The 55009-nt window shown below is 69.0% G+C and carries 56 protein-coding genes (2 of these 56 only partly in view); 27 read left to right on the top strand and 29 right to left on the bottom strand.

What is annotated here, in order from left to right; genetic code table 11:
- The 4 genes from FCG67_RS07570 to dapA all read right to left on the bottom strand — a co-directional run.
- On the bottom strand, positions 1 to 407 hold the 5' portion of the coding sequence (locus tag FCG67_RS07570; protein ID WP_136908615.1) for a TNT domain-containing protein. It extends 1276 nt beyond the left edge of the window; 407 of the gene's 1683 nt are visible here — the first part of the coding sequence; the start codon lies at positions 405 to 407; the stop codon falls past the left edge of the window.
- The gene (locus FCG67_RS07565) at positions 407 to 721 is read right to left on the bottom strand and encodes a WXG100 family type VII secretion target (protein ID WP_077040619.1); all 315 of its coding nucleotides are present in this window, start codon (positions 719 to 721) and stop codon (positions 407 to 409) included. The genes FCG67_RS07570 and FCG67_RS07565 overlap by 1 nt, the downstream gene beginning before the upstream one ends.
- Complete coding sequence (locus FCG67_RS07560) at positions 718 to 1212, bottom strand: YbaB/EbfC family nucleoid-associated protein (RefSeq protein ID WP_136908613.1); 495 nt, start codon at positions 1210 to 1212, stop codon at positions 718 to 720. The genes FCG67_RS07565 and FCG67_RS07560 overlap by 4 nt, the downstream gene beginning before the upstream one ends.
- An 88-nt stretch (positions 1213 to 1300) precedes the next feature.
- Positions 1301 to 2197, bottom strand: coding sequence for a 4-hydroxy-tetrahydrodipicolinate synthase (gene dapA / locus FCG67_RS07555; RefSeq protein WP_136908611.1), 897 nt, complete (start codon positions 2195 to 2197; stop codon positions 1301 to 1303).
- 72 nt (positions 2198 to 2269) lie between these two features.
- Here dapA and FCG67_RS07550 point away from each other — a divergent pair, with 72 nt between their 5' ends.
- Positions 2270 to 3175 (top strand): LysR family transcriptional regulator, encoded by a 906-nt coding sequence (locus FCG67_RS07550; protein ID WP_136908609.1) that lies wholly within the window; start codon positions 2270 to 2272, stop codon positions 3173 to 3175.
- On the opposite strand, the gene FCG67_RS07545 is transcribed toward FCG67_RS07550, so the two are convergent.
- Complete coding sequence (locus FCG67_RS07545; RefSeq protein ID WP_136909051.1) at positions 3168 to 4304, bottom strand: L,D-transpeptidase; 1137 nt, start codon at positions 4302 to 4304, stop codon at positions 3168 to 3170. The genes FCG67_RS07550 and FCG67_RS07545 overlap by 8 nt on opposite strands.
- Positions 4305 to 4460: 156 nt before the next feature.
- Positions 4461 to 5576: a UDP-N-acetylmuramate dehydrogenase gene (locus tag FCG67_RS07540; RefSeq protein WP_136908607.1), complete on the bottom strand. Its 1116-nt coding sequence runs from the start codon at positions 5574 to 5576 to the stop codon at positions 4461 to 4463.
- Here FCG67_RS07540 and FCG67_RS07535 point away from each other — a divergent pair.
- From FCG67_RS07535 to FCG67_RS07515, 5 genes are read left to right on the top strand one after another with little or no spacing between them, the layout of a single operon-like run.
- The gene (locus FCG67_RS07535) at positions 5575 to 6078 is read left to right on the top strand and encodes a DUF2505 domain-containing protein (RefSeq protein ID WP_136908606.1); all 504 of its coding nucleotides are present in this window, start codon (positions 5575 to 5577) and stop codon (positions 6076 to 6078) included. The two genes, FCG67_RS07540 and FCG67_RS07535, sit on opposite strands and share 2 nt — an antisense overlap.
- A gap of 50 nt (positions 6079 to 6128) precedes the next feature.
- Positions 6129 to 6632 (top strand): DUF2505 domain-containing protein, encoded by a 504-nt coding sequence (locus FCG67_RS07530; protein WP_136908604.1) that lies wholly within the window; start codon positions 6129 to 6131, stop codon positions 6630 to 6632.
- 47 nt (positions 6633 to 6679) lie between these two features.
- On the top strand, positions 6680 to 7180 hold the full coding sequence (locus tag FCG67_RS07525; protein WP_136908602.1) for a DUF2505 domain-containing protein: 501 nt from the start codon (positions 6680 to 6682) through the stop codon (positions 7178 to 7180).
- Positions 7181 to 7191: 11 nt separating this feature from the next.
- A complete protein-coding gene (locus FCG67_RS07520) occupies positions 7192 to 7995 on the top strand; it encodes a class I SAM-dependent methyltransferase (RefSeq protein WP_136908600.1) in 804 nt (267 codons plus the stop codon).
- 41 nt (positions 7996 to 8036) lie between these two features.
- Positions 8037 to 9833, top strand: coding sequence for an acyl-CoA dehydrogenase (locus FCG67_RS07515; protein WP_136908598.1), 1797 nt, complete (start codon positions 8037 to 8039; stop codon positions 9831 to 9833).
- A gap of 19 nt (positions 9834 to 9852) precedes the next feature.
- Here the strand turns inward: FCG67_RS07515 and FCG67_RS07510 are convergent, their stop codons facing one another.
- Complete coding sequence (locus tag FCG67_RS07510; RefSeq protein WP_246044919.1) at positions 9853 to 10452, bottom strand: type IV toxin-antitoxin system AbiEi family antitoxin domain-containing protein; 600 nt, start codon at positions 10450 to 10452, stop codon at positions 9853 to 9855.
- A gap of 155 nt (positions 10453 to 10607) precedes the next feature.
- On the opposite strand from FCG67_RS07510, the gene FCG67_RS07505 reads away from it, so the two are divergent.
- Positions 10608 to 11315 (top strand): LmeA family phospholipid-binding protein, encoded by a 708-nt coding sequence (locus tag FCG67_RS07505; protein ID WP_136909047.1) that lies wholly within the window; start codon positions 10608 to 10610, stop codon positions 11313 to 11315.
- 34 nt (positions 11316 to 11349) lie between these two features.
- Here FCG67_RS07505 and deoC read toward each other — a convergent pair whose 3' ends face one another.
- Positions 11350 to 12021, bottom strand: a complete 672-nt coding sequence (gene deoC, locus FCG67_RS07500; protein WP_136908596.1) for a deoxyribose-phosphate aldolase — start codon at positions 12019 to 12021, stop codon at positions 11350 to 11352.
- Between the two features lie 80 nt (positions 12022 to 12101).
- On the opposite strand from deoC, the gene FCG67_RS07495 reads away from it, so the two are divergent.
- The 3 genes from FCG67_RS07495 to purU are packed head-to-tail and all read left to right on the top strand — an operon-like array spanning position 12102 to position 14428.
- Positions 12102 to 12635, top strand: coding sequence for a GNAT family N-acetyltransferase (locus tag FCG67_RS07495; protein WP_136908594.1), 534 nt, complete (start codon positions 12102 to 12104; stop codon positions 12633 to 12635).
- A gap of 51 nt (positions 12636 to 12686) precedes the next feature.
- A complete protein-coding gene (locus FCG67_RS07490) occupies positions 12687 to 13517 on the top strand; it encodes a class I SAM-dependent methyltransferase (protein ID WP_136908592.1) in 831 nt (276 codons plus the stop codon).
- A 23-nt stretch (positions 13518 to 13540) separates the two neighbouring features.
- Entirely contained in the window at positions 13541 to 14428 is an 888-nt protein-coding gene (gene purU, locus FCG67_RS07485; RefSeq protein ID WP_136908590.1) for a formyltetrahydrofolate deformylase, read from the top strand.
- A 49-nt stretch (positions 14429 to 14477) separates the two neighbouring features.
- Here purU and FCG67_RS07480 read toward each other — a convergent pair whose 3' ends face one another.
- The 6 genes from FCG67_RS07480 to FCG67_RS07455 all read right to left on the bottom strand — a co-directional run bounded on the left by FCG67_RS07480 (position 14478) and on the right by FCG67_RS07455 (position 19634).
- Positions 14478 to 15506 (bottom strand): alpha/beta fold hydrolase, encoded by a 1029-nt coding sequence (locus FCG67_RS07480; RefSeq protein ID WP_246044918.1) that lies wholly within the window; start codon positions 15504 to 15506, stop codon positions 14478 to 14480.
- Between the two features lie 97 nt (positions 15507 to 15603).
- Positions 15604 to 16539: an AurF N-oxygenase family protein gene (locus FCG67_RS07475; protein WP_136908586.1), complete on the bottom strand. Its 936-nt coding sequence runs from the start codon at positions 16537 to 16539 to the stop codon at positions 15604 to 15606.
- Positions 16540 to 16694: 155 nt separating this feature from the next.
- Positions 16695 to 16985 (bottom strand): DUF2516 family protein, encoded by a 291-nt coding sequence (locus FCG67_RS07470; protein WP_027501186.1) that lies wholly within the window; start codon positions 16983 to 16985, stop codon positions 16695 to 16697.
- Positions 16986 to 17059: 74 nt separating this feature from the next.
- The gene (locus FCG67_RS07465; protein ID WP_136908585.1) at positions 17060 to 17854 is read right to left on the bottom strand and encodes a heparin-binding hemagglutinin; all 795 of its coding nucleotides are present in this window, start codon (positions 17852 to 17854) and stop codon (positions 17060 to 17062) included.
- Positions 17851 to 18279: a helix-turn-helix domain-containing protein gene (locus tag FCG67_RS07460; RefSeq protein WP_136909045.1), complete on the bottom strand. Its 429-nt coding sequence runs from the start codon at positions 18277 to 18279 to the stop codon at positions 17851 to 17853. The genes FCG67_RS07465 and FCG67_RS07460 overlap by 4 nt, the downstream gene beginning before the upstream one ends.
- 83 nt (positions 18280 to 18362) lie before the next feature.
- Complete coding sequence (locus FCG67_RS07455) at positions 18363 to 19634, bottom strand: DUF445 domain-containing protein (protein WP_136908583.1); 1272 nt, start codon at positions 19632 to 19634, stop codon at positions 18363 to 18365.
- Between the two features lie 142 nt (positions 19635 to 19776).
- On the opposite strand from FCG67_RS07455, the gene FCG67_RS07450 reads away from it, so the two are divergent.
- The 6 genes from FCG67_RS07450 (at position 19777) to FCG67_RS25540 (ending at position 26554) form a co-directional block, all read left to right on the top strand.
- A complete protein-coding gene (locus FCG67_RS07450; protein WP_246044952.1) occupies positions 19777 to 20502 on the top strand; it encodes a TetR/AcrR family transcriptional regulator in 726 nt (241 codons plus the stop codon).
- 40 nt (positions 20503 to 20542) lie between these two features.
- Entirely contained in the window at positions 20543 to 20893 is a 351-nt protein-coding gene (locus tag FCG67_RS07445; RefSeq protein ID WP_136908579.1) for a DUF4873 domain-containing protein, read from the top strand.
- A gap of 46 nt (positions 20894 to 20939) precedes the next feature.
- Positions 20940 to 21896 (top strand): LysR family transcriptional regulator, encoded by a 957-nt coding sequence (locus tag FCG67_RS07440; RefSeq protein ID WP_136908577.1) that lies wholly within the window; start codon positions 20940 to 20942, stop codon positions 21894 to 21896.
- A gap of 130 nt (positions 21897 to 22026) precedes the next feature.
- A complete protein-coding gene (locus FCG67_RS07435) occupies positions 22027 to 23490 on the top strand; it encodes a glycoside hydrolase family 5 protein (protein ID WP_425467809.1) in 1464 nt (487 codons plus the stop codon).
- Between the two features lie 763 nt (positions 23491 to 24253).
- Entirely contained in the window at positions 24254 to 24973 is a 720-nt protein-coding gene (locus FCG67_RS07430) for a hypothetical protein (RefSeq protein WP_136908573.1), read from the top strand.
- Between the two features lie 111 nt (positions 24974 to 25084).
- The gene (locus tag FCG67_RS25540) at positions 25085 to 26554 is read left to right on the top strand and encodes an Ig-like domain-containing protein (protein WP_136908571.1); all 1470 of its coding nucleotides are present in this window, start codon (positions 25085 to 25087) and stop codon (positions 26552 to 26554) included.
- Between the two features lie 91 nt (positions 26555 to 26645).
- Here FCG67_RS25540 and FCG67_RS07420 read toward each other — a convergent pair whose 3' ends face one another.
- The 3 genes from FCG67_RS07420 to FCG67_RS07410 all read right to left on the bottom strand — a co-directional run bounded on the left by FCG67_RS07420 (position 26646) and on the right by FCG67_RS07410 (position 29629).
- Positions 26646 to 27275, bottom strand: coding sequence for a TetR/AcrR family transcriptional regulator (locus FCG67_RS07420; protein WP_169310467.1), 630 nt, complete (start codon positions 27273 to 27275; stop codon positions 26646 to 26648).
- 8 nt (positions 27276 to 27283) lie between these two features.
- Positions 27284 to 27988, bottom strand: a complete 705-nt coding sequence (locus FCG67_RS07415; RefSeq protein ID WP_169310466.1) for a TetR/AcrR family transcriptional regulator — start codon at positions 27986 to 27988, stop codon at positions 27284 to 27286.
- A 120-nt stretch (positions 27989 to 28108) separates the two neighbouring features.
- A complete protein-coding gene (locus FCG67_RS07410) occupies positions 28109 to 29629 on the bottom strand; it encodes a flavin-containing monooxygenase (protein WP_136908565.1) in 1521 nt (506 codons plus the stop codon).
- 130 nt (positions 29630 to 29759) lie between these two features.
- On the opposite strand from FCG67_RS07410, the gene FCG67_RS07405 reads away from it, so the two are divergent.
- A complete protein-coding gene (locus FCG67_RS07405) occupies positions 29760 to 30629 on the top strand; it encodes a polyphosphate kinase 2 family protein (protein WP_136908563.1) in 870 nt (289 codons plus the stop codon).
- A gap of 18 nt (positions 30630 to 30647) precedes the next feature.
- On the opposite strand, the gene FCG67_RS07400 is transcribed toward FCG67_RS07405, so the two are convergent.
- From FCG67_RS07400 to FCG67_RS07385, 4 genes are all read right to left on the bottom strand, one after another.
- Entirely contained in the window at positions 30648 to 30869 is a 222-nt protein-coding gene (locus tag FCG67_RS07400; protein WP_077043489.1) for a hypothetical protein, read from the bottom strand.
- 38 nt (positions 30870 to 30907) lie between these two features.
- Entirely contained in the window at positions 30908 to 31246 is a 339-nt protein-coding gene (locus FCG67_RS07395) for a hypothetical protein (protein WP_246044917.1), read from the bottom strand.
- Positions 31247 to 31319: 73 nt separating this feature from the next.
- On the bottom strand, positions 31320 to 31886 hold the full coding sequence (locus tag FCG67_RS07390; protein WP_136908559.1) for a type 1 glutamine amidotransferase domain-containing protein: 567 nt from the start codon (positions 31884 to 31886) through the stop codon (positions 31320 to 31322).
- 130 nt (positions 31887 to 32016) lie between these two features.
- On the bottom strand, positions 32017 to 33075 hold the full coding sequence (locus FCG67_RS07385; RefSeq protein ID WP_136908557.1) for a YeiH family protein: 1059 nt from the start codon (positions 33073 to 33075) through the stop codon (positions 32017 to 32019).
- Between the two features lie 101 nt (positions 33076 to 33176).
- On the opposite strand from FCG67_RS07385, the gene FCG67_RS07380 reads away from it, so the two are divergent.
- Together FCG67_RS07380 and FCG67_RS07375 are read left to right on the top strand one after the other, a co-directional pair.
- The gene (locus FCG67_RS07380) at positions 33177 to 34088 is read left to right on the top strand and encodes a LysR family transcriptional regulator (RefSeq protein WP_136908555.1); all 912 of its coding nucleotides are present in this window, start codon (positions 33177 to 33179) and stop codon (positions 34086 to 34088) included.
- 148 nt (positions 34089 to 34236) lie between these two features.
- A complete protein-coding gene (locus tag FCG67_RS07375; protein WP_136908553.1) occupies positions 34237 to 35691 on the top strand; it encodes an FAD-dependent oxidoreductase in 1455 nt (484 codons plus the stop codon).
- Here FCG67_RS07375 and FCG67_RS07370 read toward each other — a convergent pair.
- Positions 35658 to 36698, bottom strand: a complete 1041-nt coding sequence (locus tag FCG67_RS07370; RefSeq protein ID WP_136908550.1) for an NAD(P)-dependent alcohol dehydrogenase — start codon at positions 36696 to 36698, stop codon at positions 35658 to 35660. The genes FCG67_RS07375 and FCG67_RS07370 overlap by 34 nt on opposite strands.
- A 197-nt stretch (positions 36699 to 36895) precedes the next feature.
- Here FCG67_RS07370 and FCG67_RS07365 point away from each other — a divergent pair, with 197 nt between their 5' ends.
- Both FCG67_RS07365 and FCG67_RS07360 read left to right on the top strand, forming a co-directional pair.
- Positions 36896 to 37633, top strand: a complete 738-nt coding sequence (locus FCG67_RS07365) for a hypothetical protein (protein WP_136908548.1) — start codon at positions 36896 to 36898, stop codon at positions 37631 to 37633.
- 146 nt (positions 37634 to 37779) lie between these two features.
- A complete protein-coding gene (locus tag FCG67_RS07360; RefSeq protein WP_136908546.1) occupies positions 37780 to 39276 on the top strand; it encodes an endoglycoceramidase I in 1497 nt (498 codons plus the stop codon).
- A gap of 73 nt (positions 39277 to 39349) precedes the next feature.
- Here the strand turns inward: FCG67_RS07360 and metE are convergent, their stop codons facing one another.
- The 3 genes from metE to aceA form a co-directional block, all read right to left on the bottom strand.
- On the bottom strand, positions 39350 to 41644 hold the full coding sequence (gene metE / locus FCG67_RS07355) for a 5-methyltetrahydropteroyltriglutamate--homocysteine S-methyltransferase (RefSeq protein ID WP_136908544.1): 2295 nt from the start codon (positions 41642 to 41644) through the stop codon (positions 39350 to 39352).
- A 105-nt stretch (positions 41645 to 41749) separates the two neighbouring features.
- Positions 41750 to 42646: a 3-hydroxybutyryl-CoA dehydrogenase gene (locus FCG67_RS07350; protein WP_077040593.1), complete on the bottom strand. Its 897-nt coding sequence runs from the start codon at positions 42644 to 42646 to the stop codon at positions 41750 to 41752.
- A gap of 99 nt (positions 42647 to 42745) precedes the next feature.
- Positions 42746 to 44035, bottom strand: a complete 1290-nt coding sequence (aceA, locus tag FCG67_RS07345; protein WP_136908542.1) for an isocitrate lyase — start codon at positions 44033 to 44035, stop codon at positions 42746 to 42748.
- Positions 44036 to 44477: 442 nt separating this feature from the next.
- Here aceA and FCG67_RS07340 point away from each other — a divergent pair, with 442 nt between their 5' ends.
- On the top strand, positions 44478 to 45392 hold the full coding sequence (locus FCG67_RS07340; protein ID WP_136908541.1) for an MBL fold metallo-hydrolase: 915 nt from the start codon (positions 44478 to 44480) through the stop codon (positions 45390 to 45392).
- 21 nt (positions 45393 to 45413) lie between these two features.
- On the opposite strand, the gene FCG67_RS07335 is transcribed toward FCG67_RS07340, so the two are convergent.
- The 4 genes from FCG67_RS07335 to FCG67_RS07320 all read right to left on the bottom strand — a co-directional run bounded on the left by FCG67_RS07335 (position 45414) and on the right by FCG67_RS07320 (position 49728).
- Entirely contained in the window at positions 45414 to 46130 is a 717-nt protein-coding gene (locus FCG67_RS07335) for an enoyl-CoA hydratase/isomerase family protein (RefSeq protein ID WP_136908539.1), read from the bottom strand.
- A gap of 39 nt (positions 46131 to 46169) precedes the next feature.
- Positions 46170 to 47354, bottom strand: coding sequence for an MFS transporter (locus FCG67_RS07330; protein WP_136908537.1), 1185 nt, complete (start codon positions 47352 to 47354; stop codon positions 46170 to 46172).
- Positions 47355 to 48587: a cytochrome P450 gene (locus FCG67_RS07325; protein WP_136908535.1), complete on the bottom strand. Its 1233-nt coding sequence runs from the start codon at positions 48585 to 48587 to the stop codon at positions 47355 to 47357.
- A 463-nt stretch (positions 48588 to 49050) separates the two neighbouring features.
- Positions 49051 to 49728 carry a hypothetical protein gene (locus tag FCG67_RS07320; protein ID WP_246044916.1) on the bottom strand — a complete coding sequence of 226 codons (678 nt, stop codon included), beginning with the start codon at positions 49726 to 49728 and terminating at the stop codon, positions 49051 to 49053.
- A 114-nt stretch (positions 49729 to 49842) separates the two neighbouring features.
- Here FCG67_RS07320 and ramB point away from each other — a divergent pair, with 114 nt between their 5' ends.
- The 5 genes from ramB to urtD all read left to right on the top strand — a co-directional run.
- Positions 49843 to 51255, top strand: a complete 1413-nt coding sequence (gene ramB, locus FCG67_RS07315) for an acetate metabolism transcriptional regulator RamB (RefSeq protein WP_077040586.1) — start codon at positions 49843 to 49845, stop codon at positions 51253 to 51255.
- Positions 51256 to 51589: 334 nt separating this feature from the next.
- On the top strand, positions 51590 to 52864 hold the full coding sequence (urtA, locus tag FCG67_RS07310) for an urea ABC transporter substrate-binding protein (RefSeq protein ID WP_136908533.1): 1275 nt from the start codon (positions 51590 to 51592) through the stop codon (positions 52862 to 52864).
- A gap of 48 nt (positions 52865 to 52912) precedes the next feature.
- Positions 52913 to 53797: an urea ABC transporter permease subunit UrtB gene (urtB, locus tag FCG67_RS07305; RefSeq protein ID WP_136908531.1), complete on the top strand. Its 885-nt coding sequence runs from the start codon at positions 52913 to 52915 to the stop codon at positions 53795 to 53797.
- On the top strand, positions 53794 to 54894 hold the full coding sequence (urtC, locus tag FCG67_RS07300; protein WP_136908529.1) for an urea ABC transporter permease subunit UrtC: 1101 nt from the start codon (positions 53794 to 53796) through the stop codon (positions 54892 to 54894). Before urtB ends, urtC begins: the two co-directional genes overlap by 4 nt.
- On the top strand, positions 54891 to 55009 hold the start of the coding sequence (gene urtD / locus FCG67_RS07295; protein WP_097210189.1) for an urea ABC transporter ATP-binding protein UrtD. 703 nt of this gene lie beyond the right edge of the window; 119 of the gene's 822 nt are visible here — the first part of the coding sequence; its start codon is at positions 54891 to 54893; its stop codon lies beyond the right edge, outside the window. The genes urtC and urtD overlap by 4 nt, the downstream gene beginning before the upstream one ends.

The following is a 55009-nucleotide window of genomic DNA, read 5'->3' as shown; positions in this document are numbered from 1 at the left end:
CTCGCGCCGAGGGTCGGGATGGCCGCAGCGGCGAGCGCCGCGAGCTCGGCGGCCAGCAGCGCCAGCGCCGCGATGATCGTCAGCTTCGCGTACTCGACGTCGGTGGCGGTGGTGTCGCACGATTCGGACAGCTGATCGCACAGCGCGACCAAGGACAGGAACGCGCCGTCGGCGCCGTCGAAGTTCTCCCAGTACTGCGCCATCGCCGCGTTGACGTCGCCGAGCACGGCCGCCAGCGCCTTACCCATCGCGGCGTCGCCGTCCTGGGCGATCAGTTCCACCGCCGACGAGGCCGAGTCCCAGGCGTCGGCCAACCGGCGCAGGGAGGTCTCGTCGGCCTCCGGCCAGTCGGCCCCCACCGCGATCGAGGCGACGCCGCGGAGCCACCCCGGGATCTGGATGCCCATCAGGCCGGTCCGCCGAGGCTGCCCGCGAATCCCCGATCCGAACCGTCGAAGGCGTCCGCGGTCTCGGTGACCGCGCCCGCGATCGCCCGCATCGCCTCGGCGACCTTGAGCAGCCCGTCCACCGCCGAGTCGGCGCCGGGCACGTAGCCCTCGGCGAAGGCCGCGCCGGTCTCGTCGGAGCCCCAGCTCGCGCCCTCGGCCTGCAGCGCGCCGGACAGCTGGGTCCGGGTCCGGTCCAGCGCGTCGGCGACCGCCTCGAACCGCGGCGCGGCGGACCGCAGCCCGTCCGGGTCGACCCAGACCGGGCGGCTCACTGGTCGGCCCCGCGCAGGATGGACGCCCCGGGTTCCCACCCGGACTCCACCGAGTCCCCGTCGGCCACGGCCACCTCCGGCGCCGCCGGCACCAGGTTCCGCAGGCTCGGCGCACCCGGGATCAGGTCGGGCAGGTCGGGGAGGTCGACGCCCGCCTGCGACACCGGCGCCATCAGGTCCTGCACCCGGCGGCGCGCGGTCGCCGCCGAATCGCGGGCGGCGGCGGCGATGGCCTCCCCCAGCCGGGACGGTGTGGACCTCGCGAACGCCTCGGGCGCGAGGTCGACATCCACGACCGCACCGGCCGAATCGACGGTGACCGTGGCCAGCCCGTCCGGCGTCCGCGCCTCCACCCGCAGCGCCGCGACCTCGGACTGCGCCCGGGACAACAGGTCCGACCGGCGGTGCAGGTCTTCGAGCATGCCGTCGATCTGAACCCGCAACGCCTCGTTGCGGGCGCGCAATTCCTCGCGCGCTCCCGGATCCCGCACCCGTACCCCCACAGCAATCACAAGGGCCGCAGCTTCAGCCCGTCACCCTTCTAGACGCGGCGCGGGCCGATTCGGTTCCACCTCGAATTCAGACCGCCGCGAGCGCAGTTCGGAGCGTGGCGAGGTCCGCCGACGGCGTTTCGAGCAGGGGCATGCGGACGGTCGCGTGCGGGATGATGCCCAGTTCGGCCAGCGCCGCCTTGGCCATGATGGCGCCCTGCGAGGTCCGCATCACGGCCTCGGTCAGGCCGAGCAGGGACCGCTGGATGTCCCGGGCGGATTCGAGATCTTCGCTCCGGACCGCTCGGATCAGCTCCGCGTTCCGGTCGGCGGCGATATTGCCCACGACACTGACCACGCCGCATGCCCCGATCGACAGGTAGGGCAGGTTGAGTTCGTCGCTGCCGCAGTAGTAGGCCAGCGACGTGCCTGCCATGACGGTCATCGCGTCGAAGAGGTCCTCCTTGGCGTCCTTCACCGCCCGGATCCGCGGGTGCCGGGCGAGCTCGATCAGCGTGTCCGTCTCCATGGAGATCCCGGTTCGCGCGGGGACGTCGTAGAGCATCACGGGCAGGTCGGTGGCATCGGCGACCGCCAGGCAGTGGCGCACGACCCCGGCCTGGGTCGGCCGGGAGTAGTACGGACAGACGACGAGCAGGGCGTCGGCGCCTGCGGCCTCGGCCTGCCGCGCCCGCTCGACGCTCGCGGCCGTGTCGTAGGTGCCGACGCCCGCGATCACCCGTGCCCGGCCCGTGGCCCGGTCGGCCACCGCCGACACCAGGTCGACCATCTCGGCCGCGGTCAGCGTGGGCACCTCGCCCGCGGTGCCGCCCACGACGATCCCGTCGCATCCGGTGGCCAGGAGGTGGTCGACCAGGCTCGCGACCCCCTGCTCGCTGACGGAGCCGTCGGGCCGCATCGGGGTCACCATCGCGACCAGGTTCGAGCCGAACAACGCCTGGGCAGTCTCACTGGAATCGGTCATGAGGCGATCCTGCCCACCCCGTTCACATCGGTCCAGCGATGCTTTTTTGCCAATAATGCGTAGCCTGGCTTCATGATCGATGTCGGGTCGCTGGGCGCGTTGCGGTCGGTCGCCGCGCTCGGGACCATCGCCAGGGCCGCGGACGAGCTCGGGTTCACCGCCTCGGCCGTCTCCCAACAGGTCAAGCGCCTCGAACGCCAGGTCGGCGTCGCGCTGCTGGCGCCCGCCGGGCGCGGAGTCGTGCTGACCCCGGCCGGTCGGGCGCTGCTCGACGCCGCCCCCGAGGTCTTCCAGTCCCTGGAACGCTGCGCCGAGGCGGCCCGCTCCGTCGCCGACGGGATGCCAACCGGGGTGTTGCGGGTGGCCGCCTTCTCCACGGCCATCCGCGGACTCCTGGCCCCGCACCTGCCGAACCTGGCAGCCGAGTGCCCCGACCTGCACCTGCAGGTCACCGAGCAGGACCCCGACCAGGCGCTGCACTCGGTAGCGGCGGGTACGGCCGACCTGGCGATCATCCACGACGCCGACGGGCTCTCGCCCCGGCTGCCGTCATCGCTGACCCACCGGCATCTCCACACCGATCTCGGCGACCTGGTGATGCACCGCGGCCACCCGCTTGCCGCCGCCCGGCAGCCGCTGACCAGCGCGGACGTCGTCGGCCAGGCCTGGGTGACCAGTCCGCCAGGCACGGTGTGTCACCAGTGGTTCCGGCGCCTGGTCGCGGACCAGCCCGGTGAACCGGATGTCCGCCACCTCGTCGACGACTTCGCGACCCAGCTGTCGCTGGTCGCCGCAGGCTACGTCGTCGCCCTGGTCCCCCGCCTGGCCAGGCCCGCGCTCGGCGACGACCTCGTCACCCGCGTCCTTCAGCCACCGCCCATGCGCGAGGTCTCGGCCGCGTGGAGGCGTAGCGCCGACGCGAGCCCCGCCATCCGAGCCGTGGTCGCCGAGCTGCTCCCCGGCGCCGACGTCAGCTGACCGGAACCGCCGCGCCACCGGCGGGCAGCGCCGACATCTCCTGCCACGCGGCCCAGTCGATCGCCCAGTCGTAGATGTCGCCGTCCCCGGCGGATAGCGGGATCCGGGTCCCGGTGACCTCGACCGGGTCGCCGTACAGCGCGGTGCCGAAGTACTCCTGCGCGTCGCTCAGGGAGAGATTGATGCAGCCGTTGGTCACGTTGGCCGCGCCCTGCACGCCGGTGGTCTCGGGGTTGGCGTGGATGAACTCGCCGTTGTTGGAGATGCGCACCGCCCACCGCTCGCGGACGTTCTCGTAGAAGGGCGGGTTCGACATGAGGAAGTCCTCGTGCTTCTCGCTGACCACGTGGACGCCGCTGCGGGTCACGTTGCGGTCCTCGTTGCCCTCGCCGTAGCTGACCGGGAGATCCATCACCGTCGCGCCGTCCCGCACCACCTGCATGCGGTGGCTGGGGGCGTCCGCCTTGACGATCTGGCTGCGCCCGATGGTGAAGTTCAGGCTCAGGTCCTCGGCGCCGTACGCCCCGTCCCCGTAGTCGACGCCGTACAGGTTGGCCGCGAGGTTCACCGTCGTGCCGGGCGCCCAGTAGTTCTGCGGGCGCCAGTGCGCGCGGGACCCGTTGTCGTCGGGCAGCCAGGCCCATGACCCGGCGGTCGGCGGGTTGGTGGTCACGGTCAGCGCCTTCTCCACCGCCGCCTTGTCCTCGACATGGTCGCTGAACTTGAGGATGATCGGCGCCGCGATGCCGACCTGCTGACCGTCCGCGATGTTCGTGTTCGCGGACGTCGTCGACTGCGGGGTCACCGTGGTGAGCGAACCCTCGACCGGCACGCTCTTGCCGTCGGAGCCGACCGCCGCGCCTGACCAGGTGTAGCGCGCGCCGTAGCCGAGCGGCTCGGAGACGGTGAAGGTGGTCTTGTCCGGGGACAGCACACCCTGCACGGGCCTGCCCGCCTCGTTGGTGAGCGCGACCCCCTGCAGCGTGCCGCGCGCCGCCGTCACGGAGACCGGCGCCGTCGGGCTGACGTCCTCGGCGCCCGCCGCGGGGACCTGGGTGACCGCCGCGACCGGACCGCTCGCCGCCACCGGGTTCCCGCCCCCGCCGCCGATGGTGCAGCCCGCGAGCATCGCGACCGCCGCGAGCAACACGGCTATCGACGAGAACCCGCGGACCCTATTCGTCCGAACACGCTGGTATACCACGCAGGCCACGGTACCTGCGCGAACGATGTGGCCCACGCCTCGCCGACCGCTCGACCTGGGAAGTGCCCGGGAAAGGCCTGGTCAGATGGTGCAGCCCACGGTCACCGGCTCCGGTTCGAGCCGGACCCCGAACGCCTCCTGCACCCCGTCCCGCACCTCCCTGGCCAGCGCCAACAGGTCCTCGGTCGACGCGCTCCCCCGGTTCGTCAGGGCCAGCGTGTGCTTGGTGGACAGCCGCGCCGCCGCGTCCGCTCCGGGGTGCCCCTTGGTGAACCCGGCCCGCTCGATCAGCCAGCCGGCCGACAGCTTGGTGCCCGCGGCGCCGGGGAACTGCGGCACCCGCACCTCATCGCCGAGCCGCGCCGCGATCGCCGCCAGCACCGCAGGCAGCCGATCGTCGGCGAGCACCGGGTTGGTGAAGAAGGAGCCTGCGCTCCAGGTGTCGTGGTCAGCGGGGTCGAGGACCATGCCCTTGCCCGCGCGCAGCCCCAGGACCACCTCCCGGACCTTCGCCGCCGGACGGCGCTCGCCCTCCTCGGCACCCATGGCGTGCGCGAGCTCCCGGTACCGCAGCGGCTCGCTGAGTCCGTCGGGGCGCAGGTCCAGCTCCAGCGCCAACGCCAGCGCCGCGTCCGAGTGCTTCAGCACGCTGGTCCGGTAGCCGAGGCCGAGCTCGTCCGGAGTCACCCACCGCACCTCACCAGTCGCCCGGTCCAGCAGCTGCACCCGCCGCAGCAGGGTGCCGACCTCCACGCCGTAGGCCCCGACGTTCTGCACCGGCGTCGCGCCCGCGGACCCGGGGATCCCGGACAGGCACTCCAGGCCGCCGAGGCCCGCCTCGACGGTCCGCGCGACGACGTCGTCCCACATGGCGCCCGCCTCGGCCAGCACCGAGTCGGGGCCGAGCCGGATCGCATCGTTGGCCACCCGCACCACGACGGCGTCGACGCCCGCGTCGGCGATCACCAGGTTGGATCCGCCGCCGAGGACGAGCGTGGGGGTGCCCGCCGCGTCGAGCGCGCGCACGACGCCGACAAGCGCGTCCGTGTCGCGGCAGGTGAGCATCGCCCGTCCGGGCCCGCCGAGCCGCAGCGTGGTGAACCGCGACAGCGGCACGCCCTCACTCAGCTCGGCACCGAACTCCGCCGCGATGTCACTCAATGCCTGCACGGGGTCAAACGGTAGCCTGCCGAACATGGCCCGCAGCATTCCGCATTCCGCGTCCTACCCTCAACCCGTCGATCAGGTGCACCGGGCCCTGACCAGCGAGCGGTACTGGCGCGACCGCCTGGCCGAGGTCGGCGGCGAGGGCGCCGAGCTGGGTCACGTCGCCACCGGCGAGGGCACCATCGACGTGGAGATGGCCCAGGCCATCCCGGCCGAGCACCTCCCCCCGATCGTGTCCAAGATCCGCCCGGGCGACCTGATCATCACCCGGACCGAGACCTGGGGTGCCCTGGACGGCGGCCGCGCCACCGGCACCTTCAGCGCCCGGGTCGAGGGCCTGCCGGGCGAGGTCACCGGCACGCTCACCCTGGCCCCCGCGGGCACCGGCGCGGCCATCACGCTCGACGGTCGGGTCGAGGTGAAGCTGCCGCTGATCGGCGGCAAGATCGAGGCCGTCATCGCCGAGCAGGTCGTCGAACTCCTCGACGCCGAGCACGGGTTCACCGAGGGCTGGATCGCCGCCAACGGCTGATCCGGATGGGGCAGGTGTGACCTGGGTGATACCAATGTAAATTGCGGGGCATGTCACGCCGAATTGAGTTCACCGCCAACTACACCCGCCCCGCCGCCGAGATCCATCGCACGCTCACCGACGAAGGATTCTGGCGCAACCGCGTCGAGCAGGGCGCCGACAAGGGCCTCACCCTCGCGCGCCTCACCGCCGGCGAGGGCACCATCGACGTCGCCCTCGCCCAGGACATCGACAAGGCCGCCCTGCCGGGCGTCGTCTCCAAGATCCTCAAGGGCGAACTGTCCATCACCCGTGGCGAGGTGTGGGGCCCGCTGACCGACGGCAAGGCCGAGGGCACCTTCAGCACCACCGCCACCGGCATCCCGATCAACGCCTCGGGCACCGCGACCCTGGTCGACACCGCCGAGGGCTCCACCCTGACCGTCGAGGGCGACGTCGAGGTCAGCGTGCGCCTGATCGGCGGCACCATCGAGGGCCTGGTGACCGAGCAGATCCTCGGCATCCTGGCGAAGGACCAGGAAGTCGTCGAGGAGTGGATCACCGCCAACAGCTGACGCGGGTGTTGTCGGTGCGCCGAGCCCGAGCCGGTACCCTGCGGGTCATGGCTCGACGCATCGACTACTCCGCCCGCTACACCCATCCCGCCGAGAAGGTGTACTCCGCGCTGACGAACCGGGACTACTGGGAGGCGCGGATGGTCGAGCTCCGCAAGTTCTCCGACAACCACGTCGAGAGCTTCGAGGTCGGCGACGACGGCATCGACCTCGTCTTCCACCACATCATCCCGCGGGACACCCTGCCCGACATCGCGCAGACCGTGATGAAGAAGGACATGGTGATCACCCGCAAGGAGCACTACAGCGCCTTCGGCGACGAGGTCACCGGCACCTACTCGGCGTCCATCCCGGCAGGCCCCGGCAGCCTCGGCGGCACCATGGCGCTGTTCGGCACCGACACCGGCTCCACGCTGCGGACCTCCTCCGAGGCGAAGGTGTTCATCCCCTTCGTCGGCGGCAAGCTCGAGCAGCTGATGCTGGTCAACCTCGTCGACCTGTTCCGCACGGAGGCCCAGGTCACCGCGGACTGGCTCGCAGAGCAGTAAAACCGAACCTCGTGTCCCGCCCGAGCGGAACCCGAGCGGGTTCCGGCAAGCCGGACGGCGTCATCACCCGCGGCACCACCGGCATCAACCGGCTGCGCCGCAGCGACCGCTGGCTGATGCACCGCGCCGCGGTCGCCGACACGCTGCACGCGGCCGCCGACCCGCTGGTGATCGACCTCGGCTACGGCGCCCGCCCCAACACCACCTTCGAGCTGGCGTCCCGGCTGCGCACCGTCCGCCGCGACATCCGGGTGGTCGGCCTGGAGATCGATCCCGCGCGGGTGGTCGAGGCCCGCGACGGCGTCAGCTTCGCGCGCGGCGGCTTCGAGCTGGCCGGGCTGAACCCGGTGCTGATCCGCGCGTTCAACGTGCTGCGCCAGTACCCGGAGGACGCGGTCGCCGGCGCCTGGGCCAAGCTGCAGTCCGGCCTGGCCCCCGGCGGGCTGCTGGTCGACGGCACCTGCGACGAGCTGGGCAGGCGCTGCGCCTGGGTGCTGCTCGACGCGGACCGCCCGCTGTCGCTGACCCTCGCCTGGGACCCGTTCGACATCGAGCGGCCGAGCGACATCGCCGAACGGCTGCCGAAGGCCCTGATCCACCGCAACGTGCCGGGCGAGCCGGTATACGAGCTGCTGCAGTCGGCCGACCGGGCGTGGGCGACGGCGGCCCCGCACGCCCCGTTCGGTCCGCGGGTGCGCTGGCGGGCCGCCGCGCAGCTGCTGCGGCAGCAGGGCGTGCCGGTGGAGGTCCCGCGCCGACGGCTCCGCGACTGCGTGCTGACGGTCCCGTGGTCGCTGGTCGCGCCGGCGCTCTAGCCTTGTCGGTGACCGAAGCACCTGCGAAGGGACCTGTGAGAATGCGTTCGACCCTGCTGTCGCGGAGAGATCTCGACTTCCTGCTGTACGAATGGCTCGACGTCGAGGCGCTGACGGACGATCCCCGCTACCAGGAGCATTCCCGCGACACCTTCGACGCGGTGCTCGATCTCAGCGAGCAGCTCGCCACCAGGCACTTCGCCACCCACAACAAGAAGGGCGACGAGCACGAGCCGAGCTTCGACGGCACCCGGGTCACCATCATCCCGGAGGCCAAGCAGGCCCTCGACGCGTTCGTGAAGGCGGACCTGATGGGCGCGGGCATGGCCTATGAGGCAGGCGGGTTGCAGCTGCCCGCGACGGTCACCGGCGCCTGCTTCGCCTGGTTCCAGGCCGCGAACGTCGGCACCGCCGCCTACCCGATGCTGACCATCGGCAACGCGAACCTGCTGCTCGCGCACGGCACCCCGGAACAGATCGAGACCTACGCCAAGCCGCTCGTCGCGGGCCGGTTCTTCGGCACCATGTGCCTGTCGGAGCCGCAGGCGGGGTCCTCGCTCGGCGACATCGTCACCCGAGCCGAGGCGCAGCCCGACGGCAGCTACCGGCTGTTCGGCAACAAGATGTGGATCTCCGGCGGCGAGCACGATCTGGCCGAGAACATCGTCCACCTGGTGCTGGCCAAGATCCCGGGCGCACCCGAGGGCACCAAGGGCATCTCGCTGTTCATCGTGCCCAAGTTGCTGGTCGAGTCCGACGGCAGCCTCGGCGAGCGCAACGACGTGACGCTGGCCGGGCTGAACCACAAGATGGGCTACCGCGGCACCACGAACACCGTGCTGAACTTCGGCGACGGCACCCACACCCCCGGCGGCGCGGCGGGCGCCGTCGGGTACCTGGTCGGCGAGGCCGACAAGGGCCTGTCCTACATGTTCCACATGATGAACGAGGCCCGGATCGGTGTCGGCCTCGGCGCGACGGCGCTCGGCTACACCGGCTACCTCAAGTCAGTCGACTACGCCCGGCTGCGCGAGCAGGGCAGGCCCGTCACGGCGAAGGACCCTGCCGCGAAGCCGGTCCCGATCATCGAGCACGCCGACGTGAAGCGGATGCTCCTGGCCCAGAAGTCGTACGTGGAGGGCGCGCTGGCGCTGGAGATGTTCTGCATGCGGATGGTCGACGAGCAGCGGATCGCCGAGACCGTCGCCGCACGCAACCGGATCGGCCTGCTGCTCGACATCCTCACCCCGATCGCCAAGAGCTGGCCGTCGCAGTGGTGCCTGGAGGCGAACAACCTCGCGATCCAGGTGCACGGCGGGTACGGCTACACCCGCGAGTACGACGTCGAACAGCACTACCGCGACAACCGGCTCAACCCCATCCACGAGGGCACCCACGGCATCCAGGGCCTGGACCTGCTGGGCCGCAAGGTCACCCAGCAGGGCGGCATCAGCCTGCGGCTGCTCAGCGAGTCCATCGGCAGGACCATCGCGGACGCCGAGGAGAGCGGCGGCGAGCTCGCGGAGCTGGCCGAACAGCTCGGTGAGGTGCTCGGCCGGGTCGGCACGATCACCGCGGGGCTGTTCGCGTCCGGCGACATCGACGCGGCGATGGCCAACAGCTCGGTCTACCTCGAGGCGGTCGGGCATCTGGTGGTCGCGTGGATCTGGCTCGAGCAGATGCTCGCGTGCGAGGGCAAGACCGGCGATTTCTACGACGGCAAGCGGCAGGCCGGCCGGTACTTCTTCCGGTACGAGCTGCCCAAGACCGGCCCGCAGCTGACGCTGCTCGCCTCGCTCGACCGGACCACGCTGGAGATGCGGGACGCCTGGTTCTGACCGGCCCGCCAGGGCGCGGTCAGGCCCAGGCGGCCAGCGCCCGGCCGACCCGGCGTTCGACCCGGACCGACTGCCCCGCCGTGCCCGCCTCGAGCGTCGCCCGGTCGAGCCTGCCGATGGCCATCGCGTCGCCGACCACCTCGTCGAGTACCCACTGCGAGACCCCGCCCTCGGCCAGGTCGAGCACCGTCCGCAGCGGGGTGGTGATCAGGAAGGCGCCGGTGTGTTCGCAGTCGGCGGGCCCCAGGTCGGCGCGGTGCACCGCGACCCGGTCGGTCCGGACGTGCACGGGCGCGCCTGCGGTCACGTGCAGGAACTGCGGGTGCAGGTGACCGAGGCCGTACAGCTCGGCCGCGCTCTGATGCGAGACGACTGCCCCCTGTAACTGGACACACCGCCTGGCCACGTCCTCCAGGTCGGTGTGCGGCCACGGCGACAACCGGAACAGGTCCCTGTCGACGCGTTCCCACGCGCCCCCGCCGAGCGCGCTGCCGATCTCCCCCGGCGAAAAGCCGAGCGTGCGCGCCTGTCCGGCGGTGAAATACCCGGCCTGTTCGAGCGCGCACTCGAACAGGCCCCGCTCGCGCTCCTCGTGGCGCCGCACGACCCCGTCGTCCATGACGTCACAGTACGTGCGACTGTGGCATGGATCACAGGGAATTCTCGCAGCGCGTTCTCAGATCCCCCACAGACTTCTGGGGAAGAATCCATGCAATGGCCTCCCCCGCGAACACTTCGTACCGGTCCACGAACTCCGGACCGAAGCGCAACCGCATGCTGCTGATCGTGCTGATCGTGATCGCCGCGCTGGTCGCGGTCCTGATCTCGGCCGAGCTCTACGTACGGCACAACGTCAAGCAGTGCATGGCCCAGCAGCTCGAGAGCGAGCTCGGCTCCCAGGTCGACGTCGGGTTGAGCTGGAAGCCGGTGCTGCTGCAGGCGGTCGACAAGAACGTCCCCTACATCACGGTCACCAGCGACGACTCCAGCTTCGGCCCCGCCAAGGACATGCACGTCACGGCGAAGGTCAACGACATCGAGCTGACCGACACGGGCGGCGGCACGATCGGCAGTTCCACCGCAGACGTGGACTGGTCCACCGCCGGCATCCTCGCGACCATCCAGGCCCAGCCCTTCGGCCAGCTGGTCTCCGGCGTGACCGCCGACCCGACCGCGGGCACACTGTCGTTCCAGGTCATCGGGCTCGCGGAGCTGACCGTCCGGCCGCAGGTCGTGGACGGAAAGGTCGACATCGAGACCGTCGAGGCCTCGGTCCTCGGTCTAGGGCTGCCCACCGACCTGGTCAGCGGCATCGTCGACGTGCTCGGCGACAGCCTGCAGACGCTCCCGCTCGGGATGTCGGCGACGTCGCTGACCATCACCGACGGTGGACTGCAGATGTCGATGGCAGGCGGCGCCTACACGATGCCGGAGGCCTCCCCCGAGTCGCAGGCCACGGGCGGCGGCTGCTCCCTGCTGTGATCCGCCCTCGCGGTGGCCGGGTGGCGGGTTCGCGCTATCCGGCCGCCGCGAACCCGTCCAGCACGGCCCGGGTACCGGACAGGCCCAGCCTGGTCGCGCCCGCCTCGATCATCTCCCGCGCGGCGTCCGCGGTCCTGATCCCGCCGCTCGCCTTGACGCCGAGCCTGCCGCCGACGGCGCCCGCCATCAACCGCACCGCGGCCGCGGTGGCACCGCCTGCCGGGTGGAAGCCCGTCGAGGTCTTGACGAAGTTCGCCCCGGCCAGCTCGGCGGCCCGGCAGCACTCGACGATCGCCTCGTCGGACAGCGCCGCGGTCTCGAGGATCACCTTGAGCACTGTGCCGTCGCCGATCCCCTCCCGCACCGTGAGGATGTCTGCGAGCACCGCGTTGTAGTCGCCCGCGACCGCCGCGCCCACATCGATCACCATGTCGATCTCCCTCGCACCCTGCTCCACCGCGAGCCGCGCCTCCGCCCCCTTGATCAGGGAATGATGCTTGCCCGACGGGAAGCCGGCGACGGCGGCGACGGTCAGCCCCTCGGCCCGTACCGGCAGCATCGACGGCGACACGCAGATGGCGTACACGCCGAGGTCGCGGGCCTCCGCGATCAGCGCGTCGACATCGGCGGGCGTGGCCTCCGGCTTGAGCAGGGTGTGGTCGACCATCTGGGCGACCCGGTCTCGGGTCAGCGGGGCGTCAGGCATACCGAAGAGCTTGGCACAGCGCGGTATCCGCGCGGGGAATCCGGTTGCGGCCGCGATCCGCGGCGTTGCACACTGCCGGGATGCTGATCAGACGCGAGCGACCCGATGACGTCGAGGCCATCGCGGCCGTGCACCGCGCCGCGTTCGCCGAGCACGATCCCGGCGGGGCGCCCCAGCCCGTGGGCGAACCGATGGAGGTCGGGCTGATCGCGAGGTTGCGGGCGTCCGAGGCGTGGCTGCCCGCGCTGGCCCTGGTCGCCGAGATCGACGGCGAGGTCCGCGGCCACGTCTGCCTGACCAGGGCCACCGTCGCCGGTCGGCCCGCGCTCGCGCTCGGTCCGATCGGGGTGCCGCCCGAACACCAAGGTCTCGGGATCGGCGCCGCATTGATGCACGCCGTCCTCGGGGCGGCGGACGCACTCGACGAACCGCTGGTCGCCCTCCTCGGACACCTCGACTACTACCCGCGGTTCGGGTTCGTTCCCGGGTCCACGCTGGCCGTCGACCCCGGCGTCCCGGACTGGGTCTCCCACTTCCAGGTTCGGCCGCTGTCGGCCTACACCCCTGACCTCGCGGGCGAATTCCGTTACGCGGAGCCGTTCTACGAGGAGTGAGCGCGCGGTGACACGTTCCATAATGTGAACCGTCGCGGCTACCGTGTCGGTATGAGCTCCGACGAGCTGGCCGCCGTGTTCAACGCAGGCGCGGCCGAGTTCACCTGGCTGACCCCGCAGATCTGGGGACCGGCCGGTCAGGCATTGACCTTCCAGTTGCGGCTGCGGCCGGGCGACGCGGTGCTCGACGTGTGTTGCGGCGCAGGCGCCTCGGCGCTGCCCGCGGCCGCCGCCGTGGGTCCGGACGGCCTGGTACACGCCGTCGACCTCGCGGACGACCTGTTGGAGGAGGGCAGGCTGCTGGCGTCCGACCGCGCCCTGCAGAACATCGACTTCGTGCACGCCGACGCCACGGAATGGGAGCCGCCGAGCACGGTCCCCGAGGCCGGTTACGACGCGTTGGCCAGCTCCTACGGGGTGTTCTTCCTCCCACACATGGACGAGACGGTGAACCGGCTGGTGAACCTGGTCCGCCCCGGCGGCAAGGTCGGCGTCACGTCCTGGCGGCGCGGCGCCCTCGAGGACTACGCCGGGGCCTACTTCGACGCGGTCGGGCGGCACGTGCCGGGCTTCGACGTCGGCGCCCGCGACAAGCGCGACGACCCTCTCGAAAAGCTGAACACCGCCGGCGCGCTGAGCGCCTGGCTCACCGGTTTCGGCACCTCCGCCGTCGAGATCAACGAACTGTCCAACTGGCTGCCCGCCACCCCCGAGCTGGCATGGGGACTGGTGCTGGGCAGCGTGCTGCGCGGCACCCTGGCCGGCCTCGCCCCCGGCACCGTCGAAGCGATCCGGCTCGAGTTCCTGGAGCTGCTCACCGAACGCGACATCGAGACGCTCGACCTGGGCACGCTGGTCGCCACGGCAGTCGTCGACCGCTGACCGGTACCTGCGACACTGGGTCCATGAGCTCGCCTACCACCGACGACGACCGCCGTTTCGTGCTCTCGCTCGGCACCCCGGACCGCACCGGCATCGTTGCCCGGATCTCCACGTTCCTCGCCGAGGTCGGCGGATCCATCGTCGAGGCCGCGTACCACGCGGACGCCGACAGTGGCTGGTTCTTCACCCGACAGGCCGTGAGCGCCTCCTCGATCGACATGAGCATCGGCGAGCTCCGCACGGCGTTCGCCGCGGTCGCCGCCGAGCTCGGCCCCGAGACCGAGTGGACGCTGCAGGATTCGTCCGAGCGCAAGCGCGTCGTGCTGCTGGTGAGCAAGGAGGCACACTGCCTGCACGACCTGCTCGGCCGCGCCGCGGGCGGCGAGCTGCCCGCGGACATCTGCGCGGTCATCGGCAACCACATGGACCTGGCGTCCGTCGTGGAGGCGCACGGGCTGACGTTCCATTACGTGCCGTTCCCGAAGGACCCGGCCGAGCGGGGCCCGGCGTTCAACCGGGTCCGCGAACTGGTCGACGCCCACGACCCGCACGCGGTGGTGCTTGCCCGCTTCATGCAGGTGCTGCCCGCCGAGCTGTGCGAGCACTGGGCGGGGCGCGCGCTCAACATCCACCACAGCTTCCTGCCGTCCTTCGTCGGCGCCAGGCCCTACCACCAGGCGTTCGCGCGGGGCGTGAAGCTGATCGGCGCGACCTGCCACTATGTGACAGCCGAGCTGGACGCCGGCCCGATCATCGAGCAGGACGTGATCCGGGTCGACCACGCCGACGAGGTCCGCGACATGGTGCGCCAGGGCCGCGACATCGAGAAGCTGGTGCTCGCCCGTGGCCTGCGCTGGCACCTGGAGGACCGGGTGCTCGTGCACGGCCGCAAGACCGTCGTCTTCAGCTAGGCGCTCCGCGCCCGTGAGTCCTTGTGGTCCCGCTGCGGGCCAGAAGGACTCACAGTCGGGCGAGGCGGCGGATCTCGTCGTTGACCGGGCCGGGGGCCTCGACGGTGCTCATGTGGCCGATCGCGGGCAGCCGGATCAGGCGCTGCAGGTGCCCGGCCTCGTCCAGGACGTCCGAGATCCGGCGCGAATGCGACTGCGGGGTGAGCCGATCGGCGGTCCCGACCAGCACGGTGGTCGGTACCTGCAGGTTCTCCAGCGCGGCGCGGATGTCGAGCATGCTCAGCGCGGCGCCCCAGCCGCCGCGTGTGCGGCCGTGACAGTCGAGCACGATCCGGGTGCAGAACGCGACCTCCTCGCGCGTGGACCCGGGCGCCATCGCCGCGTACTGGATGACCCGGCGGGTGGCGGGCATATCGACCCGCACCGAGCTGCGCCAGCCGAGGAGCACCCGGCCCACCGGCGGCGGGATCGTCGGCAGCCGCTGCGAGAGCGGGATCAGCGTGGACTCGGCGACCAGGCTGTCGGTGGCGGTGCTCGCGAGCATCACCGCGCGGGCCTTCGCCCGGACGTGCTCCGGGTACTTTCCGGCCCACGACATGATGCTCATGCCACCCATGCTGTGGCCGACCACGACGGCCTTCTTGTCGCCGGTCACGGTGGCCTCGAGCACCGCGGCCAGGTCGTCGGCCAGCAGGTCGGTGCTGAGCGGGTTGCGGCCGAGCTCGGTACGCCCGTGCCCCCGCTGGTCGTAGGTGATGACGCGGAAGTCGTCGGCGAGCGCGTTGATCTGCGGGTACCAGTAGGCGGTCGAGCAGGTCCAGCCGTGGCTGAGCACGATGGGCTGCGCCTCGGGATCGCCGTAGGCGACAACGTGGATCGGGTGCCCGTCGGCCGAGGTGACGGAGATCGTCTCGGGCCGGTGTACGGGATCGCTCAGCGCGGGATTCGGCTCGGCCACAAAGGTGGCGCTCGACCTGGTCCGCCGGGAGCGCACGACCGCGCCAACACCGATGATCGCCGCTCCGGCCGCCGCTCCGACGAGGATCCGTCGCTTCGAACCCCGTGACTGTGCCGTCACCTGTCCACCTCCGTGATGTGCTGTTCGTTGTCGATTGGGAAGCCGCCCTGCCCGGACGTCACACGGTGCCATGCGTCGCGCCGGGGTCTCGGTGGCGCTAGATGATGTGCGCCCGGCGCAGCAGGAGCTTCGACGGCCCGCCGATCAACCCGACCTCGCTCAGGAATTCGACGGTCTTCGCGCTGCCCTCGCGGAGCATGTCGTGGTAGTGCTTGTTCGCCTTCGCTGCCGCGCGGGCTCGCTCGGGGTCCAGCCCCGCGGCCTCGTACACCCTGTCGTTGACCAGGCTGGTGACGATGAAGTAGGCGGTCACTCCGAGCACCAACCGGATCCGCGCCCTGGTGAACCAGGAGATGCCGTCGGCCCGCCGGACGGTCTCCTCGCGGGCGAACTTGATGTGCCGCGCCTCCTCGAGGACGTGGATCTTGCTCACCGTCCTGGTGATCGGCTGCACCCGCTCGTCCTTCATGAAGTCGCGCTGCATCATGTCGAGGATCTCCTCGGCGAACAGCGTGCCTCCGTAGGCGAGCGAACCCGACGCCGTCGCCTTGAAGGCGCGCGCCGACTCTCGGATCCACCGCTTGGGCCGGTAGGAAGGGACGCCGAAACGCTGCGCCGACCTGGCGAACATCGTCGAGTGCCTGCACTCGTCGGCGATCTCGGTGAGCGCGAACTGCACGTGCGGCTCGGACGGGTCGTGGCTGTAGATATCGCGCAGCAGCATCTGCATGAGGATCATCTCGAACCAGATCCCGGTGCCGGCGACGCTCGCGGCCTCGTGCTTGGTGAGCGTGATCCGCTGGTCCTCGGTCATCGACTCCCAGAGGTCGGTGCCGTAGAGGCTGGACCATTCCGGTGTCATGCCGTAGAGGCCCGCCGGAATGGGCGCCTCCCAGTCGACCTCGACGAGCGGGTCGTAGGACTTCCTGGCCGCCGAGGCCAGTAGGCGGCTCGCCGTGTCCTGCCGCTCCCCCGCCCTGGCCAGGCGGGATCCGGACCTGTTCACGGCCTTGCGTACGTGAATGATCGACATCGCCACTCCTCGGCATCGGATCCGGTGACGCGCGCCGGTATCGACTTACCTCAAGAATGCGTGGCGGGAATGACCGTTGTCAAGGGTTATATGTAACTGATATTCGCAGACAATTTGGGGTTCACGGTCGGCGCCCCCAACGCGAGGGCGACCGACTACCAGCGCGGTCCGCGCTGGACCTCGTCCACCCGCGGCCGCACGTCGACCAGGTACACGCAGATCGCCACGACCGCGATCATCCAGAAGAGCATTCCGAAGGGAAGCAGCAGCACCAGCAGCGCGACCAGCAGGATGCCCAGCCAGATCGGCTTGCTCAGCTTGTCGACCGCGGTGAAGGCGTCGGTGCGCTGCCGGATCGCGTGGAAGACCGCGAAAACGCCCGCCGCGATGGCGGCGAGCTGGAGCGCGAGCATGATCAGGCCGGTGAGGCCGTTGACGGTCGGCATACATCCATCCTACGAGTTCGGCCCCCGCACACCGTGATGCGCGGGGGCCGAACTCGATTGAGCTGTGCGAACCGTCAGCTGGTGGCCTTCTTGGCCGGAGCCTTCTTGGCCGGAGCCTTGGCCGCGGTCGCTGCGGGCTTCGGGGCAGCCGGCTTGGCCGGAGCCTTCTTGGCCGGAGCCTTCTTCACGGGCGCCTTGGTGGCGGCCGTGTCGACCTTGGCCGCGGCCGTCTTGGTGGTGGACTCGGCCTTCTCGCCCGCGCCGACGAAGCGGCTGGCGACGCTCTCGCCCGCCTCCGTCACGGCGTCGCTGACCTCGTCGGCGACGTCGCTGATGCGCTCCGCGGCGCGGCCGGCCAGCTTGGCGGCCTGCTCGCCGACGGCCCGGGTCTGACGGGCGACGGTGCCGAGGGCCTCCTCGGTGAGGGTGGCGGCATCGCCGAGCACCGACTCGGCGCGCTCGATGCCCTCTTCGACGCCGGGCTGCTTGCGCAGGCGCTCGACGGTCTCCTCGCCCCGCTCGGCGAGCGAGGTGTAGATGTCGGACGCGACCTTCAGGTACGCCTCGGCGACCTTGCGCAGCTCCTCGGCGGTGAACTTCTCGCGCAGCTCGGCGAGCTCCTCGGGCAGCTCGGACGGCAGGCCGGCGAGCCGCTCACGGAGGCTCTCGACGCCCTCGGTGAGGTCGTCCGTCAGCTTCTCGAAGCGCTCGCGGGCGGCGTCGACCGTGAGGGCCTCGTCACCGTTGGCGGTGGCGCGCGAACGCACCTGGGCGACGACGTCGGCAACGGCCTGGACGACCACGTCGCCCGCACCGACTGCGGCGTACAACGGGGTCTTCACGCTGTCGAGACCTTTGAGTTCAGTCATTCCTGGTTCTCCTTTTCGGGCTGGGGGTCGAGGCGCGGATTGTTCTCGCGCCGAAACGATTCGTAGATTTCAAGGAGGACCTGCTTCTGTCGCTCCGTGACGGAGGTATCGGAGAGCAGGGCGTCCCGCACCGGACTGGCTGGGCGATCTTCGAGAAATCCAGCCCGCATGTAGAGCACCTCCGCGGACACGCGGAGTCCCTTCGCGATCTGCCCGAGCACCTCTGCCGAGGGCTTGCGCAACCCACGCTCGATCTGACTCAGGTAGGGGTTGCTGACGTTGGTGAGTTGCGAGAGCTGCCGCAACGACACCTGCGCCGCCTCCCGCTGCGACTTGATGAAGCTGCCGATGTCCTGTGCCGCTGAGCTGACCACCCGCGCGGCCACGTCACCGGCACTGTCGCCAGTGGGCGTTTCGTCGGACATCACACTCCCTACCTGGTGGGTGAATCCCACGGTACGGGAGCGTGCTAACTATTGCAAGCACTCTTGTTAGCAGTGCACTTCGATCAGGTGAACAACAGTTGCGAGACGGTGTGGATGGTCAGTCCGGCGAGCGCACCGACCACGGTGCCGTTGATCCGGATGAACTGCAGATCCCGCCCGACCTGCAGCTCGATCTTGCGGCTGGCCTCCTCCGCGTCCCAGCGCGCCACCGTGTCGGTGATGACGCCGGTGATCTCCTCCGTGTAGTTCGCGGCGATGTAGCGCGCCCCGCTGTCGAGCCAGCCGTCGACCTTGGCACGCAGTTCGGCATCGTCGCGCACCCGCTCCCCCAGCCGGATCACGGTGTCGCGGATCTTGGCCCGCAGCGTGCTGTTCGGGTCGTCGACGGACTCGAGGATCATCCGCTTGGCCACCTTCCACGCCGCCTCAGCGGCCCCGGTGACCTCCTTGCGGCCCATGATCTCCGCCTTGACCTTCTCGGCCTTGGCCATGGTCGCCGGGTCATTCTGCAGGTCGTTCGCGAAGTCGACGAGGAAGCGGTTGGCGGCCAGCCGGACCTCGTGCTCCGGGTTCGAGCGCACCTTCCAGGTGAACTCCACCAGCTCCTTGTAGATCTTCTCGCCGAGCAGCGCGTCGACGAACTTCGGCGACCAGGCCGGACTGTCCCGGTCGATGATCCGGTCGATCGTGTCCTGGCTACCGAGCGCCCATTGATGGGCCCGCTCCGCGAGCAGGTCGAGCAGCGGCAGCTGTCGGTTCTCCTTGATCAACTCCGCGAGCACCTTGCCGATCGGCGGCCCCCATGCCGGCTCGGCGAGCCTGCGGACGATCGTGCTGTCGATGATCTGCTGGACGTCCTCGTCGCGGAGCACCGAGACGAACCCGCGCAGGATCGTCGCCGTCTCCGCGGCCACCCGCGTCGCGTGCGGCGGCTCGGCCAGCCAGGTACCGACCCGCAGCGGGACCTGCGCGGCCTGCACCTTCTGCGACACGACGTCGGGTGCGAGGAAGTTCTGCCCGACGAAGCTGCTCAGGTTCGAGCCGAGCTGGTCCTTCTTCTTCTTGATGATCGCGGTGTGCGGGATCGGCAGCCCGAGCGGATGCCGGAACAGCGCCGTCACGGCGAACCAGTCCGCCAGCGCGCCGACCATGCCCGCCTCGGACGCGGCCCGGACATAGCCGACCCACTCCGGCGCGCCCTTGGTCTCCTGCCAGCGGGCCACCAGGTACACCACTGTGGCCAGGACGAGGAACCCCGTGGCGAGGGCCTTCATCCGGCGGAGGTCACGCTTCTTGGCGGCGTCATCGACGGTGAGCAACTGCACCAGGCCCATTCTGCCGAATCTCCGGGCCACGCCGGGTCAATCGTCGGCTCCTACTCGAACCCCCGCCTAAACTGTGCAGGAGATCAACCGAACGGATGTGGCGAACCCAGTGCCCAAGAACTCAGTGCCAACAGCACAGGACCCCGATCAGATCGAGGCCGCGACCAAGCCCGAGAAATCCGAGGAGGCGGCCAAGCCCGAGAAGCCGGACGGCCGCAAGCGGCGGTGGCGCGAACACAAGATCGCGCGCCGCGAGGAACTGGTCGACGGCACGATCGCGGCTATCCGGGTGCGCGGGCGCGACATCGGCATGGACGAGATCGCATCCGAGATCGGCGTCTCCAAGACCGTCCTGTACCGGTACTTCAACGACAAGAACGACCTGACCAGCGCCACCATGATGCGCTATGTCGAGACGGTGCTCGCGCCGCGGATGTACGCCGCCATCGGCAGCGACATGGACGAGTACGAGCTGGCGCGGATGGCGATCACCGCGTACGTCGAGACCGTCGCCGAAGACCCGGAGGTCTACCTCTACGTGATGGCGAACAGCGCGGGCGGCAACCGCGATGTCGTCGCCGAATCGGAGCGGATGATCGCCGAACTGCTCTCCGCCGTACTCGGCGAACGGTTGCGCCTGATGGAGATGGATTCCGGCGGGTCGCTGCCGTGGGCCTACGGGATCGTCGGCGCCGTGCAGCTCGCCACCCACTGGTGGATCTCCAACAAGTCGATGACCGCGGAGAACCTGATCGACTACCTGACGATGATGACCTGGGGCGGGATCACCGGGATCGCGGAGGTCGCAGGCTCTCCCGCGCGCTTCAACGCCAATCCGCACCCGCTGCTCCGCGGGGACGCCGCCGAGGGCCTCTGAACGGCCTTGTGTTACCCGAGGTAACAGGTATCCTGGCGGGGTGAGCGACTTCGGCGCCGAGACCGGCGAGGACCACGACGAACCGGACGGGTACTCCGGCAGGGCGCTGGTCACCGTCGGCGCGCACCCCACCCTCGCGCTGGACGTCCAGCTGGTCGGCCATTTCGAGCCGATCAGTGGTCGCTACCTCTGGCAGGGCCGGGTCCGCCGGCTCGCGGAGTCGATGCCCGACGGCGCGACGGTCGGGCCAGGAGCGGAGCTGGAGATCGAGACCCCCGAGGGCTCGGGCATCGCGACGGTGTCCTCGATCGACCTCTGGGGCAGCCACATGATCGAGGGCCGGTCGGGCAGGCCGTTCGCCGCAATGGAGGACACCGAAGGCCTGCTCTGACCGTTCCCGCCTGTTCCGTGGTCCGGCCGACCTACACTCTTGCGCCATGGAGCTGCAGACCCGCCAGCTGAGGTACTTCGTCGCCGTCGCCGAGGAGCTGAATTTCACCCGCGCATCCCAGCGCCTGCACATCGCGCAGCAGGCGCTGAGTGCGCAGATCAAGCAGCTGGAGCAGGACCTGGACGTGATCCTGCTGACGCGGACCACCCGCAGCGTGACCTTGACCGCGGCAGGCGCCGCGTTCCTCGAGGATGCGAGTGCGGTGCTGGCGGCCATGGACGCCGCGGCCGAGCGGGCCCGCTCGATGCAGCGCAGTGAGCGTGCCCGCCTGGTGTTGGGCTTCCTCGAGGGTGCGGCGCTGATTCTGACCGAGCCGATCCTCTCGGCCTTCCGCACCCGCCATCCCGGCGTCACGGTCGAGATGCGTCAGTTCAACTACGACGACCCGTCGGCCGGCCTCGCGGACCGGTCGGTGGACGTCGCGTTCGTGCGGCGCCCGATCTCCACGGACGGCATCGACTTCGTCCCCCTGTTCGACGAACCGCTCATGGTGGGGCTCCGCGCCGACCATCCGCTCGCCGATCGCACCGCGGTCCATGCGAGCGAGCTCCTCGCCGAGCCCATGCTCGGGGCGGCCTGCACCGATCCGGTGTGGAACGCATTCTGGGAACTCGATGCGCATCGAAATGGCATTCCCGCTCAGCTCATCTCCCGCTCGACCACATTGCTGGAGGAGTATCAGAAGGTGGCGGCCGGGGTCGGAATCGTGGTGACGGCCGCCGCGGCCCGCTGGGTCCCCTTTCCCGGGGTGGCGCTGGTACCGATCGTCGACGCCGCCCGCAACGAGGTGGCGGTGGCACGCCACCGAGACAACCATTCGGCGCTGGTGTGCTCGTTCATCGACACCGCTCGACGGGTGCGTGACGCCCGCCCCGACCTCGTCGCAAAGCTGAGCGAACCCGATTTCGTGGACCGCACGATGCCGACGTTCATCCCGTACTGACAAGCGCAGCTTGTGAATCCGTAGCGAACGGGTGTTTCCGTTCGACGTTCCCCGACCCTAGGGTTCCTGGGACGTCCAAACGTCGCACGATGAAGGGTGGAGAATGAGCTGGTCACGGGGCCGAGTCCTACTGCGCATCGTGACTGCCCCGGTGATCGTTGCCGCCGCCGCGGCGCTGCAGGTACCCGCTCAGGCCGCCGCCACCCCCGCGAGCGACTGGACCCTGCCCCGGTTGACCGTGACCGACGGCTCCATCTCCGACGTGACCGGGCGGACCGTCCTGCTGCGCGGGGCAAACGTCAATCAGCTCAACGACTACGCCCAGAACGATCCCGCGATCCCGGCAACCGCACCCCTCGACCGCGCCGACTTCGCCCGCATGGCGACGCTCGGCTTCAACGTCGTACGACTCGACCTCGCGTGGTCGGCCCTCGAACCCACCCCCGGCGCGTTCGACATGGCCTACGTGGCCCGGATTCGCGAGGCCGTCAAAGATGCCAAGGACCACGGCATCTACACGGTGCTCGACATGCACCAGGACGCCTGGGGCAAGGCCGTCGGCACACCGCCTGGCGTGGCCTGCCCTGCGCCGCTCAAGCCCGGCGTCGGGTGGGACGGCGCCCCGGCCTGGGCCACCCTCACCGACGGATGGAGCACCTGCACCCTCGGCGGGATCCGCGAGACCTCCCCCGCCGTCGCGCGCTCGTTCCAGAACTTCTACGACGACACCCAGGGCATCCAGGGCCACCTCGTCAACACCTGGGCACGACTGGCCGCCGAATTCAAGGCTGAACCCGCGGTCGTCGGCTACGACCTGCTCAACGAGCCCAACCCCGGCCTGCGCGACCCCATCACCGCAGCCGACCAGATCGGCCGGTACTACCAGCGCGCGATCGCGGCGATCCGCCAGGCCGAGCAGGGTGGGTTCGCGCACCTGGTGTTCTTCGAGCCGAGCGCGATCTGGTCCGCAATCGGCGTCGACGCGCTGCCGCCGCCGCACTATGTGAACGATCCTCTCGTGGTGTTCGCGCCCCACCTGTACAGCGGCTCGATCAACGTGAGCAGCGAGATCCCCTCGATCGAGGACGGCTTCCGGCTCGCGCTCGACAGTGCCGCGCGATACAGAGCACCTCTGTGGACCGGCGAGTGGGGCTGGTTCGGCGAACCTGCCGCCGACGCCGACCAGGTCGACCGATTCGTCGACGCGATGAACAAGCACCGGATCGGCGGGGCCTGGTGGTCCTGGACCCAGGCCTGCGGTGACCCGCACGCAGTCCGCGACGGCAACACCCACAAGCCTCAAGGCAACCTGAACAAGATCGACTGCCCCTCGGGCACGCAACTCGGCCTGGTCGAGGGATTCGCCCGCCCCCTCTCGCGCGCCTACCCGCGGGCCGCCCCCGGCAACCTCGCGGAGGTGACCGCGACCGGGTTCGCAGGCACCGGCACCGGACGCCTCGAGGCCTGGTACCCCGGCACCGAACGCCCCGACCTCGACACCACCGGCGTCACCGATCTCGACCTCACCCAGATCGACGGAGGGTGGCGCCTGACCGGGAACACCGCGGGCGCATATCGGGTGACCCAACACTGAATAACGTCGTACGGAACCGGCGAGAGTAACGCGCAGGTTTCCCGCTCCGATAGAATCACGGGCCGGAATCCAGCAACGTGGAACGGCAGAAAAGCCAATCCATCACCGGGGCCCGGAGAACACTTCATGAATTCCAAACCCCAGCCAGAGAACAATGCCCGAACCCTTTATCCGATGGAGAGCATTGACGTTGTCGGCGATCAACACAGCGCGGATTCCCCGGGCCACGATAGAGGAAATCTAGGCCTCTGAGCTGTATCGATGCTGGGCAAATGGCATCTTGGCGGCGCCATCCCACATCGAGAGAGTATCGATTCCGGTCAGCATTCGTGGGGCCAGACAGGCCCCCTGCAACACCGATTGAAACCGCGACTGATTTCGTCTAACGTTCCGCCCCCACAAAGGTGGTCGACGTGGTAGAAATTGTCGCGGCCGCAACTGCAACCTGGTTGCGGCCGCAGCATTTCAGGAAATCAAGTTCAAGGAGAAATCAATGGGAACCCTCTTCACGGTGCTCGGCGCAATCGGAAGCACCATCTCGATCGCGACCTTCATGCAGTCGCTGAGCTGACGGCTCGGGGCCGGTGCGCTCCCGAGGTGCACCGGCCCCTTTGACCGCCACGCAGGCGGTCGCCATCAGGTCCTGCCCCGGCACTCCCGGGGTGGGCGCTCCGGAAAAAGCGACGCCGGGACAGGCCCTGCGTCGGGCAGAGTACGCGGCCACCACCCTGTCGTGACCGCAACAGCGAGAACTAGGGAGAACATGTCTTCGAACACCGTCCGCCGCATCGCCGCCCTCGCGGCCGCCACCGCCCTCCCCGCCGGTCTGCTCATGGCAGGCGCCGGAGCGGGCGTCGCGAGCGCCGCCGACCCGGCCTGCGTCCAGTCCAGCCACGACACCAAGAACGACTGGAGCACCGTGTGGATCACCCACACCTACGACAAGACCGTCTCGGCGGCCGAGGTCGCCGCAGGCACCAACGTCACCTACAAGATCGTCGTCGGCACCACCAGCATCGGTAACCCGTACGTCAACTCCATCACCGACTACCCGCCGGCCGGCTTCGGCGCCCCGGTCTCCGCGAAGGTCACGGCATACCACTTCGCCCAGGGGCAGGTCACCGAGGACGTCACCCCGCAAACCAGTGGCGACGGCGGCTGGAGCATGAACAGCACCGGATGGTTCGTCAACTCCGGCAACCCGGTCACCGCCGAGATCACCTACAAGGTGCCGGACAACACCGCGGCAGGCACGAAGGTCACCAGCGGCGGCATCGGCGTCGGCGGCACCGTCGGCGTCGGGACCGGCAAGCCCGGCCTCACCTCGTGCTTCAACGTGCGCGCCAAGAACCCGGGCGAGGCCGTCCTCGGCAGCGCTGACGGCGCAGGCGCAGGCTCCGCCGAAGGCCAGCTGAGCTCCACCGGCTCGATCAGCGATGTCCTGGGCGACACCATCACCCGCGTCATCAACAACGGCAGCTAGACCACGTGTGCTCGGCGCCGCGACCGCCGCGGCGCCGAGCACACCGCCACCACACCCCCCACGCTGCGGCCTCGATGTCGACGGTCGCGCACTAGCTACCGAAGGACCACCATGACATCACGAGAGATCACCCGCGGCGTCGCCGCAGGCGCGGCAACAACACTGGCCATCGGTGCACTGGCCTTCCTCGGCGCGGGCGTCGCAGGCGCGGCCCCGGCGTCGATCACCTGGGACGACGGCAGCTCCCGGTTCACCCGGACCGTCAGCAACACCTCCCCCGCGGTTGGCGACACCATCACCGTGACGACGAAGTTCGACCGGACCAGCTGGGTCGACGAGTTCATCTACAACGTCAAGGACCGGCACCCGTCCTGCCTGACCTACGTCCCCGGCTCCGCGAAGATGGGCGGCTCCCCGACCAACACGGACGACGTCAACGCCGACGAGGGCAACGGCACCGGCTACGTCCGCTCCTCCTGGGGCGTCACGTCCTGGGTGGTCCAGAATCGTCCGGGCTTCCATGCATCGCCGGAGTACAGCGTCGACTACAAGGTCGGCCCGAACTGCCCCCGCGGCGTCGCTCTGACGACCGGCATGGACTACGGCGGATCGCTCGGCAGCGGCGGCTACGGCAACAAGGGCCCGTCGATCAACATGGCCAAGACCGCCACCACCACCACCCTCAGCCCCGTCACCGGTGCCCGCGTCGGCGTGCCGAGCAACCTCACCGCCAACGTCACCGGCGGCGCGGCGGGCGACACCATCGAATTCAAGGACGGCACCGCCCCGATCGGCACCGCCACCCTCGACGGCGCGGGCACCGCGACCCTCGCCTGGACCCCGACAGTCCGGGGCGGCCACACCCTGACCGCCAGCTTCGCCGGCACCGCGTTCGCCAACGCGTCCCAGTCCGCGCCGATCACGGTGCAGGTCGCCGAGCAGAACGCCACCTCCACCGTCGCGATCGCGCCGATCACCGGCGCGCAGGTCGGCCGCGCCTCCACCATCACCGCCACGGTCAACCCGGCAGCGGCAGGCGGCACCGTCGAAATCCGCGACGGCGCAGCCTCCCTCGCCACCCTGCCGGTCGGCGCCGACGGCAAGGTCACCTACCAGTGGGTGCCCGCCGCGGCAGGCGCGCACTCCCTCACCGCCACCTTCTCCGGCCGTGACGGCGTCGTCGGGTCGAACACCACCGCATCGGTGAACGTGGCCGAGGCACCCGCCAACAACACCGACTCGACCACCACGCTCAACCCGGTCGGCGCGGCCGCCGTCGGCACGGCCACCACCCTGACGGCGAAGGTCAACCCCGCCAACGCCGGCGGCACCGTCACCTTCAAGGACGGCGGCACGGTCATCGGCACCGGCACGGTCGGCGCCGACGGGACCGCCACCGCCGCGTGGACCCCGGCCACCGCAGGCCAGCGCACCATCACCGCCGAGTACTCGGGTGCAGGCACCGTCAACGCGTCCTCCGACCAGGAATCGGTGATCGTGGGACCGGGCAACGGCACCGGCGGACCCGGAACCGGCACAGGCAGCGACGCCGGCAGCCTCGGCTCGCTCTTCGGCTCCTGACAACCGACGCACCGTGAAGGGGCTGTCCCCGGCCACATCGGCCGGGGACAGCCCCTTTTTCACAACCCAACCACCGGCAAGACCAACAGCGTCATGGCCGGGCCACAACGGGCCCGCCGATGCCCGAGCGCAGGAAATCGACGAGCGGCGCCGCGAGATCCTCCGCCGTCGCGGGCCCGTGCAGAGGGAACACCGCCGAGGCGAGCAGGATCGAGCCCATCGCCTCGCCTGCGACCCCGAGGTCAACGGCGCCGGGCAGATCTCCGCTCCGCACCCCGGACGCGAGGAACTCCGCCGCGACGTCACCGAACTCTCCGAACACCCCGAGCAGCCGGTCGATCAGGACCGGATCGATCGACGGCGCCTCGAACACCACGAAGCGGATCAGTTCCGGCTCCTGCCGCACCAGCTCGTGCAGGCGATCGACGATGCGCCGGTATCGGTCGAAGAACTCGTCGAGGTCAGCCGACCGTCCGAGCGCGTCGTCGACGATCCGCTCCCTGATCAGTTCGAAACCGTGGTCCACGACCGCATCCAGCACGTCTCGCTTGCTGGTGAAGTAGTTGTAGAAGGTGCCGTGGCCGACGCCGAGCGCGGCCACGATGTCGGCGACACCGCAGTTCGCGTAGCCGTCCGCCACGAACACCTGCGCGGCCGCGTGAACCAGCTCGCGACGCCGCTCCGCGCTGCGCCCGCCCGTGACCCGGTCGTCGGCACCCACCCCGTGGGTCACCTCGCCTGCCCGTCCGTGCCCGGCCGGCACAGGCCGAACGACACCAGCGCGACGATCGTGTCGGTGTACCGCGCCCGGTCGGCGGCACATTGGCCCACGCGCAGTCCGCGCAGGAGACCGGGCCAGGTCAGGGCGATGATCGAATGTCCGACCGCGTTCGGGTCCAGATCCTTGCGCAGCCAGCCGCCCAATATCCCGTGCTCGAGCACCTCCGCGACCAGCCCGGCCAACACCTGCTCGCCGCGCATCACCCGCCTGCCGAGCTCGTCCTCGATCGCGCTGGCCTCGACCATCAGGAGCTTGAGGACATTCGGGGAGTCCTCGACCAGTCCGAACAGCGCGTCCGCGAGGTCCCGAATCCGGGCGATCAGCGATTCCAGCGTCTCCGGCGGCTCGAGCAGCGCGGGCGCATCGACGACGTCGATCAGTTCCCGCAGGCAGCGCTCCATCACCTGATCGAGGATCTCGCGCTTGCTGTCGAAGTACCGGTACACGGTGCCGAGGCCCACGCCCGCGCGCTTGGCCACCTGCGCGGCGGTCGTCGCCTCGTAGCCACGCTCGGCGAATTCCTCGATCGCCGAGGACACGATCTGCTCGCGTCTGGTCGCGGACAGCCCCGGCTGCGGTGGCCGTCCGCGTCGGGCGGGCCCCTCCTCGAGCACTGCGACGAGCGGCACCGCATCGCTGGGCGTCGACGGCAAGCCTGGCTCCTTCGGCATCGCGGACTCGGGAACTCACGACAATGCGCCCGCATCGGCGGGCGCATTTCATGGATCGGTCGGTGACCGATCCATGATCAGGATATTACCAACCGCCGGGCCTCAGCCGGTGGTCTCGGCGACCTCCACGGCGGTCGCCGCGGCGGTCCCGACCAGCTCGAAATCGGAGGGGGCGAGCCTGCGGGTGCGCAACCAGTACTGCCAGGTGAACCCGGGCCAGATGGTGCGATTGACGCCCTTGGCATCGAGGTACCAGCTGTTGCACCCGCCGTTGGTCCACACGCCCCTGGACAGCTTGGCCTGGATGTCCTCGTTGAATCGATCCTGGACCTCGGGCCGCACCGCGACCGCCTCCGCGGCGCTGCCGTCGACGAGTGCCATCGCCGCCAGCACGTATCGAATCTGCTGCTCGATCATGAACACCACCGAGTTGTGCCCGAGGCCGGTGTTGGGGCCGAGCAGGAAGAAGGCGTTCGGGTAGCCAGCCACGGTGATCCCGAGGTGCGTCTGGATGCCGTGCTCGTTCCAGTACGGCACCAGTTCCCGCCCGCCGACGCCCGCGAGGTTCACGCTGTCGAACCCGTCGGTCACGTGGAAGCCGGTCGCGAAGATGATGGCGTCCGCCTCGCGAACGGCGCCGTCCCCGGCCACGATGCCCGACTCGGTGACCCTCTCGATGCCCTCGGTGATGATCTCCACGTTGGGCTTGGCCAGCGCCGGGTAGTAGTCGCTCGACCCCAGGATGCGCTTGCACCCGATCCGGTACTCGGGCGTGAGCTTCCGCCGCAGCACCGGGTCGGCGATGCTGCGCGCGATGTTCTTCTTCGCGATCTTCTCCAGCGGCCGCATCAGATTCGAGTGGCCGTTGAGACCGATCGCCAACGATTCCGACGCCCAGTAGATGCCGTTGCGGAATGCCCTCCTGACCGGCGGCACCAGGTCGAAGACCCGGCGCAGGCGCGTGCCGATCGAGAGGTTCTTGCGGGGCACCACCCACGCCGGGGTGCGCTGATAGAGCTGCAGCTCGGCCACCGCGTCGACGATCTCGGGCACGAACTGGACGGCGCTGGCGCCGGTGCCGATCACCGCGACCCGCTTGCCGGTGAGGTCGTAGTCGTGGTCCCACCGGGCGGAGTGGAACGCGACACCGCCGAAGTCCCCCATGCCGGGCAGGTCCGGGACGTTCGGGACGTGCAGCGCACCGACACCGGCGACGAGGTACTGCGCGACGTACTCGTCGCCCTCCTCGGTGCGGACGTGCCAGCGGTTCTCGGCCTCGTCCCAGTACCCGCCGTCGACGGTGCGACCGAAATGGGTCTTGGCACGCAGCCCGTACTTGTCGGCGAGCCCTCGCAGGTAGTCGAAGATCTCCGCCTGCCCGGACCACAGCTCGGACCAGCCGGGGTTCGGCTCGAAGGAGAACGAGTACATGTGCGAGGGCACATCGCAGGCACAGCCGGGGTAGGTGTTCTCCCGCCAGGTGCCGCCGACCTCATCGGCCTTCTCGAGAATGACGAAGTCCGGGCGGCCGGCCTTCAGCAGCTGGATCGCCATGCCCATCCCGGAGAAACCCGCGCCGATGATGAGCACCCGGGACCGATGCTGCTGCGTCTGCGATGCCATGTCCGACCTCGACTCTCCGGTACCTATCGTCAGGTTAACCCCGCGTGACGGCGCTCACCATTGCGCTGCTGGGCCGAAACGCCGCAGGCGGAGCGGCCCGAACCCGCCGCACCCTGACTACAGTCACGACATGGCCAAGCTTCCGAAGAAACCGGTCGACAACTGGGAGATCCCCCCGGTCGAGGCGCTGCGGGCGACGCCGGACACTCGGGTCGCCGACATCGTCACGAAGGGCACCCCCGGCTTCGCCGGCGACAAGGCGCTGGGCGAGCGACTGCTCGAGGAACGCGGCGCCCGCCTGTCTGCCCTCCAGGAGTTGCTGTACGCCAACGGACGCTCCGGCGACACCCGCTCGGTGCTGCTGGTGCTGCAGGGCATGGACACCGCGGGCAAGGGCGGGATGCTCCGGCACGTGATCGGCCACGTGGACCCGCAGGGCGTCGACCACGCCTCCTTCGGGGTCCCGACCGCCGAGGAGAAGCGCCACGACTACCTGTGGCGCATCCGCAAGGCCCTGCCCCGCAACGGACAGCTCGGCGTCTTCGACCGGTCCCACTACGAGGACGTGCTGGTGGTGCGGGTGCACAACCTGGTGCCGCCGGAGGTGTGGGAGCCGCGCTACGAGGAGATCAACACGTTCGAGCGGGAGCTGGTCGAGTCCGGTACGACGATCGTCAAGGTGGCGATGTTCGTGTCGCTGGACGAGCAGAAGTCCCGCCTGGCCGAACGGCTGGAGCGGCCCGACAAGTACTGGAAGTTCAACCCGGGCGACATCACCGAGCGCGGCTTCTGGCCGGAATATCAGAAGGCGTACCAGGCCATGCTCGACCGGACCTCCACCGAGCACGCGCCGTGGCACGTGGTGCCCTGCGACCGCAAGTGGTACAGCAGGCTGGCCGTCACCGAACTGCTCATCGACGCACTCGAGAAGCTCGATCTGGACTGGCCACCCGCCGATTTCGACATCGATGTGGAGAAGGCCCGGCTCGCCGAGTCCTGAGCACCGAATCCGTCTGACTCAGGGGAAGTGCGGCGTGTCCCGGCCCAGCTTGTGGTCGTGGTGGATGGTGCCGCCCACCACGGCCACGGCCGTCGTGATCACGACGACCAGTGCCGACCCTGCGACGATGGCCCAGCCGGGGTGACCGGACCCCGCCGCCACCAGGAACATCCCCAGGGTGAGCGCGGTGAGCAGGACGCAGCCGAAGCCGACCCACCCGGCGAAAATGTTCAGACTCATCGCTGGCTCCTCTCGGCCGGCGGCGTCACCGTTTGTCGTCATCGCACGGGCCAGCGGTCGCCGCCTGGCAGCGGGAAGCGGGGGGTGTGCTGGTGCACTCTTCGATCGTGGACAACGGCGCTGCTCACGATGCTCGAACCGATCAGCACGCAACCCACGCAGACCAGGGCCGCCACAATCGCCCAGCCGGTGAAGCCCGACGCCGCCGCGACCACGCTCAGAGCAAACGTGAGGACGGCAACGAGTCCAAGGGCATAACCAATCCACTCGGAGAACAGACTCAACTTCTCGGGGAACCGACGCACCCGCCCCGGGAACTGTCGTAGCTGCTCGGAGAACATATTCAGCCTCATGTCGGCGAACAGATTCTGGAACATGCTCACTCCTCCTCTACTCGAGGATCGACCTTTGTGTCGACGCTACGCCCGGTTCTCGCGCCTCGACAAGGAGTCAGAAGGGCTCGACCGGCTGCGGCATCTGGGTGAACTTGCCGACGATCGCCGCGCAGAACCAGTGCAGGTCCGCCGGCCCGCGGCTGGTGACCAGGTTCCGATCCACCACGACCTTCTCGTTCACGTGGCTGCCGCCCGCATTGATGATGTCGGTGCGCAGGCTCGGCCAGCTGGTCAGGGTCCGACCGCCGACCACGTCCGCCTCGAGCAACATCCACGGACCGTGTCCGATCGCGCCGACCGGCTTGCCGACGTGCACGAAGTGCCGCACGAAGGCGACCGCGTGGTCGTCGACCCGGAGCCGGTCCGGGTTCATGGTGCCGCCGGGCAGGATCAGCCCGTCGAAGTCGTCGACGCTCGCGCGCGAGACCACCAGATCGACAGGGAACCGGTCGGCCGGCTGCACGTCGCCGCGGAACGCCTGGATCTCCCCCGGCTCGAGGGAGATCAGCGTGACCGCGGCGCCCGCCTCCTCGACCGCGCGCCGCGGCTCGATCAGCTCGTCCTGCTCGACCCCGTCTGTCGCCAGGATCGCCACCCGGTGACCCTCGAGTTGCCTAGACATCGCCCCGACTCCTTCTGCGCTCGCCTGCGGCGCCCGGATCTCCCCGGGCAGCCGCCACCGCAGCGAACGCACCCGGGCATGCACCGAGTATGGCGCTCGATCGGGGCTACGACCAGGGGTGGTCCGGGTGTCAGCTCACCAGCAGGACACCCACCAGCGCGATCGACGCGACCCAGACGGTCGACAGGCCCGCCAGCACGAAGGGGCGGGGGCCGACGTCCCGGATGACCGCAAGGCGCACCCCGGCGCCGAGGGCGAACATCGCGGCGGTGAGCAGCGCCGTCTGCGCCAGTCCGGCAACGGCCAGGACGGATCCGGGCAGCAGACCGGTGGACCGCAGCCCCACACACGCGATGAAGGCCAGCACGAACAGCGGTACGAGCGGCGGGCGCTGGGCGGCACCGGCACCACCGGCGGGCCTGCGCCGACTGCGCACGCTCAGGTAGGCCATCACCGGGGCGAGCATGAGCACCCGGGCGAGCTTGACGACGGTGGCTACGGCCAACGCGGCCCCGCCGATCGCTCCTCCAGCCGCGACCACCTGGGCGACCTCGTGGATGGCACCGCCGGCCCACATGCCTGCGGCCTCCTCGCTGAGACCCATGGCGCTCGACAGGAGCGGGATCGCCGGGATCATCAGGGTGCCGAAGATGACCACGAGGGCGACCGCGGTGAGCAGCTCCTCCTCGCGGGCGTCGATGACCCCGTCCGCGGCCGCGACCGCCGCCGCGCCGCAGATGGAGAATCCACAGGCGATCAGGACCCGCTGGGTCCACGACAGCCCGAGCAGCTTGCCCGCGTACATCGTCCCGGCCATGCCGAGGCACACGATCGCCACGACAACCGCGATGACGCCCCACCCGAGCCCGAGGATGTCGCTGAACATCAGCTGCAGCCCGAGCAGCGCGATGCCCACCCGGAGCAGGCGCTTGGACGAGAAGGCCAGACCGGGGCGGAACCGCGGCGCGATCGTGAACAGGTTCGCCACGAGCGCCCCCGCCACGATGGCGATCAGCATCGGGCTCACGGTGGGCACGAGCCGCCCCACCCCCATCGCGACCAGCGTGCCGACCACGCTGAGCGCGATGCCGGGAAGGACATCGGTCAGCTCGGTGCCCGGCCGCTCGGGCGGCGTATCCGCGACGGCCCGATCGCGAACGAGGTTCGACCCGCTCAGTTCTCTGCTCATGCATCGACTGTCCGTTACCCGAGCTAAGTACGGTAGCCGGTGATTTACCAACACCTCATATCACAGTGATATGGAGATCCCGTTAGGCATACCATGCGTGTATGACCCGCCGTTGGCCCGAGATGGGCGTCCTCGAACTGCTCGTCGGCGTCGACGACCACGGGAGCCTCAGCGCCGCCAGCCGGATCGCGGGCATCGCGCAGCCGAACGCCAGCCGATCCATGAAGCAACTCGAGCGGCAATTCGGAATGCCACTACTGCAGCGCAAACCGACCGGTTCGACGCTGACGCCCCAGGGGACCGTCATCGCGCACTGGGCACGCCAGGTCCTCGCCGACGCGAACCAGCTGCTCGATGTCGCGGAGGGAATGCGCGCCGAGCGCTCGGCGGAGCTGACCATCGGCGCCAGCATGACCGTGGCCGAGCACCTGATGCCGGGATGGCTGGGCCGGTTCCGGGGATTGAATCCCGATGTGACAGTCCATCTTCAGGTCCGCAACTCGGCTCAGGTGTTCGACTGCGTCGTAGACGGCTCCTGCGATGTCGGTTTCGTCGAATCCCCCTCGGTCCCGCCCTCGCTGCACAGCATCACTGTCGCTCGTGACCAGCTGGTCGTGGTCGTTCCGCCCGATCACCCGTGGACCCGCCGACGGCGGCCGCTGACCATCGCCGAGCTCGCCGCCACCTCGCTCCTGGTCCGCGAGCCCGGTTCGGGCACGAGGACCACCCTCGACCTGGCCCTGCAGGAGTACGAGCGCGCGCAGCCGATCCTCGAACTGGGCAGTGCCGCCGCCATCCGGACGAGCGTGCTCGGCGGGGTCGGGCCCGCTGTCCTCAGCACGCTCGCGGTCAAGGACCAGGTGCGGACCGGCGAGTTGCGGGTGATCCACGTCGACGGCCTCGAGCTCGGCCGGACCCTCCGGGCCGTGTGGCGGCCGCCCCGCCAACTCGACGGTCCCGCAGGCGATCTCGTGCGGCTCGTGCGGCGGGAGGCGCACGAGCGCGCAGGCTGAATCACTCGCACTGCCTGCGGCTGCGAGGTGTCGCCCACCTAGGGGTAGATGTGCTCCCCCTTGGGTGCCGGAAGCTCACCCCAGGGGGCATGGTCCGGGACGAGTTCGTGGATCAGGCTGGGGATGTCCGGTTGACGGGAGTTCCACCATGAATCACCACACAGTCCCGGGTCGCCGCGTCGTCCGTGCGGCCGCGGACACCGAGACCGCGGCCCGCCGCGACACCCACGCCGTCGTCATCGGCGGCAGCATCGCCGGCCTGCTCGCGTCCCGCGTCCTTGCGGACTTCTTCGGCACGGTCACGATATTCGAGAAGGATCATCTGGCCGACAACGCCGAGCCGCGCGCAGGTGTGCCGCAGGGCCGCCACGTCCACAGCATCTGGAAGCGGGGCCTGACCCTGATGGAGGAGTCATTCCCCGGCCTCACCGCCGAACTGGTCGAGGGCGGATCGGCCGAGGTCGAGATGACGTCGGACTTCGCCTGGTACCACCGCGGCGTGTGGAAGCTGCGGGTACCGAGCGGAATCCTCATCACCTGTCAGACGCGACCGTTCCTCGAATGGCACATCCGCCGACGGGTGTGCCAGATCTCCAACATCCGGCTCGTCGATCAATGCCATGTCAAGAGATTCGCCGCCGATCCGGGCCGGGTCACCGGGGTGGTGGTCCAGTCGCGCCGAGCCGGCGCCGCCGAGGAGACTGTCGCCGCCGACCTTGTGGTCGACGCGAGCGGTCGCGGATCCGGGACTCCGCGCCAACTCGACGAATTGGGGTACGGACAACCCGCGATGTCGGTCATCGACGTCGATGTCGGCTACGCGACGCGGCTCTATGACAGACCGCCCCGCGAGGACCACCCGTGGAAGGCACTGATCATCGCGCCGACGCCGCCACACGGCAAACGGTTGGGCGTCGTGTTCCCCGTGGAAGGTCAGCGCTGGATCGTCATGCTCGGAGGCTGGAACGGGGACCACCCGCCGCGCGACGACGACGGACTTCTCGAGTTCGCGCGCAGCCTCGAGGCACCCGACATCTACACGTTCATGCGCGACGCAGTGCCCTTGACGCCGAGCGTGGGATACAGGTTTCGCGCCAACACCCGCCGGTATTACGAACGAATGCAACGCTTCCCGGGCGGTCTGATCGTGCTCGGCGACAGCCTGTGCAGCTTCAACCCGATCTACGGCCAGGGCATGACGACCAGTGCGCTGGACGCGATGACGTTGCGGCAATGCCTCGAACGGGGAGTCCGCAAGGGTGACAGCATCGATGCGATCGCCAACCGGTTCCGAAAGCGAGTGCCGCGCAGGCTCGAAGCGCCGTGGCGGATGGCCGCGGGAGAGGACATGAACTGGCCTGGTACACAAGGCGATCCGCCATTCGGCACCGCATTCATGAACTGGTACTTCGGCAGGGTCCATGCGCTCACAGCGCGTGATCCGCGGGTACTGGTCCAATTCGTGCGGGTGGCGAACATGATCGATTCGCCGGCCCGGATCTTTCACCCGAGGGTCCTGGCACCGGTCCTGACGCGATCAGCGCGGGTCGGTCGCCCTCGCCTGATGCGTCAGAAGGTCCCGGCGTCGATCACGAAGCGATAGCGCACATCGCTGCGCACCACCCGGTCGTAGGCCTCGTTGATGCGGTCCGCGGGGATCACCTCGATCTCCGCGCCGATCCCGTGCTCGGCACAGAAGTCCAGCATCTCCTGCGTCTCGGCGATCCCGCCCACCATCGACCCGGCCAGGCTGCGCCGGTTCGACGCGAGCGAGAATCCGCTGACCCGGATCGGCTTCTCGGGCAGGCCGAGCTCCACCAGTGCCCCGTTGACCGCGAGCGTCGACATGTACAGGTCGATGTCGAGGTTCACCGAGACGGTGTTGAGGATCAGGTCGAACCTCGACCGCAACGCCTTGAAGGTCGCGGGGTCGCTCGTCGCGCAGTAGTGGTGGGCACCGAAGCGCAGGCCGTCGTCCTGCTTGCTCAGCGTCTGACTCAGCACGGTCACCTCCGCACCGAGCGCAGCGGCGATCTTCACACCGACGTGCCCGAGCCCACCCATGCCGATGATCGCCACCTGCTTGCCGGGACCCGCGCCCCAGTGCCGCAGTGGCGAGTACAGCGTGATGCCCGCGCAGAGCAGCGGCGCCGCGACGTCCAGTGCGAGTCCGTCCGGGATGCTGAGCACGAACCCCTCGGTGACCACGATGTGGGTGGAGTACCCGCCCATCGTGTACTCGCCGTCGCCGATACGCGAGTTATAGGTCTGTACAACGCGTTTGGTGCAGTACTGCTCATCCCCGGACGTGCACGCATCGCAGGCGCCACAGGAATCGACAAAGCAGCCGACGCCGACGCGGTCCCCGACCTCGTGCAGGGTGACCTCGGAGCCGACGGCGGCGACGACGCCCGCGATCTCGTGGCCCGGCACCACCGGATAGTGGGTGCCGCCCCACTCGTTTCGCGCGGTGTGGATGTCGGAGTGGCAGATGCCCGAGTACTTGATCTCGATGAGCACGTCGAGCGGGCCCAGGTCCCGGCGCTCGATGCCGACCTTCTCGAGCGGTCCATCGGCACGGGTCGCGGCGTAGGCGGAAACTGTGAGCATTCGTAAGTTTCTATAGGCCGAATCGATTCCGCGCAACGCGTAGACCGGATCCCGCACCGCATGTTCGCGCCTGGTCCTCCTCACGGCAACCCAGAAGACCTGGTGCTTACTTAGCATTTGTCTCCTGATGGCCAGGGCGCGACGAACCGCGAAGCGCCGAACAGCGGATCAGCCGCCTACGAGAGGGAGATTCACCGATGAAGACCAGTCAGCAGCGATCGCGGCGGATGCCCGCGCGATCCGCAACGGTTGGGGCGCTCCTGCTGGCGCTCGTCGCCGCGCCGGTGCCGGCGGCAATCGCCGCCGAGACACCACCCGTCGCGGATGCGCCGGGGTCGAGCCAGCCGCAGGTCGGCACGGGGTCCGGCGATGTGTGGTCGATACCGGCCCTGCCTGCCGACCAGTTCACGCTGATCGTCGCCTTCAGCTTCGGCAACAGGATGCCGGCGGGGGCAGACCCCGAGCGAACCGAGGGCGAGCCGGGGCCGGTCAACGAGGCACTCGCGGACACGGTCGTCGCGGCGCGCGGCGATCGGGACATCCCGGTATACGCACAGACCCCGATCGCGGACGTATTGCGCACCAAGCACGGCATGGACGACGTCGTTGCCATCGCGGCCGACGTCCGTCCCGACGGCACGCTCGCGTATCTGTCGACCGATGGGGCGGCGGCGAAGGTCGCCGCCCTGCGCGGCGCGTCGCAGGCGACCGATGTCGCCGGAGTGGTCGCGTTCGGGGACCACCAGTGGCGGGCCACCCGAACGGCGGAAGCCAACGGCTTCCGCACCTATGCGCCACTGGGGATTTCGATGCCCGGCCAGTATGACCCGCAGTCCGGCCAGGCCTGGACCAGGAGCCCCGGCGTCTATCTGCCGACCGACTACGCAGCCAGGATCCCGCTACTCATCCAGTCCGGCGGCGGAGCCGGCCGGTAGGCACTGCGCCCGCTTCGAAGGTCCGGCGGGGCGGGTCACACCCGACCCATCGGACCTCCGAAACCCCGCGTGGACACCTTGCGCTCCCCTAGAATTCACCAGTTGGACAATCGTCCAACTGGGTCGGTGAATCCCTGAGGAGTGACATGCGCAGATTGCTCGCGACAAGCATCGCGGTGCTCGGAACGCTGTTCGCATCTACACCAGCGGTGGCCGCCGCCGACGAAGCCCCGTCGACGCCGATCAGCCAGGTCCGCGTCGAGGGCCGGTCCCTGGTCGACGGGTACGGCCGCACGGTCCTGCTGCACGGGGTCAACAACGTCGACAAGGAACCGCCGTACGTCACCCCCGGGGACGGACTGACACTCACCGCCGCCGACGCCGACCTGCTCGCCCGGCACGGGTTCAACACCGTCCGCCTCGGTGTGTCCTTCGACGGCCTGATGCCCGAGCGGGGCCAGATCGATTCCGCCTACCTCGACCGGATCGCCGACACGGTCGACGTCCTCGGCACCCGCGGCATCCACGTCCTGCTCGACAACCACCAGGACGGACTGAGCCCGGCCTGGGGCGGAAACGGCTTCCCGGAGTGGTCCATCAAGGCGAGACCCTTCCCCGGCGAACCGAACCCGGGATTCCCGATGAACTACCTGATGCCCAGCATGAACATCGGCTGGGACGAGGTCTGGTCCAACAAGAACGGGGTACTCGACCACCTCGGCACCGCCCTCGCGGCGCTGGCCACGAGGGTGGAGGGGAAACCGGCCGTGCTCGGCATCGAGCTGATGAACGAGCCCTGGCCGGGGTCGCCGTTCCTGACCTGCTTCCCGGGCGGCTGCCCGGACTTCGATCGGACCTACCAGGCCGCGATGCAGAAGCTGACCGACCACATCCGAGGCGGGAGCGCGACGGTCCCGGTGTACTGGGAACCCAACGTGACCTGGAACCAGGGCATGCCGAGCTACCTGGGGAACCCTCCGAGGACCCCAGCGATCACCGACCCGAACATCGCCCTCTCCGTGCACGACTACTGCATCCCCAGCCAGATGAGCATCTACGGCGGGGTGCCCGACAAGGCCAAGATGGCATGCCCGGCACAGCACGAGCTGACCTGGGCCCACATCGATTCGCTGACCTCCCGCACCAACCGGCCCGCTCTGGTGACCGAGTTCGGCGACGTCGACCCGAACACCCTGGCGGCCACGATGTTCCGCGCCGACGAGCGCTTCACCGGCTGGCAGTACTGGCACTACTCGTCGATCTTCGGCCCCGGTGGCGGTGCGGATCCGTTCCACGGGGAGGTCGGCGATCAGCTGGTCCGCACCTACCCGCAGGCCACCGCAGGCACGCCCGGCACGCTGAAGTTCAACCCGGAGGGCGGCGACTTCAAGTACTCGTACACGCCGCGGCCGTCGAGCAAGCCGACCGAGATCTATGTCTCCGACCGGCACTACCCCGCCGGCTACGTCACCGAGGTCACCGGCGGCCACACCACCTCCCCCGCAGGCGCCCGCACGGTCACCGTCGAGGCAGACGGCACCGGCCCGGTCACCGTCAAGATCCACCGGCCCGACTCGGACGGCAACAACCTGCCCGAAAAGCCCGGCTTCGGCTCGGGCTCGGCGGGTAGCTCGGGTTCCTGACCGCCCCGCTTCATCACCTGAATGCACGAAGGCCCCGGACCGTGAGGTCCGGGGCCTTCCGCATGTCCGCCCCCTATTCGGCCGCGGCAGCCTTCTCCGCGCGGCGGCGCAGGCGGCGCGCGGCCGCCACCAGGTTCCGCAGCGAGGGCTCGAGCTGCCAGTAGTGCCTGGTCTTGAGGCCGCCGTCGGGATTGGCCCACAGTCGGTCCAGCTCCACCGATTCCGAGGCCTCGGTGAGCAGGTCGTCGAGCTCATCGATGTCCGGGATTCGGGCCGAACGGCTCTCGTACACACCGGGTCCCACGCCGTGGGTGAGCTTGCGCTCCTTGATGGCGTCGAGCACCCAGGTGATCGAACGGGTCGCCACGATCGCGGTCACATCGCAGTCCATCCGCTCGATCGCGTCCACCACCGACTTCTGGGTCGTATAGGTCAGGTGGGTGTGGATCTGCGTCTCCGGCTTGGCACCACCGGTCGCCAGCTTGAAGGCGTCGACCGCCCAGTCCAGGTACTCCTTGCGCCCGCCCGCCCGCAGCGGCAGCAGTTCCCGGATCGCCGGCTCGTCGACCTGGATGATCGAGATGCCCGCGGCCTCCAGGTCGGCCACCTCGTCACGGATCGCCAGCGCCAGCTGATCAGCGGTCTCGTGCAGCGGCTGGTCCTGCCGGACGAACGAGCGCGCCAGCATGGTGATCGGACCGGTGATCATGCCCTTGACCGGCTTATCGGTCAGCGACTGCGCGTAGCCGATCCACTCCACGGTCATCGGCCCCCGCCTGCGGACGTCGCCGAAGAGGATCGGCGGCCGCACACAACGCGAGCCGTAGGCCTGTACCCAGCCGTTGTGCGTGGACGCGAATCCGTCCATCAGCTCGGCGAAGTACTGGATCATGTCGTTGCGCTCGTGCTCGCCGTGCACGAAGACGTCGAGGCCGATGTCCTCCTGCAGCCGGATCGTGCTCTCGATCTCGGCCTGGATGCGCTTGACGTAGTCCGCCCACTCCAGCCGTCCCTGACCCAGTTCGTACCGCGCCTGGCGGACGGCATCGGTCTGCGGGAACGAGCCGAGAGTCGTCGCGGGCACCTTCGGCAGGTTCAACTTCTCCTGCTGAGCCAGCCGACGGACCTCGTACGGAGCCCGGATGCGGTCCTCTGCCTTGATGGCGTAGACCCGTTGGCGCACTTCGTGCTTCTGCTTGAAATGAACCTTCGTCGGCTTCTTACGCCAGCGCTCCGACGGGCCCTCGGTGAGCGCCTTGGCCAGAGAGACCACCTCGCCGACCTTCTGCTTCGCGAAGGCGAGCCGGTCCGCGACGTCGCCGTCGAGTTCCCACTCGGCCAGCACGTCGTACGGCACGTGCATCAGCGAACAGGACGTCGAGACCACCAGGTCCGGGATCACGTCCTTGAGCGAGGACAGGTAGGTGAGCGTGACGAGGTTGTCTGCCCGCCAGACGTTTCGGCCGTTCACGACGCCCGCATAGAGGCGCTTGCGCTTGAGACCGGGGATCTTCGCGAGCTCGTCGGCCGCGACCTTGCCGTAGACCAGGTCGAGTCCGAGCGCCTCGACCTTGGTGGCGGCCAGGATCGGCAGGGCCTCACCGAGATTCCCGTACGGGCCGGTGACCAGGATCCGCGGCCGCAGCGGCGCGTGCGACAGCGTGGTGTACGCCCGGCCGAGCGCGGCCAGTTCCTCCTGCGTGCGGTCCTGGGTGAAGGCGGGCTCGTCGAGCTGGACGCAGGTTGCGCCGGCCTTGGCGAGCTTCTCGAACAGCGCCTCGTACTGCGGCAGCAGCGAATCCAGCAGGTCGAGCACCGAGAAGTCGTCCGCCGCATCGGCGCTCGCCTTCGACAGCAGCAACAGCGAGACGGGGCCAAGGAGCACCGGGCGCAGTTCGATGCCGCGCGCCTTTGCCCGCTCGAACTCGTCCATCAGCGCGTCGGCGCGCAGGGTGAACGCGGTGCGCTCGTCGAGCTCGGGCTGGCGGTAGTAGTAGTTGGTGTCGATGAACCGCACCAGCTCCAGCGGCGGGAAGTCGGGCCGGCCGCGGGCCATGGTGAAGTAGAAGTCGAGTTCGTTGAGCTCGCCCTCGAGCGGGGCGAACCGGCCGGGCACGGCGCCGAAGAGCAGCGCGTTGTCCAGCACGTGGTCGTAGTAGGAGAAGGTGTTGCCGGGGACCTGCGTCAGGCCGGTCGCGGCCAGCTCGCTCCAGGTCTGCTCCTGGAGCTCCCGGCCGACGGCGATCAGCTCGGCCTGGCTGGACTTGCCGTGCCAATACGCCTCGAGTGCCCGCTTGAGTTCGCGTCGGGGCCCGATCCTGGGGTACCCCAGGACGCTGGAGCCGTAGGTGGCGGCGCTGTTGGACATCGTGTCGACCTCTCCCTCGATGCGCTTCGCGCCCGTGCGCGATCGGTACCCCGGCAGGGGTGAAAATCGCGCACGGGCGCCGAAGGTGCGTACTGGTGAAGCTGGCTAGCTTGCTTTCTTCGTGCTCCGACCGTTCTCGCCGTACTCGTAGAAGCCCGCGCCGGACTTCTTGCCGACGAGACCGGCCTCGACCATGCGCAGCAGCAGCGGCGGCGCCGAGTACAGCGGCTCCTTGAACTCCTCGTACATCGAGTCCGCGATCGACTTGACGGTGTCGAGACCGACCAGGTCCGTCAGGGCCAGCGGGCCCATCGGGTGGTTGCAGCCGAGCACCATCGCGCGGTCCACGTCGTCCTTGGTCGCGAAACCGGACTCGACCATCCGGATCGCCGACAGCAGGTACGGCACGAGCAGCGCGTTGACGACGAAGCCGGAGCGGTCGGCCGAACGGACGACCTGCTTGCCGAGGACCTCGCTGGCGAACTGCTCGGCCCGCTCGGAGACCGCGGCGCTGGTCTTGAGGGTGGTGACCAGCTCGACGAGCGGGAGCACGGGCACCGGGTTGAAGAAGTGCATGCCGATCACGCGCTCGGGCGCCTTGGTGGCGATGCCCAGCTTCATGATCGGGATGGAGGAGGTGTTGGACGCCAGCACCGCGTTCGGGTCCGTGACGACCTGGTCGAGCTCGGCGAAGATCGCGCTCTTGACCTTCTCGTCCTCGAGGACGGCCTCCACGACGAGCTGCCGGTCGGCGAAGTCGCCGAGGTCGGAGGTGAAGCGCAGCCGCCAGGCGGCCTGCTCCCGCTCGCGCTCGGTGATCTTGCCGCTGCTCACACCGCGGTCCAGCGACCGCAGGATGCGGGCGCGGCCGGCCGCCGCGAGCTCGCGGGTCTGCTCGAACACCAGAACATCGACATGTGCGCGGGCGCACACCTCGGCGATTCCGGCGCCCATGATGCCTGCGCCGATCACGCCGACGCGCTGAATCTTTTCGCTGGTCACGTCAGCTCCTCATCGTCTAGTGGAGTCGTCCACACCGCGGGGCCCGGGCTGCGGGCCCCGCGGTGGGTGGGACGGGTCGTGCAGGTGAAGCGGGGGTTCCTAGTGGAACTGGCCCTCTTCGGTGGAGCCCTTCAGCGCCGCGGTGGACGTGTTGGGGTCGACCGTGGTGGCGATCTTGTCGAAGTAGCCGGCGCCGACCTCACGCTGGTGCTTGATGGCGGTGAAGCCACGCTCCTCGGCGGCCTTGAACTCGCGCTCCTGCAGGTCGACGAAGGCGGTCATGCCCTCACGGGCGTAGCCGTGCGCCAGGTCGAACATGCCGTAGTTGAGCGAGTGGAAGCCGGCCAGGGTGATGAACTGGAACTTGAAGCCCATCGCGCCGAGCTCCTTCTGGAACTTCGCGATGGTCGCGTCGTCCAGGTGCTGCTTCCAGTTGAAGGACGGGGAGCAGTTGTAGGCCAGCAGCTGGTCCGGGAACTCGCTGCGGACGGCCTCGGAGAACTTCTTGGCGACCTCGAGGTCCGGCACGCCGGTCTCCATCCAGATGAGGTCGGAGTACGGCGCGTAGGCCTTGGCACGGGCGATGCAGGGCTCGATGCCGTTCTTGATGCCGTAGAAGCCCTCGGCCGTGCGGGTGCCGTCGAGGAACGGGCGGTCACGCTCGTCCACGTCGGAGGTGAGCAGGGTGGCGGCCTCGGCGTCGGTCCGCGCGATGACGACGGTGGGGACGTCCGCGACGTCGGCCGCGAGACGCGCCGAGGTCAGGGTGCGGATGTGCTGCTGGGTGGGGATGAGCACCTTGCCACCGAGGTGGCCGCACTTCTTCTCCGACGCGAGCTGGTCCTCCCAGTGCGAGCCGGCGACACCGGACGCGATCATGGCCTTCTGCAGCTCGTAGACGTTCAGCGCGCCGCCGAAGCCGGCCTCGCCGTCCGCAACGATCGGGGCGAGCCAGTTCTCGACCGAGGTGTCACCCTCGACCTTGGCGATCTCGTCGGCGCGCAGCAGCGCGTTGTTGATGCGACGGACGACCTGCGGCACCGAGTTGGCCGGGTAGAGGCTCTGGTCCGGGTAGGTGTGACCCGAGAGGTTCGCGTCACCGGCGACCTGCCAGCCGGAGAGGTAGATGGCCTTCAGGCCGGCGCGCACCTGCTGCACGGCCTGGTTGCCGGTGAGGGCGCCGAGGGAGTTGATGTAGTCCTCGTTGTTCACGAGGTCCCACAGGATCTCCGAGCCACGACGGGCGAGGGTGGCTTCCTCGACGACGGAGCCCTGGAGCTTGACGACCTGCTCGGCCGTGTAGTTACGGGTGACGCCCTTCCAGCGGGGATTGGTGTCCCAATCCTGCTGGATCTCAGCTGCGGTCTTCGGGGTGCCGGTGGTCGACATCGAGGCTCCACTCTCTTGTATCTGCTGGTCCGGTACGGATGTACTGCTTCACATCCTTGCCAGGCCCTTCGTATGTACTTAACGAGAGTGGCACAGACAAAAACTGCCGTCTACCTGTTGCTAATGCCAATCTTGGCTAGGTTTTCAACCGGTGTTGCTAACTTTGCAAAGTTAATACCGGCCAAGCGAGCGCTTGGCTACCGGCAAGTAGGTTGGCGATCTACCGGCAAGTAGGTTCCGACCTGCGGATTGTTCGGGGCACCCGAGCGACGGCGGTCGCGCCGACATCCCGGCTCTGCGGAGGACCGCGCCGATGCCCGATCACGGTGGACCCGACCCGGCTGTGAGGGCAATCACGTCGCCCGAAGGTCGCCGAACGACTCGCTCGCACCGCCCCGACGAGGTCCGCGACACCGGCCACGCCTGCGGCTACCGTGCCGGCATGAGACTGCGGCTCGGACGCCCCGACATCAACCGGTACGCCGATCGATTCGACCTCACCCCTGCGACCGACGGGCTCGCGGTCACGTTTCTCGGCGTCGCGAGCCTGCTCCTCGACGACGGCTCGTCGGCGATCATGACCGACGGGTTCTTCACCAGGCCGGGCCTGCCGAGGGTGCTGCTGGGCAGGATCTGCCCCGACCCGGACCGGATCGACGCCGCCCTCTCCATGGCTGCCGTCACCCGACTCGACGCGGTCATCCCGGTGCACACCCATTTCGACCACGCACTGGACTCCGCGGCCGTCGCGGAACGAACCGGCGGGCTGCTCGTCGGCGGCGAGTCCACCGCCTCGATCGGTCGCGGGCACGGGCTGCAGGCCGATCGCATCGCGGTCGTCGCCGACGGGGCCGGCCTGCGGCTCGGGGGCTTCGAGGTCGCCATGGTCGCGTCCCATCACTGCCCGCCCGATCGCTTTCCCGGCGAGATCACCGAGCCACTCGTTCCGCCGACCCGGGTGTCGGCGTACCGGTGCGGCGAGGCCTGGTCGATCGTCGTCGGCCACCCGGCCTCCGGGAGGTCGCTGCTCGTGCAGGGCAGCGCGGGGTACATGCCGGGCGCGCTGGCCGGCAGGCGGGCCGACGTGGCCTACCTCGGAGTGGGGCAGCTCGGCATCCAGCCGGAGCAGTACATCGAGGACTACTGGCGAGAGACCGTCCGCGAGGTCGGCGCCCGGCGCGCGGTGCTGATCCACTGGGACGACTTCTCCCGGCCGCTGTCCGAGCCACTGCGCGCGCTCCCCTACGCGGGCGACGACCTCGACCGCACGATGACGGTGCTCACCCGGCTGGCCGAAGCGGACGGCGTCGCGCTGAGCTTCCCGACCGTCTTCGCCCGCGAGAACCCCTGGGCCTGACCGCCGGTCACGGCTCGGTGGTCACCCCTGCGCCGTCACCGCCGCTTCCTGCGTCTCCAGGCTGGCCGACGGGGTGCGGAGGGCTGCCACGGCGCCCGCGTACAGCGAGCCCTTGATCTCGCCGAGCGTGCGCCCGCGGGTGTGCACCAGGCCCTGAGCGCGGCCGACCGCCTTCGCGAGCACGTCGTCCCCGGCCGCGAGCTCGTCGACGAGTCCGTGGGCCAGCGCGTCGGTCCCGCCGTATCGGCGACCGCTCGTCAGCGCGGCGTGCACCGCCCGCGCCGGCAGCCGTGCGGTCAGCAATTCGAGCACGCCCGGCGTGTAGCTGATGCCGACCGTGATGCCCGGCAGACAGAAGAACCCGCGGTCACCGCGCATCACCTGATGGTCGTGCGCGGTGGCCAGGATCGCTCCGCCTCCGAACGTATGGCCAGGCATTGCGGCGACGGTCGCCATCGGAAAGGTCAACACCCGCGCGAAGAGCGCGTGCACACGATCCATGTACGGGTTGAGCTGTCCCAGGTTCTGCGCGACCCAGACGGTGTCGAGGCCGGTGGAATAGAACTTCCCGACCGCGGTGGTCACCAGGGCGGCCGGGCCCTGGCTCGCCTCGACCTCGTCCAGCAGCGCCTCGGTCTCGTCGAGCCATCGCGGATTGAACGCATTCTCCTCGTCCCGTTCACCCTCGGTTCCGAGGTAGAGGACGAACACGTCTCCCGAGCGTTCCATGTAAGGCATGGCGAGACGATAGCCCCCGATCGTGGACACCGCCGGACGTCAGACCGTGCTCCGCACCGGCAGGGCCCGTGCGGGCGCCGAAACCCGCATGACGCCGACGGCCGTTATGGCCGCACTCGCCGCGGCCGCAAGGCCCGCGGTCGCCGCCGGGCCGAGTGGCGCCTGCAGCGCGCCTGCGACCATGAAGCCAACCGGCATGCACACATTGGCGAGGGTCGCGCCCAGTCCGGCGACGCGTCCGAGCATCGCTTCGGGCACTTGAGTCGCCACGAGGACATCCGCCCAGACGCTGCCCAATCGAATCGCGGCGCCGACGAGGAGCGCCACCAGGGCCATGACGGCAAACGGCGGAAAGACGCTCAGCGCCACCAGGCCGACGCAGATCGCTCCCTGCGCCAGCAACGCCGACTGCGCTGCGCGAGAGGGAATCCGTTTTCCCAACAGCCTCGTTGCGACGATGCCACCGAGCGCGAACAGGGCCATCAGGTAACCCTGGGCGCCCGCGAACCATCGCTCGCCCGACCCGGCGTTCACGATCAGGAGCCAGGCCGGGACCGGGAGCGCTGTTTGTGCCGCCGACACCAGGATCACGGTCCGCAGCCACTGGCTGTCCCTGATGAATCGGAAACCCGCACGCGTGTCCTGGACCAGCCCCGCGGGTGCGTCGGTTCGCATCGGACTCGAAGCCACCGCACACGCGGCAGTGGCGCCCACCGCAACGGCCGCGACAAGCAGAAAGGCCGAGACCGTGGGTCCGGTGGCCGAGATGAGCAGTGCCGCTGCCGCGGGCGACACCACCTGCACGGTGAGGCTCAGCGAATGCCAGGTCGCCAGCTGACCCGCCCGATCCTCGCGTGGCACCGAGAGATAGACCGCGGTTGCCGCGGCAGGCTGTGACAGCCCGCTACACACGCCCAACGCGATCATCACGGGCAGAATGTGAAGTCCTCCGGCGAGCGCAGGAAGTACGGCAATCAGCGCGCAACGACCGGCATAGGTCGAGAGGATGATCGCCCGTTTGTCGAGCCTGTCCGCCAACGTGCCGGCAATGATCCCCGCTCCGAGAATTCCGACGCATCGAGCGCCGAACGCCAACGCAAGGAGCGCCGCATCTCCCCCGGCCGAAACGACCAGCGCGGCCACTATCACCACGATGGCGGAATCTGCGACGGGGCCGGAGAGAAGGAACGCGAACCCCAGTCTGGACCGGAGCTTTCCGCGCATTCACGTGCCTTCCGGGAGGTAGAACCTCATCGAGAATCCCTCGGGGGTGAGGGTTCTGCGCTCGTTCACCTTCAATTCGGCGTCCGACAGCTGAATTCGCATCGTGGAATTTCGGACGATCGCACCCAACACGGTCGACATCTCCCGTTCCGCGAACTTCGCGCCCACACACCATCGCGGCCCACCGCCGAACGGTATGAACTCGCCGCGCTCCGGCGCGGCGTCGATCCACCGCTCGGGCCTGAAGTCGCCACCGGTCGCCGCGAAGGTGGGCGATACCCGGTGGGTGACCCAGCTCGACACCATCACCACGCTGCCCGCCTTCATTTCCCAGTCCCCGAAAGGGATGTCCTCGGCCGCGTCACGGCCCAACATCCACGAGGGCGGCCACAGGCGGAGCGTCTCCGACACCACGCGCGTGAGCGCACCGGCACCGCCGTCACCTCGCAGCTGCTCCTGGAGGGCGCTCCGTCCACCGAGCTCAACCATCCCCCACAGGATGGCCGACGCCGGAACGCCATGAGCAGCCAGGAGTGTCGAAATAATCATCTGCACAACATCTTTGAGCGGGAGGTCGGCCCGTCGAAGGTCATCGCACAATCCGTCCGAGCCGGGCGCCTGCGCCAGTTTCGCCACGGCCGATTCGAGATTGCGTAACGCCCTGCGGACGCGCAGATCGGAGGGCCGCCAGCGCAACCATCTGGGGAGAACGAAGGGACTCGCGGTGATCGGGAAGAGTGAATCGAGAAGTTCTTGTGCGAGAGCAGGAATCTCGTCAGCATTTCGAGTTCCAAAGCAGTACCGAGTGATCGACTCGGACGTGAGGATCTGCAAGGTGTCGATCAGTTCTCGGTCGCCGACCGTCCTCCCCAACCAACTCCCGACGATCGCGTTTGTGTCATGTGCGAGTTCGACCTGGTGGTCCTCGAGACGCTGGCGCGATGCCAACGCCGCGGAGGCCGCCTTACGTGACTTCATCCACCGCTGCACCGATTCGGATCCGAGGTCGCCCGACACCTTGCTTCTGAGAAAATTCTGCGTCGACAAGAACTTGCGATTGGACCCGACAAGTACGTCGTGTACCTCACGATGACCCGACACGAGGAAAGTCCCCGGCCAGAGTTCGACTATCGGACCGAGCGCCGCGGCGTCGAGCAGAAAGGCCAGCCGCCCGCGATCGTACGTTTCCGCCAATGCCGCTCGAGATGTCCCGAGGAGTGGTGGCCGTGCCATTGCATCTCCTAATGAAAGCTTATATCTCACAATGAAAGTGCGGGCGGCCAAATCGAAGTCGACCGCCCGCACTGTCAAACATTGTCAGGACCATTCGTACATGCCCGGCGCTTTTCGCGGCACAAAGCCGACGAGAGCGGCGACGGTGAACTTGATTCGACGCATTTCCTTACCTCCTTTCCGTTCTCGAAGTGACATGAATAAGATTGAGCCATCGGCGCAGGGAGCAGAAGGCACCCAAGGTGTCGGATCTACCCACCCATCACCGGGCCGAGTTCGCGCGCCGTGAGGCGTCGTTCGGTGAACCACCCGATGACGGTCAGCGCTTCACCGCGAGTTCCGAAGGTAGAGAACGAAATTCGCGCACGGCGACGAACCCGCGCGGCATCGGCGTCCGGGCGGGGCGAGGGTCAGGGAAAGCGTGCGTGTGTGCGGCCTAGCGGTCGCCGAGCGGAGGGGCGGACTACGGCGCCCTGTGCCCGAAGGTCAACGCCACGTCCCACGGCGCGACGCCCCACGACTCGACGGCGGTCACCGCGAAGATCCCCGCGGCCTCGATGGTGTCCTCCGAGGCGGGCGAGGACACCGACGTTCCCGGCCTGCCGTCGTCGGGCACCTCCGGCCAGACCCCGGTGTCCTGCGGCACCGGTGCCGTCTCGATCACCGCGACCCGCTCCCCCGCGTCGTCGATGACCCCGAAGAAGCAGTACGGCTCCGACGGCGCATCCCAGCCGCCGAGCTCCACCACCCAGTACTCGCCCCGCGCGACGGCGGACGCCGCGGCGGCGGCCAGGAAGTGATCGAGGTCGGTCCAGGGGTTGCGCTCGGGGCGGACGGGGTCGCCCAGCAGGAACGTCCGCGTCTGAGCGTCCTCCGAGGACTCGGCGAACCGACCCTGCACCAGCAGAGTGCCCGCCTCGACGTCGAGGAGCACCGTCTCACGGAAGCGGTCGTCCGGCACGGAGGTACGAGCGATCAGCCCGCGGCCCAGCAGGTCGCTGAGACCGTCCGGGTCGTCGACGCTCCACAGCCTGGTCCCGTCCTCGGTCCACGTGCGCAGCAGTCCGCCCGAGACGGGGCTGAGCATCGCGGTGGCCAGGCTCGCCCCGACCTCGAGGCCTGCGGGCTGATCGTTCGTCATCGGCCCAGTGTCCCAGCGCGAGGGGGCACCCCCTGCCCCGCGTGCCCCCTCGCCCGGAGCTAATCCTGCGAACCCATTGTTGCCAACCCCTGACACCCCTCGTAACCTGGAGAAATGGCGAAGACCTATGTCGGCGCGCGACTGCGTCAGCTACGCACCGAGCGGGCCATGAGCCAGGCCGCCCTGGCCCAGACGCTGGAGATCTCGGCGAGCTACCTCAACCAGATCGAGCACGACGTGCGGCCGCTCACCGTGCCCGTGCTGCTGCGGATCACCGAGGTCTTCGGGGTGGACACCACCTTCTTCTCCTCGCAGGACGACACCCGGCTGATCGCCGAGCTGCGGGAGGTCGCGCTCGACCAGGAGATGGGCATCGACTCGGACGCCCAGGAGATCGCGGAGATGGTGTCCGCGCACCCGAGCCTGGCGAAGGCCATCGTGAACATGCACCGTCGCTACCGCAACACCACGGCGCAGCTGGCCGCGGCGACCGAGGACCGGTACAGCGACGGCAGCGGTAGCGGGGCGATCACGATGCCGCACGAGGAGGTGCGGGACTACTTCTATCAACGGCAGAACTACCTGCACGAGCTGGACACCGCCGCCGAGGAGCTCACCTCCCGGATGCGTTTCCACCGCGGGGACGTAGCAGGCGAGATCGCCCGACGGCTCGAGACCGTGCACGACGTGCAGATCGTGCAGCGCATCGACCTCGGCGAGGGGGTGCTGCACCGCTACGACCCCGAGTCCCGCGTGCTGGAGATCTCCCCACACCTGTCCGGCGGGCAGAAGGTGTTCAAGTTCGCCGCCGAGCTGGCCTACCTCGAGTGCGGGGATCTGCTGAACAAGATGGTCGACGAGGGGAACTTCACCTCGGAGTCGTCCCGGTCGCTCGCCATCCTCGGGTTGGCCAACTACTTCGCCGCGGCAACCGTGCTGCCGTACACCCAGTTCCACGACATCGCCGAGGAGTTCCGCTACGACATCGAGCGGTTGTCCGCCTTCTTCTCTCAGAGCTACGAGACCATCTGCCATCGGCTCTCCACCCTGCAGCGACCGAAGCTCCGCGGCGTGCCGTTCTCCTTCGTCCGCGTCGACCGGGCGGGCAACATGTCGAAGCGGCAGTCCGCCACCGGCTTCCACTTCTCCTCCAGCGGCGGCACCTGCCCCCTGTGGAACGTGTACGAGACGTTCGGGTACCCCGGCAAGATCATGACCCAGATCGCGCAGATGCCGGACGGCCGCAGCTACCTGTGGGTGGCGCGAACCGTCGAGCGCAGGGCGGCCCGATACGGCCAGCCGGGCAAGACCTTTGCCATCGGCCTCGGCTGCGAGCTCCGGCATGCGCACCGCACCGTCTACGCGGACGGCCTCGACCTGGACAACCAGGCGGCCGCCACGCCGATCGGCGCCGGCTGCCGGGTGTGCGAGCGGATGAACTGCCCGCAGCGCGCCTTCCCTCCGCTCGGCAAGGAACTCGACATCAACGAGCACCGCAGCTCGGTGTCGCCGTACCTCATCCGCTGACTCCCCCGCCCCGCCCACCCTCGCAGCTGCCCACCCTCACCGCCGCGGCCCGTCGAGTGTGCAGTTGGCGGCGCCGCACTCGGCCGATGCCCCCGAAACTGCACACTCGGCGACGGCCCGAGCCGGCGAAAACGCTGCTCGGGCAGACCTGTTCACCTGCCGGTAATCCGGGACACAAACAAGTCACGCAGTGACATTCAGGCGCAACAACGCGCCCATATCGTCTGCGCTCACACGAATACAGCCTTGTATACGCATCGCGGATACAGGGCGTGTTCGGTGTGCGGCGCGCGCTGTCCGGGCGGCCGCCTCCCCGACGAAGGAAAGGCTGTACATGTCCGTTTCTCGTAGGACCACGATCTCCAAGCGCGCCCTCGTTGCCCCGGCGGCCCTGGCCGCGGTCGGCCTGGTGCTCAGCGCGTGCGGCAGCAAGGCGGGCGACGAGACCGCCGCGTCCGGCACCACCGAATCCTGCGTGAACACCTCCGGTGACACCATCAAGGTGGGCTCGCTGAATTCGCTGTCCGGCACCATGGCGATCTCGGAGGTCACCGTCCGTGACTCCATCGCGCTCGCCGTCGAGGAGATCAACAACTCCGGTGGCGTGCTGGGCAAGAAGATCGAGATCGTCGCCGAGGACGGCGCCTCCGAGCCGACGGTCTTCGCGGAGAAGGCCGAGAAGCTGATCAGCAGCGACTGTGTCGCAGCGGTTTTCGGTGGCTGGACCTCCTCCAGCCGCAAGGCCATGCTGCCCGTGTTCGAGGACAAGAACTCGCTCCTCTACTACCCCGTCCAGTACGAGGGCCTCGAGGACTCCAAGAACATCTTCTACACCGGCGCCACCACCAACCAGCAGATCATCCCGGCCCTGGACTATCTGAAGGAAAAGGGCGTGAAATCGCTCTACCTCGTCGGTAGCGACTACGTGTTCCCGCAGACCGCGAACCGCGAGATCAAGGCCTACGCAGCCGCCAACGGCATCGAGATCAAGGGCGAGGACTACACGCCGCTCGGCTCCACCGACTTCTCCACCATCGTCAACAAGGTCCGGTCCGCGGACGCCGACGCCGTGTTCAACACGCTCAACGGTGACTCCAACGTCGCTTTCTTCCGCGAGTACACCAACGCCGGCCTCAAGGCCGCCGACATGCCCGTCGTCTCGGTCTCCATCGCCGAGGAGGAGGTGGCAGGCATCGGTGCCCAGAACATCGCGGGCCAGCTCACCGCCTGGAACTACTACCAGACCATCGACAGCCCGGAGAACAAGAAGTTCGTCGACGCCTACAAGGCCAAGTACGGCGCCACCAAGCCCACCTCGGACCCGATGGAGGCGGCCTACACCTCCGTCTACCTGTGGAAGAACACCGCGGAGAAGGCCAACTCCTTCGCCGTCGAGGACATCCAGAACGCCGCTGACGGAGTCACTTTCAACGCGCCCGAGGGGCTCGTGACGATCGACGGCGACAACCACCACATCACCAAGACCGCCCGCATCGGAGAGATCCGGCCCGACGGCCTCATCTACACGGTCTGGGACTCGGGCAGCCCGATCGAGCCCGACCCGTACCTGACCAGCTACTCCTGGGCCGAGAGCCTGGCCAGCAAGTAGCCGACCCGAGTAGCCGACGACAGAGAGTAGAGAGGACGGGCATTCGACATGGATGTCGTGATCGGACAGTTGTTCACCGGCCTGAGTATCGGGTCGATCCTGCTGCTGGCAGCGCTGGGACTGTCGCTGACCTTTGGCCAGATGGGCGTCATCAACATGGCGCACGGCGAGTTCATCATGGCCGGGTCGTACACCGCCTACGTTGTGCAACAGGTGTTCTCGACGGCGGGGTCGTCCCTGCTGATCTCTCTGCTCGTCGGCTTCTTCGTCGGAGGGGCCATGGGGGTGCTGCTCGAGGTGACCCTCGTGCAGCGGATGTACCACCGCCCGCTCGACACCCTGCTGGTGACGTTCGGCGTCGGCCTGATCCTGCAGCAGCTCGCCCGCGACATCTTCGGGGCACCGGCGGTCAACGTGGTCGCCCCGGATTGGCTGTCCGGCGGTGTCGACATCCTCGGCGCCGTCATCCCGAAGACCCGCATCTTCATCCTGGTGCTCGCCATCGTCTGCGTCGCGGTGCTCTCCGTCGCGCTCAAGACCACCCCGATGGGGCGGCGGATCCGGGCCGTCGTGCAGAACCGCGACCTCGCCGAAACCAGCGGGATCTCCAGCCGCAGAACCGATATCACCACCTTCTTCATCGGCTCGGGCCTGGCGGGCGTCGCCGGTGTGGCGCTGACCCTGATCGGCTCGACCAGCTCCACGGTCGGCCAGTACTACCTCATCGACGCGTTCCTGGTTGTGGTGGTCGGCGGCCTCGGACAGATCAAGGGCGCGGTGATCGCGGCGTTTGCCCTCGGCATCCTCAACTCCTACATCGAGTACTCGACGACCGCCTCGATCGCGAAGGTCATCCTGTTCGTGATCATCGTCGTCTTCCTCCAGGTGCGCCCGCAGGGCCTGTTCGCCGTGAAGACAAGGAGTCTCGTATGACCGGCATGCTCACCCGCTGGCGGCCGCTGGCCGGATTCGGTCTCGCCGCCCTGGTGCTGTTCGGCCTCGCACCGGCTGTGCTCAGCGACTTCCGTCTGAACCTGCTCGGCAAGTTCCTCTGCTTCGCCATCGTCGCCGTCGGGATCGGATTGGCCTGGGGCCGAGGCGGAATGCTCACCCTCGGCCAGGGCGTCTTCTTCGGGCTCGGCGCCTACATGATGGCCATGCACCTCAAGATCGCGGACGCCGAGCTCAAGGGCAACGACGTGCCCGACTTCATGCAGATCGCCGGGATCGGCGAGCTGCCCGGCTACTGGACGCCGTTCACCTCGCCGTTCGTCACCATCCTCGCGATCCTCGTGGTGCCCGCACTGGTCGCCTTCGTGCTCGGCCTCGGCGTGTTCAAGCGCCGGGTCAAGGGCGCCTACTTCGCCATCCTGTCGCAGGCGCTCGCGGCCGCCTTCGCGATCCTGCTGGTCGGCCAGCAATCGATCGGAGGCAGCAACGGGCTCAACAGGTTCCGTACCTTCTTCGGCTTCAACCTCAACGACCCCGCGAACAAGCGGATGTTGTTCTTCATCGCCGCCGGTGTGCTGCTCCTGGTCGTCGCGCTGACCCGACAGCTGATGTACAGCCGCTACGGCGAACTGCTGGTCGCGGTCCGGGATCAGGAGGAGCGGGTCCGGTTCCTCGGCTACGACCCTGCGAACATCAAGGTCGTCGCGTACGTGGTCGCGGCCTTCTTCGCCGGCATCGCCGGGGCCCTGTTCGTCCCCATCGTCGGCATCATCTCCCCCGCCGACGTCGGCATCGTCCCCTCGATCGCGTTCCTCATCGGCGTCGCGATCGGCGGCCGCGCCACCCTGCTCGGTCCGGTGCTCGGCGCCATCGGCGTCGCGTGGGCGCAGTCCACCCTGTCCGAGAACTTCCCCTCCGGCTGGATCTACGCCCAGGGGCTGCTGTTCATCGTGGTGGTCGGCTTCTTCCCCGCGGGCGTTGCCGGACTGATCGAGCTGATCCGGCGCCGAAAGCCGCGCGCCGACGCCCCCCGTGACGAGACCCCCGACGCCCTTCCCGAACTCGAGGTGGCCCGATGACCAACGCGACAGCTCCCGTGTTCGGCGGCAACGCCGGAATGTCCAGCCAGTACCTCGAGGTCCGGGACCTGAGGGTGACGTTCGACGGGTTCACCGCCGTCGACGGGGTTGACCT

The sequence above is a fragment of the Rhodococcus oryzae genome (assembly GCF_005049235.1).
GTDB lineage: Bacteria > Actinomycetota > Actinomycetes > Mycobacteriales > Mycobacteriaceae > Rhodococcus_G > Rhodococcus_G oryzae.
The sequence above is the reverse complement of the archived record's forward strand: the minus strand, read 5'-3'. Positions and strand labels throughout refer to the sequence as shown.

What these genes read in the sequence shown, in the direction of transcription:
- dapA (WP_136908611.1), bottom strand. Translation starts at nt 2,197, where the DNA reads ATGACCGATTCCAGTGAGACTGCCCAGGCGTTGTTCGGCTCGAACCTG.
- FCG67_RS07550 (WP_136908609.1), top strand. Translation starts at nt 2,270, where the DNA reads ATGATCGATGTCGGGTCGCTGGGCGCGTTGCGGTCGGTCGCCGCGCTC.
- FCG67_RS07545 (WP_136909051.1), bottom strand. Translation starts at nt 4,304, where the DNA reads ATGCTCGCGGGCTGCACCATCGGCGGCGGGGGCGGGAACCCGGTGGCG.
- FCG67_RS07535 (WP_136908606.1), top strand. Translation starts at nt 5,575, where the DNA reads ATGGCCCGCAGCATTCCGCATTCCGCGTCCTACCCTCAACCCGTCGAT.
- FCG67_RS07540 (WP_136908607.1), bottom strand. Translation starts at nt 5,576, where the DNA reads ATGTTCGGCAGGCTACCGTTTGACCCCGTGCAGGCATTGAGTGACATC.
- FCG67_RS07530 (WP_136908604.1), top strand. Translation starts at nt 6,129, where the DNA reads ATGTCACGCCGAATTGAGTTCACCGCCAACTACACCCGCCCCGCCGCC.
- FCG67_RS07525 (WP_136908602.1), top strand. Translation starts at nt 6,680, where the DNA reads ATGGCTCGACGCATCGACTACTCCGCCCGCTACACCCATCCCGCCGAG.
- FCG67_RS07515 (WP_136908598.1), top strand. Translation starts at nt 8,037, where the DNA reads ATGCGTTCGACCCTGCTGTCGCGGAGAGATCTCGACTTCCTGCTGTAC.
- FCG67_RS07510 (WP_246044919.1), bottom strand. Translation starts at nt 10,452, where the DNA reads ATGGACGACGGGGTCGTGCGGCGCCACGAGGAGCGCGAGCGGGGCCTG.
- FCG67_RS07505 (WP_136909047.1), top strand. Translation starts at nt 10,608, where the DNA reads ATGCTGCTGATCGTGCTGATCGTGATCGCCGCGCTGGTCGCGGTCCTG.
- deoC (WP_136908596.1), bottom strand. Translation starts at nt 12,021, where the DNA reads ATGCCTGACGCCCCGCTGACCCGAGACCGGGTCGCCCAGATGGTCGAC.
- FCG67_RS07495 (WP_136908594.1), top strand. Translation starts at nt 12,102, where the DNA reads ATGCTGATCAGACGCGAGCGACCCGATGACGTCGAGGCCATCGCGGCC.
- FCG67_RS07490 (WP_136908592.1), top strand. Translation starts at nt 12,687, where the DNA reads ATGAGCTCCGACGAGCTGGCCGCCGTGTTCAACGCAGGCGCGGCCGAG.
- purU (WP_136908590.1), top strand. Translation starts at nt 13,541, where the DNA reads ATGAGCTCGCCTACCACCGACGACGACCGCCGTTTCGTGCTCTCGCTC.
- FCG67_RS07475 (WP_136908586.1), bottom strand. Translation starts at nt 16,539, where the DNA reads ATGTCGATCATTCACGTACGCAAGGCCGTGAACAGGTCCGGATCCCGC.
- FCG67_RS07470 (WP_027501186.1), bottom strand. Translation starts at nt 16,985, where the DNA reads ATGCCGACCGTCAACGGCCTCACCGGCCTGATCATGCTCGCGCTCCAG.
- FCG67_RS07465 (WP_136908585.1), bottom strand. Translation starts at nt 17,854, where the DNA reads ATGACTGAACTCAAAGGTCTCGACAGCGTGAAGACCCCGTTGTACGCC.
- FCG67_RS07460 (WP_136909045.1), bottom strand. Translation starts at nt 18,279, where the DNA reads ATGTCCGACGAAACGCCCACTGGCGACAGTGCCGGTGACGTGGCCGCG.
- FCG67_RS07455 (WP_136908583.1), bottom strand. Translation starts at nt 19,634, where the DNA reads ATGGGCCTGGTGCAGTTGCTCACCGTCGATGACGCCGCCAAGAAGCGT.
- FCG67_RS07440 (WP_136908577.1), top strand. Translation starts at nt 20,940, where the DNA reads ATGGAGCTGCAGACCCGCCAGCTGAGGTACTTCGTCGCCGTCGCCGAG.
- FCG67_RS07430 (WP_136908573.1), top strand. Translation starts at nt 24,254, where the DNA reads ATGTCTTCGAACACCGTCCGCCGCATCGCCGCCCTCGCGGCCGCCACC.
- FCG67_RS25540 (WP_136908571.1), top strand. Translation starts at nt 25,085, where the DNA reads ATGACATCACGAGAGATCACCCGCGGCGTCGCCGCAGGCGCGGCAACA.
- FCG67_RS07410 (WP_136908565.1), bottom strand. Translation starts at nt 29,629, where the DNA reads ATGGCATCGCAGACGCAGCAGCATCGGTCCCGGGTGCTCATCATCGGC.
- FCG67_RS07405 (WP_136908563.1), top strand. Translation starts at nt 29,760, where the DNA reads ATGGCCAAGCTTCCGAAGAAACCGGTCGACAACTGGGAGATCCCCCCG.
- FCG67_RS07400 (WP_077043489.1), bottom strand. Translation starts at nt 30,869, where the DNA reads ATGAGTCTGAACATTTTCGCCGGGTGGGTCGGCTTCGGCTGCGTCCTG.
- FCG67_RS07395 (WP_246044917.1), bottom strand. Translation starts at nt 31,246, where the DNA reads ATGTTCCAGAATCTGTTCGCCGACATGAGGCTGAATATGTTCTCCGAG.
- FCG67_RS07390 (WP_136908559.1), bottom strand. Translation starts at nt 31,886, where the DNA reads ATGTCTAGGCAACTCGAGGGTCACCGGGTGGCGATCCTGGCGACAGAC.
- FCG67_RS07385 (WP_136908557.1), bottom strand. Translation starts at nt 33,075, where the DNA reads ATGAGCAGAGAACTGAGCGGGTCGAACCTCGTTCGCGATCGGGCCGTC.
- FCG67_RS07380 (WP_136908555.1), top strand. Translation starts at nt 33,177, where the DNA reads ATGACCCGCCGTTGGCCCGAGATGGGCGTCCTCGAACTGCTCGTCGGC.
- FCG67_RS07375 (WP_136908553.1), top strand. Translation starts at nt 34,237, where the DNA reads ATGAATCACCACACAGTCCCGGGTCGCCGCGTCGTCCGTGCGGCCGCG.
- FCG67_RS07370 (WP_136908550.1), bottom strand. Translation starts at nt 36,698, where the DNA reads ATGCTCACAGTTTCCGCCTACGCCGCGACCCGTGCCGATGGACCGCTC.
- FCG67_RS07365 (WP_136908548.1), top strand. Translation starts at nt 36,896, where the DNA reads ATGAAGACCAGTCAGCAGCGATCGCGGCGGATGCCCGCGCGATCCGCA.
- FCG67_RS07360 (WP_136908546.1), top strand. Translation starts at nt 37,780, where the DNA reads ATGCGCAGATTGCTCGCGACAAGCATCGCGGTGCTCGGAACGCTGTTC.
- metE (WP_136908544.1), bottom strand. Translation starts at nt 41,644, where the DNA reads ATGTCCAACAGCGCCGCCACCTACGGCTCCAGCGTCCTGGGGTACCCC.
- aceA (WP_136908542.1), bottom strand. Translation starts at nt 44,035, where the DNA reads ATGTCGACCACCGGCACCCCGAAGACCGCAGCTGAGATCCAGCAGGAT.
- FCG67_RS07340 (WP_136908541.1), top strand. Translation starts at nt 44,478, where the DNA reads ATGAGACTGCGGCTCGGACGCCCCGACATCAACCGGTACGCCGATCGA.
- FCG67_RS07335 (WP_136908539.1), bottom strand. Translation starts at nt 46,130, where the DNA reads ATGCCTTACATGGAACGCTCGGGAGACGTGTTCGTCCTCTACCTCGGA.
- FCG67_RS07330 (WP_136908537.1), bottom strand. Translation starts at nt 47,354, where the DNA reads ATGCGCGGAAAGCTCCGGTCCAGACTGGGGTTCGCGTTCCTTCTCTCC.
- FCG67_RS07325 (WP_136908535.1), bottom strand. Translation starts at nt 48,587, where the DNA reads ATGGCACGGCCACCACTCCTCGGGACATCTCGAGCGGCATTGGCGGAA.
- FCG67_RS07320 (WP_246044916.1), bottom strand. Translation starts at nt 49,728, where the DNA reads ATGACGAACGATCAGCCCGCAGGCCTCGAGGTCGGGGCGAGCCTGGCC.
- ramB (WP_077040586.1), top strand. Translation starts at nt 49,843, where the DNA reads ATGGCGAAGACCTATGTCGGCGCGCGACTGCGTCAGCTACGCACCGAG.
- urtA (WP_136908533.1), top strand. Translation starts at nt 51,590, where the DNA reads ATGTCCGTTTCTCGTAGGACCACGATCTCCAAGCGCGCCCTCGTTGCC.
- urtB (WP_136908531.1), top strand. Translation starts at nt 52,913, where the DNA reads ATGGATGTCGTGATCGGACAGTTGTTCACCGGCCTGAGTATCGGGTCG.
- urtC (WP_136908529.1), top strand. Translation starts at nt 53,794, where the DNA reads ATGACCGGCATGCTCACCCGCTGGCGGCCGCTGGCCGGATTCGGTCTC.